This is a genomic window from Pseudomonas sp. GM33 (assembly GCF_000282295.1).
Taxonomy (GTDB): Bacteria; Pseudomonadota; Gammaproteobacteria; order Pseudomonadales; family Pseudomonadaceae; genus Aquipseudomonas; species Aquipseudomonas laurylsulfatiphila.
In genome coordinates, this window is sequence record NZ_AKJO01000182.1 from 115,344 (window position 1) to 159,281 (window position 43,938).

The 43,938-nt window shown below is 61.1% G+C and carries 38 protein-coding genes; 20 read left to right on the forward strand and 18 right to left on the reverse strand.

Going from position 1 to position 43,938, the window contains the following annotated elements; translation table 11 throughout:
* Positions 1–966 precede the first annotated feature (966 nt).
* Positions 967–2,754 carry a hypothetical protein gene (locus PMI26_RS01555; RefSeq protein WP_007980333.1) on the forward strand — a complete coding sequence of 596 codons (1,788 nt, stop codon included), beginning with the start codon at positions 967–969 and terminating at the stop codon, positions 2,752–2,754.
* 78 nt (positions 2,755–2,832) lie between these two features.
* Here the strand turns inward: PMI26_RS01555 and PMI26_RS01550 are convergent, their stop codons facing one another.
* From PMI26_RS01550 to bioB, 7 genes are all read right to left on the reverse strand, one after another.
* Positions 2,833–4,638, reverse strand: coding sequence for a phenylacyl-CoA dehydrogenase (locus tag PMI26_RS01550; protein WP_007980335.1), 1,806 nt, complete (start codon positions 4,636–4,638; stop codon positions 2,833–2,835).
* Between the two features lie 277 nt (positions 4,639–4,915).
* Positions 4,916–5,212: a hypothetical protein gene (locus tag PMI26_RS01545; RefSeq protein WP_007980338.1), complete on the reverse strand. Its 297-nt coding sequence runs from the start codon at positions 5,210–5,212 to the stop codon at positions 4,916–4,918.
* 122 nt (positions 5,213–5,334) lie between these two features.
* Positions 5,335–6,015: a dethiobiotin synthase gene (gene bioD, locus PMI26_RS01540; RefSeq protein WP_007980339.1), complete on the reverse strand. Its 681-nt coding sequence runs from the start codon at positions 6,013–6,015 to the stop codon at positions 5,335–5,337.
* Entirely contained in the window at positions 6,012–6,824 is an 813-nt protein-coding gene (gene bioC / locus PMI26_RS01535; RefSeq protein ID WP_007980341.1) for a malonyl-ACP O-methyltransferase BioC, read from the reverse strand. Before bioC ends, bioD begins: the two co-directional genes overlap by 4 nt.
* On the reverse strand, positions 6,817–7,548 hold the full coding sequence (locus PMI26_RS01530) for an alpha/beta fold hydrolase (RefSeq protein ID WP_007980343.1): 732 nt from the start codon (positions 7,546–7,548) through the stop codon (positions 6,817–6,819). The genes bioC and PMI26_RS01530 overlap by 8 nt, the downstream gene beginning before the upstream one ends.
* Positions 7,541–8,719, reverse strand: coding sequence for an 8-amino-7-oxononanoate synthase (gene bioF / locus PMI26_RS01525; protein WP_007980346.1), 1,179 nt, complete (start codon positions 8,717–8,719; stop codon positions 7,541–7,543). Before bioF ends, PMI26_RS01530 begins: the two co-directional genes overlap by 8 nt.
* Positions 8,720–8,892: 173 nt before the next feature.
* Positions 8,893–9,948 carry a biotin synthase BioB gene (bioB, locus tag PMI26_RS01520; RefSeq protein WP_007980348.1) on the reverse strand — a complete coding sequence of 352 codons (1,056 nt, stop codon included), beginning with the start codon at positions 9,946–9,948 and terminating at the stop codon, positions 8,893–8,895.
* Between the two features lie 93 nt (positions 9,949–10,041).
* Between bioB and PMI26_RS01515 the strand changes: the two genes are divergently transcribed.
* The 5 genes from PMI26_RS01515 to rarD all read left to right on the forward strand — a co-directional run bounded on the left by PMI26_RS01515 (position 10,042) and on the right by rarD (position 15,848).
* Complete coding sequence (locus tag PMI26_RS01515) at positions 10,042–10,782, forward strand: ComF family protein (RefSeq protein WP_007980350.1); 741 nt, start codon at positions 10,042–10,044, stop codon at positions 10,780–10,782.
* A gap of 62 nt (positions 10,783–10,844) precedes the next feature.
* Positions 10,845–11,609, forward strand: a complete 765-nt coding sequence (locus PMI26_RS01510; RefSeq protein WP_007980352.1) for a TOBE domain-containing protein — start codon at positions 10,845–10,847, stop codon at positions 11,607–11,609.
* Between the two features lie 65 nt (positions 11,610–11,674).
* Positions 11,675–13,576: a PhoX family protein gene (locus PMI26_RS01505; RefSeq protein WP_007980354.1), complete on the forward strand. Its 1,902-nt coding sequence runs from the start codon at positions 11,675–11,677 to the stop codon at positions 13,574–13,576.
* A 193-nt stretch (positions 13,577–13,769) separates the two neighbouring features.
* The gene (locus PMI26_RS01500) at positions 13,770–14,744 is read left to right on the forward strand and encodes a serine/threonine protein kinase (RefSeq protein ID WP_007980356.1); all 975 of its coding nucleotides are present in this window, start codon (positions 13,770–13,772) and stop codon (positions 14,742–14,744) included.
* A 216-nt stretch (positions 14,745–14,960) separates the two neighbouring features.
* Positions 14,961–15,848: an EamA family transporter RarD gene (gene rarD / locus PMI26_RS01495; RefSeq protein WP_007980357.1), complete on the forward strand. Its 888-nt coding sequence runs from the start codon at positions 14,961–14,963 to the stop codon at positions 15,846–15,848.
* A gap of 215 nt (positions 15,849–16,063) precedes the next feature.
* Here rarD and PMI26_RS01490 read toward each other — a convergent pair whose 3' ends face one another.
* Positions 16,064–16,582 (reverse strand): glycine cleavage system protein R, encoded by a 519-nt coding sequence (locus tag PMI26_RS01490; protein WP_007980359.1) that lies wholly within the window; start codon positions 16,580–16,582, stop codon positions 16,064–16,066.
* A 546-nt stretch (positions 16,583–17,128) separates the two neighbouring features.
* On the opposite strand from PMI26_RS01490, the gene PMI26_RS01485 reads away from it, so the two are divergent.
* Complete coding sequence (locus tag PMI26_RS01485) at positions 17,129–19,306, forward strand: malate synthase G (RefSeq protein ID WP_007980361.1); 2,178 nt, start codon at positions 17,129–17,131, stop codon at positions 19,304–19,306.
* 208 nt (positions 19,307–19,514) lie between these two features.
* On the opposite strand, the gene PMI26_RS01480 is transcribed toward PMI26_RS01485, so the two are convergent.
* On the reverse strand, positions 19,515–19,961 hold the full coding sequence (locus PMI26_RS01480) for a response regulator (RefSeq protein WP_007980363.1): 447 nt from the start codon (positions 19,959–19,961) through the stop codon (positions 19,515–19,517).
* Between the two features lie 253 nt (positions 19,962–20,214).
* Between PMI26_RS01480 and PMI26_RS01475 the strand changes: the two genes are divergently transcribed.
* From PMI26_RS01475 to PMI26_RS01445, 8 genes are all read left to right on the forward strand, one after another.
* On the forward strand, positions 20,215–22,155 hold the full coding sequence (locus PMI26_RS01475; RefSeq protein WP_033048462.1) for a putative nucleotidyltransferase substrate binding domain-containing protein: 1,941 nt from the start codon (positions 20,215–20,217) through the stop codon (positions 22,153–22,155).
* Positions 22,152–22,859, forward strand: a complete 708-nt coding sequence (locus tag PMI26_RS01470; RefSeq protein ID WP_007980367.1) for a 3'-5' exonuclease — start codon at positions 22,152–22,154, stop codon at positions 22,857–22,859. The genes PMI26_RS01475 and PMI26_RS01470 overlap by 4 nt, the downstream gene beginning before the upstream one ends.
* Positions 22,860–23,053: 194 nt before the next feature.
* Positions 23,054–23,572 carry an RNA polymerase sigma factor gene (locus PMI26_RS0129995; RefSeq protein WP_015097109.1) on the forward strand — a complete coding sequence of 173 codons (519 nt, stop codon included), beginning with the start codon at positions 23,054–23,056 and terminating at the stop codon, positions 23,570–23,572.
* Complete coding sequence (locus tag PMI26_RS01465) at positions 23,569–24,543, forward strand: FecR domain-containing protein (protein ID WP_007980371.1); 975 nt, start codon at positions 23,569–23,571, stop codon at positions 24,541–24,543. The genes PMI26_RS0129995 and PMI26_RS01465 overlap by 4 nt, the downstream gene beginning before the upstream one ends.
* 271 nt (positions 24,544–24,814) lie before the next feature.
* Complete coding sequence (locus tag PMI26_RS01460) at positions 24,815–27,250, forward strand: TonB-dependent siderophore receptor (protein WP_007980372.1); 2,436 nt, start codon at positions 24,815–24,817, stop codon at positions 27,248–27,250.
* Between the two features lie 72 nt (positions 27,251–27,322).
* On the forward strand, positions 27,323–28,453 hold the full coding sequence (locus PMI26_RS01455) for a PepSY-associated TM helix domain-containing protein (RefSeq protein WP_033048479.1): 1,131 nt from the start codon (positions 27,323–27,325) through the stop codon (positions 28,451–28,453).
* On the forward strand, positions 28,450–28,629 hold the full coding sequence (locus PMI26_RS01450; RefSeq protein WP_007980376.1) for a hypothetical protein: 180 nt from the start codon (positions 28,450–28,452) through the stop codon (positions 28,627–28,629). The genes PMI26_RS01455 and PMI26_RS01450 overlap by 4 nt, the downstream gene beginning before the upstream one ends.
* A 174-nt stretch (positions 28,630–28,803) precedes the next feature.
* Positions 28,804–29,433, forward strand: coding sequence for a glutathione S-transferase (locus PMI26_RS01445; RefSeq protein ID WP_007980378.1), 630 nt, complete (start codon positions 28,804–28,806; stop codon positions 29,431–29,433).
* A 12-nt stretch (positions 29,434–29,445) separates the two neighbouring features.
* On the opposite strand, the gene rloA2 is transcribed toward PMI26_RS01445, so the two are convergent.
* The gene (rloA2, locus tag PMI26_RS01440) at positions 29,446–29,952 is read right to left on the reverse strand and encodes a retropepsin-like aspartic peptidase RloA2 (protein ID WP_007980379.1); all 507 of its coding nucleotides are present in this window, start codon (positions 29,950–29,952) and stop codon (positions 29,446–29,448) included.
* Positions 29,953–30,226: 274 nt separating this feature from the next.
* Here rloA2 and PMI26_RS01435 point away from each other — a divergent pair, with 274 nt between their 5' ends.
* The gene (locus PMI26_RS01435; protein ID WP_007980381.1) at positions 30,227–31,114 is read left to right on the forward strand and encodes an acyltransferase; all 888 of its coding nucleotides are present in this window, start codon (positions 30,227–30,229) and stop codon (positions 31,112–31,114) included.
* A 1-nt stretch (position 31,115) separates the two neighbouring features.
* Here the strand turns inward: PMI26_RS01435 and PMI26_RS01430 are convergent, their stop codons facing one another.
* Positions 31,116–31,670 carry a DUF2780 domain-containing protein gene (locus PMI26_RS01430; protein WP_007980382.1) on the reverse strand — a complete coding sequence of 185 codons (555 nt, stop codon included), beginning with the start codon at positions 31,668–31,670 and terminating at the stop codon, positions 31,116–31,118.
* Between the two features lie 279 nt (positions 31,671–31,949).
* On the opposite strand from PMI26_RS01430, the gene PMI26_RS01425 reads away from it, so the two are divergent.
* The 4 genes from PMI26_RS01425 (at position 31,950) to PMI26_RS30185 (ending at position 34,549) form a co-directional block, all read left to right on the forward strand.
* The gene (locus PMI26_RS01425; protein WP_007980384.1) at positions 31,950–32,543 is read left to right on the forward strand and encodes a fasciclin domain-containing protein; all 594 of its coding nucleotides are present in this window, start codon (positions 31,950–31,952) and stop codon (positions 32,541–32,543) included.
* A gap of 54 nt (positions 32,544–32,597) precedes the next feature.
* Positions 32,598–33,224 carry a sigma-70 family RNA polymerase sigma factor gene (locus PMI26_RS01420; RefSeq protein ID WP_007980395.1) on the forward strand — a complete coding sequence of 209 codons (627 nt, stop codon included), beginning with the start codon at positions 32,598–32,600 and terminating at the stop codon, positions 33,222–33,224.
* On the forward strand, positions 33,221–33,895 hold the full coding sequence (locus PMI26_RS01415) for an anti-sigma factor (RefSeq protein WP_007980402.1): 675 nt from the start codon (positions 33,221–33,223) through the stop codon (positions 33,893–33,895). Before PMI26_RS01420 ends, PMI26_RS01415 begins: the two co-directional genes overlap by 4 nt.
* Before the next feature lie 165 nt (positions 33,896–34,060).
* Positions 34,061–34,549: a DUF3757 domain-containing protein gene (locus PMI26_RS30185; RefSeq protein WP_007980404.1), complete on the forward strand. Its 489-nt coding sequence runs from the start codon at positions 34,061–34,063 to the stop codon at positions 34,547–34,549.
* Positions 34,550–34,592: 43 nt separating this feature from the next.
* On the opposite strand, the gene fdhA is transcribed toward PMI26_RS30185, so the two are convergent.
* The 7 genes from fdhA to glyA all read right to left on the reverse strand — a co-directional run bounded on the left by fdhA (position 34,593) and on the right by glyA (position 43,672).
* Entirely contained in the window at positions 34,593–35,792 is a 1,200-nt protein-coding gene (gene fdhA / locus PMI26_RS01410) for a formaldehyde dehydrogenase, glutathione-independent (RefSeq protein WP_007980407.1), read from the reverse strand.
* A gap of 220 nt (positions 35,793–36,012) precedes the next feature.
* A complete protein-coding gene (purU, locus tag PMI26_RS01405) occupies positions 36,013–36,870 on the reverse strand; it encodes a formyltetrahydrofolate deformylase (RefSeq protein WP_007980409.1) in 858 nt (285 codons plus the stop codon).
* A gap of 153 nt (positions 36,871–37,023) precedes the next feature.
* Positions 37,024–37,656 (reverse strand): sarcosine oxidase subunit gamma, encoded by a 633-nt coding sequence (locus tag PMI26_RS01400; protein WP_007980412.1) that lies wholly within the window; start codon positions 37,654–37,656, stop codon positions 37,024–37,026.
* A 130-nt stretch (positions 37,657–37,786) separates the two neighbouring features.
* Positions 37,787–40,804, reverse strand: a complete 3,018-nt coding sequence (locus PMI26_RS01395; protein ID WP_007980415.1) for a sarcosine oxidase subunit alpha — start codon at positions 40,802–40,804, stop codon at positions 37,787–37,789.
* Positions 40,801–41,130, reverse strand: a complete 330-nt coding sequence (locus tag PMI26_RS01390) for a sarcosine oxidase subunit delta (protein WP_007980417.1) — start codon at positions 41,128–41,130, stop codon at positions 40,801–40,803. Before PMI26_RS01390 ends, PMI26_RS01395 begins: the two co-directional genes overlap by 4 nt.
* Positions 41,131–41,144: 14 nt before the next feature.
* Positions 41,145–42,395 carry a sarcosine oxidase subunit beta gene (locus PMI26_RS01385; RefSeq protein ID WP_007980419.1) on the reverse strand — a complete coding sequence of 417 codons (1,251 nt, stop codon included), beginning with the start codon at positions 42,393–42,395 and terminating at the stop codon, positions 41,145–41,147.
* Between the two features lie 23 nt (positions 42,396–42,418).
* On the reverse strand, positions 42,419–43,672 hold the full coding sequence (glyA, locus tag PMI26_RS01380) for a serine hydroxymethyltransferase (protein WP_007980421.1): 1,254 nt from the start codon (positions 43,670–43,672) through the stop codon (positions 42,419–42,421).
* Positions 43,673–43,938 lie beyond the last annotated feature (266 nt).

Below are 43,938 nucleotides of genomic sequence, written 5' to 3' on the forward strand. Positions count from 1 at the left end.
CCTGACTGGCAAAGCACTCTCGTGACTCAGGCATTCTTAAACAGTGATATTTCGCAGCACTGGGTAGCGCTTCACGAAACTCTAGACGTAACAAAACATTTCATCATGAAAATTTCAATATTTTTTTATTTTAATTGAATCAAGAAACCCTACTAACTACAGCAACTGCGCACTATCCCTCAGTTCTGGTTAAACTTTACCCATTATTGGGTGACATTCCCCGGACAGCCAGTAACAGGCGGCCAACAACGGCCTCAAAGGCCATATTTTAAAGGGCAAAGCGACACCAGACGCTTTTTTTGAAATTGGCAGAGTATTTGCTCCTCCAAGCACCGCGATGTAAACGGCACTTTAAAAAAACCTACAACTCCGCATCGCCAGCCAATAAAAACACCCACCAGACATACCGAACCATTCGCGCGCAAGTTGCACTGCGCTAGCTATTTTTTATTTAAACCTCCCGCACAAGACTACTTTCTCACCCTTTCTTAAACATCCCTCTTGCACACCTAAGACCTTAGTAGTATTTAATAGGCAACACTTCTCATCTGCCACTACCGGCAATACACTTACCTACAGTTTTCACAGAACTCCAAACTTGGGTGTATATCCCCACCTACTTTGGTGTTAACCACATAACATACAATTATGTGTATATCACCAACTTCAGCGCAGCCCGCATGTTTGCTGGCTAACAAGCAATTGTGCCAATCAGGCACGACTACTGCTATGTGCCCCTCAGGCTCAAGGAAATGTCTCTCGCGCTTGCGTCCGTAACCGGCCGACGCACGCAGGTGAAAGCATCCGAACGGCAAGTGCCGACCTTGCACAGGCACTGAATCCGCTGGATTGAGCCCCCATTCGACACTCACGGCTTTGCGTTTCTCTTGCGCAGGATCAAGCGCATCAGCAGATCTGTGATCCCGATTGGCCGGCAATTGGTCCTGCAAGATTCTGGAGTGAGCCATGAGCTTATCTTTGTACGAAAAAACACTCGCGATACCGCTGCTGCCTCACAAGCGATTCAACGGCATCTTCAGTCGCCATGTTCTGCTCGCCGGTGCCGTCGCCATCGCGCTGGTCATGGGTGGTGGTGGAGATGCATTTGCCAAAAACGGAGCGGGTGGCGGCGGTGGTGGTGGAGGTGGCGGCGGGACTGCAAAGCCCCCGGGTTTGCCCTCGCCATTCACGACACCCACACTGCCCGATCCGATTTTCACAAACCCGACGGCGATTCATGGGTTTGATGTGACCGGTTTTATCCAAAACATGACCCTGGACACCACCAATACGAATTGCCCCAGTACCAGCGACCCGGGCCGCTTTGGGGGGACCGTCCAGCTGAACGGCGTCACGATTGTTGTCCCTTGCAACACCGTTATGCAGATGCCGGCCAACACCCTGACCTGGGCCGACTTCGTCAGGGGTGGAACCCTGGCGCTCGGAAAATCTCCGGCAGCCTATCCCTCGTTCGAGATCCATGTAGTAGGCAATACCGTCTCCAACAAGCAGATTGCCGGGCTGATCTTTGTCTCCCAGCAATCGGTCAACGCCGGGAGCGGTGTCATCACCCGGATCGACTACACCAACGGCAACCTCGAAGTCGACAGCGGGAACCCGACGCAACCCACGATTATTCAGATCAACGACCCGAACGGACGTTTTGGCCGCGCCCAAAGCCCCGACCCACGCTTCTCCGTCGATGATGCCAACCCGACCATCCATGCCGCCACCGGCTACCCGATGTGCGTGCCGCGCACGATTTCCGGAGACGATGCGCTCTGCCCGGAGAAAAACCGGCCAAAAGTGGTCACCCCAACCACGACCAACAACTGCCGCAACTTCAGCCAGGCCGGCGTCACGCCTCCGGCCAGCGGGGAGCTCTCGGGTCCAGCGGTGGGGCAAACCTATTGCAGCCAGTACGTCATGAAGAGATTCAGCGATGCGACGCGTACGGCGACGGACCCCGACCCAACCCAACAGGCACCCTTCGAAGTCGGCGACTTCATCAGTTGGTCCGGCACTCTGTTCAAGTCAGCAACAACGGGCCTCCCGGACTTCGTCTCTGCACACACGATCGAGGCGAATGTCGGGATCTACACTCAACCGGGTTCGCAGCCCAGCTACCTGGCTATCGGGGAGTTTGGCATCGGTACGGCCGACCCGGCCGCAACGGCCATCAACGGAGTAGCCCAAGAGACGCAGGACCGGATTTTCCTTGAAGCCTCGACCACCGACATCAAGACCCCGGTCGACATTTACCTGATAGATGTCAATCCATCGACGGGCGTACAAACCAATCGCTGGGTGACACCTTATGAGATGACGGGTGAATGCAACCCTGCGCTGGGCCTTGCGACCAGTTGCCTGGGAGCCTCGGGCGGTATTACCACACAGAACACGGGGCCTCAGCCACAACGCGCCAGATTGCGTGCGACCAAAGCGCCTGCTGGGCTACTTAGCCAGCCGACACGTACCTTGCGCGTCGTTGCACGGTCTCTTTGCGTTCCGCAGCAAGCCTTATCCCAGGCCGGTGTGGACAGTTGCATCCAGAATGCGGCCCGGCTGACCGTCGCCAATGGACTGGTTGCCGGACAGTATGTGGCGCCGGTGTTCGAGTTCATCTTTCCGGAAGGCGTCAAGCCTGGCGATCCGGTGGTGCCTAACGACTTCTGGCACCTGCCGTTCATACGTAACGGCGAAGGCGCGACCTCCCCGACTGGCGTCGGCCCTCTGGATCCGACGCCATGGTGATCAAGGCCTGACCCCAGTGCAAAAAAAAGCCGCCGCTCCCGGGAGGAAGCGGCGGTTCTTTTGAACATTCCCTAAGGCTTAGTAGCCCAGGTCGAAGTTCTCTTCTTTCATGTCCATCAGGTTGTTGGCGCCCGACAGCATGGTTGCGACGTGAGTGCGGGTACGCGGCAGGATGCGCTGGAAGTAGAAGCGCGCAGTCTGCAGCTTGGCGGTGTAGAACGCCTCTTCGGAAGTACCGGCAGCCAGTTTCTCGGCAGCCAGACGCGCCATGTCAGCCCAGAAGTAGGCCAGGCAGGCGTAACCGGAGTACATCAGGTAGTCCACGGAGGCCGCGCCGACTTCTTCGCGATCTTTCATGGCGGCCATACCGACCTTCATGGTCAGCTCGCCCCATTCCTTGTTCAGTGCAGCCAGCGGAGCGACGAACTCTTGAACCGCTTCGTTGCCTTCGTTGGTCTGGCAGAACTTGTGGACGATCTTGGTGAAGCCTTTGAGAGCCTCGCCCTGGGTCATCAGCACTTTGCGGCCCAGCAGGTCGAGTGCCTGGATACCGGTGGTGCCTTCGTACAGCATCGAAATACGGCTGTCGCGAACGTTCTGCTCCATGCCCCACTCGGCGATGAAGCCGTGGCCGCCGTAGATCTGCACACCATGGTTGGCTGCTTCAAAACCGACTTCGGTCATGAAGGCCTTGGCGATTGGCGTCATGAAGGCCAGCAGTGCGTCGGCTTTCTTCTTCTCTTCTTCGTCCACGCCGTATTTGACGATGTCGACTTGCTTGGCGGTGAAGTAAACCATCGCGCGGTTGCCTTCGGCGAACGCCTTCATGGTCAACAGCATGCGACGTACGTCAGGGTGCACGATGATCGGGTCAGCGGCTTTGTCCGGCGCTTTCGGGCCAGTCAGCGAGCGCATTTGCAGACGGTCGCGAGCGTATTTCAGGCCGCCCTGGAAACCGACCTCAGCGTGGGCCAGGCCTTGCAGCGCGGTACCCAGGCGAGCGGTGTTCATGAAGGTGAACATGCAGTTCAGGCCTTTGTTCGCCGGGCCGATCAGGAAACCGGTGGCGCCGTCGAAGTTCATCACGCAGGTGGCATTGCCGTGGATGCCCATCTTGTGTTCCAGGGAACCGCAAGACACGGCGTTACGCGTGCCAACCGAACCATCGGCGTTCGGCAGGAACTTCGGCACGATGAACAGGGAAATGCCTTTGGTGCCAGCCGGTGCATCCGGCAGGCGGGCCAGTACGATGTGGACGATGTTGTCGGCCATGTCGTGTTCACCGGCCGAGATGAAGATCTTGGTGCCGGAGACTTTGTAGGAACCGTCGGCCTGAGGCTCGGCCTTGGTGCGCAGCATGCCCAGGTCGGTGCCGCAGTGCGGCTCGGTCAGGCACATGGTGCCGGTCCATTCGCCGGAAACCAGCTTGGTCAGGTAAGCCTCTTGCTGCTCAGGGGTGCCGTGCTCGGAGATGGTGTTCATCGCACCGTGCGACAGCCCCGGGTACATGCCCCACGACCAGTTGGACTCGCCGACCATTTCACTGATGGCCAGGCCCAGGGATTCCGGCAAGCCTTGGCCGCCGTGCTCGACGTCATGCGCCAGGCTCGGCCAGCCGCCTTCAACGAATTGCTTGTAGGCTTCCTTGAAGCCAGTCGGCGTCTTAACGCCAGACTCGCTCCAGGTGCAGCCTTCGAGGTCGCCCACACGGTTCAGCGGAGCCAGTACCTGCTCACAAAACTTGGCGCCTTCCTCAAGAATGGCGTCAACCATGTCCGGCGTTGCGTCGGCACAAGCCGGAAGGCTCTGATAGTGCGCTTCGTAGCCGAGCAGTTCGTCACGAACGAAGCGAATATCACGCAAGGGGGCCTTGTAGTCAGGCATAGCGATAAACCTCTGCTGATGTAACCGGGAATGAACGACCGCATGGATTTGTTGCTGCGATCAAACAGTTGTTTGAAACATACGTTTACGCCGAAATCTTGTCAAGCGTCGATCTTTTGCCGTTCGTCATCGCAGGTTTGGACACACAGGCACACGGCAACGCAGCCGCGCTTTCAAAGCAGCCCGCCACACTGAAAAGATTAGTTGAGCAAGAAAGACTTACGCAGAAAAACGCCGCGAACAGGCGCGGCGTCGAGGGTGCGGTATCAGCGAAGAATCAAGCGTAGGTATCGATCAACGTTCCGAGCACTTCATCGGAGGCCTTGGCGATTTTTACGCCCAGCTCCGCCTGAATCTTGCCTTGGGCCATTTCGACCACGTTGCTGGCCAGATCCGATTGCTGGCTACGATCAACCGATCGCAGACGATCGACCTGCGCCTCGGAAGACTGGCTGGTGACCGAACGCTCGAGGGTGGTGTTGGCAATCTGCCCGGCGGCTTGATCGACTCGGTTCTGCCCTGTCTGAAGAGTGCTCAGACCGGCATAAAAAGCGGTGTTTCCTGAGATTTCCATGGGAGAACTCGTCCTTTCAAAGGATCAACAACGGCCATTGAAGCAGAGTGGCTGGCAAAACGCCCGTCAAAAACACTAATGGCACAGTGCCTTGCCATAGGCAAAGCCCGCATTGCCAAACCTCAGTCCAACAGATCCAGTTGCAAGTGCTCGGCCACGGCTTCTGCCGTCACGGTCTTGAGTTTGGGCACACGCCCCAGGCACGGTGCCGGGAGGCGCTCGGCCAGGGTGGCGAGGTTTTCTTCCAGCCGCGAGGTCTTCGGGTCGATGATGTTGGCCACCCATCCCGCCAGTTGCAAACCGTCCCGGGCGATCGCTTCGGCGGTCAACAAGGCATGACTGATGCACCCCAGGCGCACGCCGACCACCAGGATCACCGGCAGCTTCAATGCAATGGCCAGGTCCGACAGATTGTCCTGATCCGCCAAGGGTACGCGCCAGCCGCCAGCGCCTTCGATCAGGGTGAAGTCCGCCTGCAGCCCCAGAATCTGCCGCATCGGCGCCAGCAACGACTGCACCGTCAACGCCACGCCCGCCTCCCGTGCCGCCAGATGCGGAGCAATGGCCGGTTCGAAGGCCATCGGATTGACCTGTACGTAGGTCAGCGGCAGCGAACACTCCGCCAGCAAGGCCAGCGCATCGGCGTTGCGCAAGCCTTTGGGCGTCACATCGCACCCGGACGCGACCGGCTTGCCCGCCGCCGTGCTCAAACCCGCCGAACGCGCCGCATGCAGCAGCCCCGCAGCGACCGTGGTTTTACCGACATCCGTATCCGTGCCGGTGATGAAATAGGCTGCGCTCATAAGGGTTTCTCCAAAATGGCGTACACCACTTGATAAGTCGCCGGCAGGCCTCGGGCCTGACGAAACTGCTCATAAGCCTCAATCAAACCCAGAATCCGCGCACGGCCGGTCAAGCCACCCGGTCGACCGGGATTGAGATTGTGCGCACCCAGCGCCTTGAGCTCATGGGTCAGGCTGCGCACATCCGGGTAATGCAGCACATGCGCAAGGTTTTGCAGACTGACCATCCTCAAGCCGCTGGCCGCACACAACTGCTGATAAACACCAAACTCCCGAAAGCGGTTGACGTGCACCATGCCATCGACCTGTCGCCAGCTGTCGCGCAGTTCAAACAACGTCCCTGTACAAAGACTAGCAAACGCAAAAATGCCACCCGGTTTCAGCACTCGATAAGCTTCACGAAGCACCGAGTCGAAGTCCGCACACCATTGCACCGCCAGGCTGGAGAAGATCAGGTCGCAGGTCGAGTCCTGGAGTGGCAAACGCTCGGCATCGCCCGCCACGAAATGCGTGGCACCGCCCAACGGCCGGGCGTGGTTGAGCATGCCCTCGGCGATATCCAGCGCCACACCGTGACTGCCCGGAAATTGCTCACCCAAGGCACGACTGAAATGCCCGGTGCCGCAGCCCAGGTCCAGCCAACGCTGCGGTACAAAATCCTGTGGCAAGCGCCGGAGCAATTGGCTGCCGACATCACGCTGCAACTCGGCCACGCTGTCGTAGCTTTGCGCCGCACGGGAGAAAGATGCAGCGACCTGGCGTTTGTCGGGCAAGCCGCCGGGCAGGTTGGGAAGGGATAAATCAGTCATCGCCGGACTCATGCAAAAAGGCCTGGATCGCCCCCGCCACACCGTGGGGATCTTCCAGAAGAAACGCGTGGCCGGCCTGCTCAATCAGACCGATTTCTATATCCGGCAGCAACGCCAGTAAATCGCCCGCCGCCTCCGCCGGTACCAACCCGTCGAGGCCGGCGAACAGATGCAGTTGCGGACCGCGGAACGATTGCAGTGCCTGCCGTGTATCCAGTTGCGCAAGTACTTGCAGACCGCTCAGCAGCACTGGCGCGGCGGTGTTCGGTGCGCCAGCGAGCAAAAGCCGCGACAATCCGCGCGGGTCTTCGGCGCCTTGGGCGCAGAGCAGTGAAAAGCGTTTCAAGGTTGCGCGCGGATCGGCTGCACATCCCGCCAGAAACGCATCGAAGGTTTCCCCAGGCATGGCGGCTGACCAATGTTCATGCGCGACAAAAGACGCGTTGCTGGCCAGCGTGAACACGCCGCAGCAGCGATCGCCACGCCGGGCCGCCAGTTCGCAGGCGAGCATGCCACCCAATGACCAGCCGCCCAGCCAGGCGTCTTGCGGCAACGTCGCATCAAGCTCATCGAGCCACTCTTGAAGATCGCTCGACTCCAGGTCGGGCAACGGCTCGATCTCGACGCGCAAGTGCTCGTCCAGGCCGCGCAAAGCCGCAGCCAAAGGCTCCAGCGGTGAAACGCCGAGGCCCCAGCCGGGCAGCAGAATCAAACGATCACGCATGGCTTGGCTCCGGCTGCAGTTGTTGAAAACAATCGGCCAGTCCGTTTAACAATAGCTGCACCTGGGCCTCGCTGTGGGCTGCCGTCAGCGTGACCCGCAGTCGGGCGCTGCCAGCGGGTACGGTCGGCGGGCGAATCGCGGTCACCATCAACCCGCGCTCGCGCAGCATTTGCGATAGACGCACCGCGCGCCCGGCATCACCGACCATGATCGGCTGGATCGGTGTGAAGCTGTCCATGAGTTCCAGGCCGATCTGCTCGGCACCCTGGCGGAACTGGCGGATCAGCGTCTGCAAATGCTCGCGGCGCCAGTGTTCGCTGCGCAGCAGTTCCAGGCTTTTCAACGTGGCGCAGGCCAGCGCCGGTGGCTGGCTGGTGGTGTAGATGTAAGGCCGGGCGAACTGGATCAGACTTTCGATCAGCTCTTCGCTGCCGGCCACAAAGGCGCCCGCCGTACCGAAGGCTTTGCCGAGGGTGCCGACCAGCACCGGAACCTCTTCCTGGCTCAAGCCAAAATGCTCGACGATGCCGCCACCATTGGCGCCCAGTGGTCCAAAGCCATGGGCATCGTCGACCATCAACCAGGCGCCTTTGGCCTTGGCCTCTCGGGCCAGTGCCGGCAAGTCGGCGATATCGCCGTCCATGCTGAACACGCCGTCGGTGACCACCAGGGTATTGCCCGTGGCTTTTTCCAGGCGCTTGGCCAGGCTCACCGGGTCGTTGTGCAAGTAGCGATTGAACCGCGCGCCGGACAGCAGCCCCGCGTCGAGCAGCGACGCATGATTGAGCCGGTCTTCGAGCACCGTATCACCCTGCCCCACCAGCGCCGTGACCGCACCGAGGTTGGCCATGTAACCGGTGGTGAACAGCAGCACGCGCGGGCGACCGGTCAGGTCGGCCAAGGCTTCTTCCAAGGCATGGTGCGGGGCGCTATGGCCGATGACCAGATGTGAAGCGCCGCCGCCCACCCCCCACTTCAAAGCGCCGGCACGCCAGGCTTCGATCACTTGTGGATGATTGGCCAGCCCCAGGTAGTCATTGTTACAGAACGCCAGCAACGGCTGGCCATCAACCACCACTTGCGGCCCCTGCGGGCTTTCGAGCAGCGGACGCTGGCGGTAGAGATTTTCGGCACGACGGGCAGCAAGGCGTGCGGCGAGATCGAAAGACATGCAGGCCTCGAAGTTCAGATCACAGAAATCAAAATGAATGCGATCCCTGTGGGAGCGAGCTTGCTCGCGATGGCGGCGTCACATTCAACATTGATGTCGACGGACCTGACGCTATCGCGAGCAAGCTCGCTCCCACAGGGGTTTTGCATTCATTCAGTGGACGCAGTGGTTGCTCAAACCGCCGCGTTATAGAACTGCTCGCTGCTCTTCTGTTCCACCAGCGCCTGCTCGATCGCCGCCTGATGCACTTCATCGGCGTGCTCTTCGCGGGCTTCCGGCAGGATCCCCAGGCGCCCGAACAGTTGCATGTCCTTGTCGGCCTGCGGGTTGGCGGTGGTCAGCAGTTTCTCGCCGTAGAAAATCGAGTTCGCACCGGCGAAGAACGCCAGAGCCTGCATCTGTTCGTTCATGGCTTCGCGGCCGGCGGACAGGCGCACGTGGGATTGCGGCATCAGGATGCGCGCGACCGCGAGCATGCGGATGAAATCGAACGGGTCGACATCGTCGGCATTTTCCAGCGGCGTACCGGCGACTTTCACCAGCATGTTGATCGGCACCGACTCCGGATGCTCCGGCAGGTTGGCGAGCTGGATCAGCAGGTTGGCGCGGTCGTCCAGCGACTCGCCCATGCCGAGGATGCCGCCGGAGCAGATCTTCATTCCCGACTCACGCACGTAGGCCAGGGTTTGCAGGCGCTCGCTGTAGGTGCGGGTGGTGATGATGCTGCCGTAGAACTCCGGCGATGTATCGAGGTTGTGGTTGTAGTAGTCGAGGCCGGCCTTGGCCAGCGCCTCGGTCTGCTCCTGATCCAGGCGGCCGAGGGTCATGCAGGTTTCCAGGCCCAGGGCTTTCACGCCTTCAACCATCTTCAGTACGTACGGCATGTCCTTGGCCGACGGGTGCTTCCACGCCGCGCCCATGCAGAAGCGGGTCGAACCGATGGCCTTGGCGCGAGCGGCCTCTTCGAGGACCTTCTGCACTTCCATCAGTTTTTCTTTTTCCAGGCCGGTGTTGTAGTGACCGGACTGCGGACAATATTTGCAATCTTCCGGGCAGGCGCCGGTCTTGATCGACAACAGGGTCGACACCTGAACGCGGTTGGCGTCGAAATGCGCACGGTGCACCGTCTGCGCCTGGAACAACAGGTCATTGAATGGCTGAACGAAGAGTGCTTTGACTTCGGCCAAAGACCAGTCATGACGCAGGGTTGCAGTGGTGCTGGCGCTCATGGGCGTTTCCTTTGAATTATGCTTTGGCATGCGGCTGGGTCATGGAATGTCACAGCCGCCTCACAGATGTTTCGGCATATTTAAGGAAGAGCGATGCGCTGTCAACCACAGAACAAAGGACCGGTTTACATCTGGTCAAAAAACAATCAATCATGCCTTTTGTGCGACGAACCCACCGACGGTATCGCCCCGGTCTGCACGGCCTGCGAAACCGAGTTGCCCTGGCTTGGCACTCACTGCCGAACCTGCGCCCTGCCGCTGCCGGCCGCGGGCCTGACCTGCGGCCATTGCCTGAAGCAGCCACCTGCCTTCGAACACGTGATTGCCCCCTGGACCTACAGCTTCCCGGTTGACAGTCTGATCACCCGTTTCAAACACAACGCAAAGTGGCCGTTTGGCCGCTTGCTCGCCGAACTTCTCGTTCAATACCTGCAACATCGCTTCGAAGACGATCTGCAGCGACCCGATGCGCTGATTCCGGTACCGCTGGCCACCCGGCGCCTGCGCCAGCGCGGGTTCAACCAGGCGGCGATGCTTGCCCACTGGTTGAGTGACGCTCTGGACATTCCGTACGACGAACGGTTGCTGTTGCGAACCCAGGACACCGATGCCCAGCAGGCCTTGAATGCCCAAGCGCGCCGCAAGAACTTGCGCAACGCTTTCAGTCTGATACCCGGTGCCGCCGTCAAAGGCCGGCACCTGGCCCTGATCGACGACGTCCTCACCACCGGTGCCACGGCCCAGGCCCTGGCCTGGGTGTTGATCGACGCCGGTGCAGCGCGGGTCGACGTCTATTGCCTGGCCCGCACGCCCAAGCCCGGCGAGACACCCTGACTTGACTCACGCGTACCAAGCCGCCAACGTCCCCCCATCGCCACCACCCAAAGCGACTTGCCATGTCTTTGCCCACCTTGTTGTCCCAGCACATTGTCCGCCGTCCGCAGCGCATCGCCCTGCTGCAGCACATCGCCGAGCAAGGCTCGATTACCCGTGCGGCAAAAAGCGCGGGCCTGAGCTACAAGGCTGCCTGGGATGCCATTGATGAGTTGAACAACCTGGCGCAGAAGCCGTTGGTGGAGCGGATTGTCGGCGGCAAGGGTGGCGGCGGTGCCCGCCTCTCCAAAGAAGGCGAGCGGGTGCTGCGGCTGTACCAGAAGCTGCAAGCCTTGCAGGCCCAGGTGCTGGAAGCCGCTGAAGATGCCAGCGACCTCGACCTGCTCGGGCGTTTGATGCTGCGCACCAGCGCGCGCAATCAGTTGCACGGCAAGGTGATGGCGATCGAGTCCCAGGGACGCAACGACCTGATTCGTCTCGAAGTCGCCGAAGGCTTGATCGTCGATGCGCAAATCACCCACGACAGCACCGAGCGCCTGGAACTGCAGATCGGCACCGAAGTCGTGGCCTTGATCAAGGCCGGCTGGCTCGATGTACTGCAGATCGATTCAGCCGAAACGCCGGGAAACAATTGCCTGAAAGGTACCATCGAGAAAATTCTCGATGCCGACGACGGCCCCAGCGAAGTGCGCATCACCCTGCCTAACGGCCTGACCCTGTGCGCGCTGGACGAACCAACGCATCTGCAGGCATTGGGGCTGACCTGCGGCAAACCCGTGCGCGTGGAGTTTTCGCCCTCCAGGGTTCTGCTGGGTACGCCGCTTTAAGCAAACTGCAACAAAAGGTTCATTACTCACCATTAAGGTGTCTGCAAAACCGCAGGGAGCCTGAAATGAGCCTATTAGAAGAAAACCAGTCCACCGACCTCGAAACCATGGTCGGCCTCAGTCGTCGCAGCTTCATCAGCGCAGGTGCCCTGTGCGGCGCGGCGATGTTCCTCGGCGGCAACCTGCTGAGCCGCAGCGTGATGGCCGCCAGCGTCAGCGCCGGTAACAGCCAGTTGCTGGGCTTTGACAGCATTGCCGCCGCCACCAGCGACGCCATCACCCTGCCACCGGGCTACAAGTCCTCGGTGCTGATCAGCTGGGGCCAGCCCCTGCACAAGGACGGCCCCGCGTTCGACCCGAGCGGCAACGGCAGCGCCGAGCATCAGGAAGCCCAGTTCGGCGACAACAACGACGGCATGAGCTTGTTCGAGTTTCCGGGCGAAAAAGACCGGGCGCTGATGGCGATCAACAACGAATACACCAACTACCGCTACCTCTACGCCCATGGCGGCATGCCGCAATCGGCGCAAGACGTGCGCAAGGCGCTGGCCTGCGAAGGCGTGTCGGTGATTGAAGTGCAGCGCAAGAACGGCCAATGGCAATTCGTCCAGGGCTCGCGCTACAACCGCCGCATTCACGGCAATACGCCGATCACCCTGAGCGGCCCGGCCGCCGGCCATGCCCTGCTGAAAACCAGCGCCGATCCCCAGGGCAAGAACGTTCTCGGCACCTTCCAGAACTGTGCCAATGGCAAGACGCCGTGGGGCACCTATCTGACCTGTGAAGAAAACTTCACCGACTGCTTCGGCAGCAGCAATGCCGAGCAGAAGTTCGATCCGGCGCAAAAACGCTACGGCGCGGTGGTGACCAGCAAAGAGATCAACTGGCACCCACACGACGAGCGCTTCGACTTGGCCAAAAACCCCAACGAACTCAACCGTCACGGCTGGGTGGTGGAGATCGATCCGTTCGATCCGCAGTCGACGCCGGTCAAACGCACCGCCCTCGGCCGCTTCAAACACGAAAACGCCGCCCTGGCCGAAACCGGCGATGGCCATGCCGTGGTGTACATGGGCGACGATGAGCGCGGTGAGTTCATCTACAAATTCGTCAGCCGCGACAAGATCGACCACAAGAACCCCAAGGCCAACCGCGACATTCTCGATCACGGCACCCTCTATGTGGCGCGTTTCGATGCGGGGGACGGCAACGCCGATCACCCGAAAGGCCAGGGTGAATGGATCGAACTGACCCACGGCAAAAACGGTATCGACGCCAGCAGCGGCTTTGCCGATCAGGCCGAGGTGCTGATCCACGCCCGTCTCGCTGCCAGTGTGGTGAAAGCCACGCGCATGGACCGCCCGGAATGGATCGTGGTCAGCCCCAAGGATGGCCAGGTCTACTGCACATTGACCAACAACGCCAAGCGCGGCGAAGACGGGCAACCGGTGGGTGGACCGAACCCGCGGGAGAAGAACGTCTACGGCCAGATTCTGCGCTGGCGTACCGAGCGCGACGATCACGCTTCACACACCTTTGCCTGGGACCTGTTTGTGGTGGCCGGCAACCCGGCCGCACATGCCGGGACGCCCAAGGCCGGCTCGTCGAACATCACGCCGCAGAACATGTTCAACAGCCCGGACGGCTTGGGCTTCGACAAGGCCGGACGCTTGTGGATCCTGACCGACGGTGATGTGAGCAACGCCGGTGACTTTGCCGGCATGGGCAACAACCAGATGCTCTGTGCAGATCCGGCGACCGGCGAAATTCGCCGCTTCATGGTCGGGCCGGTGGGGTGCGAGGTGACCGGGATCAGCTTCTCGCCGGACCAGAAAACACTGTTTGTCGGGATCCAGCACCCGGGTGAAAACGGTGGTTCGACCTTCCCCGAGCACCTGCCCAATGGCAAGCCGCGGTCTTCGGTGATGGCGATTTCGCGGGAAGATGGCGGGATCGTCGGCGCCTGATCCGGCCTCTTCGCGGGCAAGCCCGCTCCCACAGGGATTCATGTAGTCCTTGTGGGAGCGGGCTTGCCCCGGGCGGCGTTCCGACGAAGGCATCAGCCCGGACAACACATCTCGCAACCCTGCCCCTAAAGAGCGCCCGTCTGCGCTACCATGCCTGGCCGGACGCAGCAGCCTGCTGCGCGCAGGAGTCAGCATGGCCCACCCGTTTGAAACCCTTACGCCAGACCTCGTGCTCGATGCCGTCGAAAGCATCGGCTTTCTCAGCGACGCGCGCATCCTGGCGCTCAACAGCTACGAGAACCGCGTCTACCAAGTCGGCATCGAAGACGCCGAGCCACTGATTGCCAAGTTCTACCGGCCGCAACGCTGGAGCAACGAAGCGATTCTGGAAGAACACCAGTTCACCGCCGAACTCGCCGACTGCGAGGTGCCGGTCGTGGCGCCGTTGATCCACAACGGCGAAACCCTGCACGAACACAGCGGTTTCCGTTTTACCCTGTTCCCCCGCCGCGGCGGCCGCGCACCGGAGCCGGGCAACCTCGATCAACTGTATCGCCTGGGCCAGTTGCTCGGACGCCTGCACGCGGTCGGCTCGACCCGGCCGTTCGAACACCGTGAAGCGCTGGCGGTGAAAAACTTCGGCCATGACTCGCTGGCCACGTTGCTCGACGGCAACTTCATCCCCCGCAGCCTGCTGCCGGCCTACGAATCGGTGGCCCGCGACCTGCTCAAGCGTGTGGAAGATGCCTACAGCAACACGCCGCACCAGAACATCCGCATGCACGGTGACTGCCACCCCGGCAACATGATGTGCCGCGACGAGATGTTTCATATCGTCGACCTCGACGACTGCCGCATGGGCCCGGCGGTACAGGACATCTGGATGATGCTCGCCGGTGATCGCCAGGATTGCCTGAGCCAGTTGTCGGAACTGATGGATGGCTATAACGAATTCCACGACTTCGACCCGCGTGAACTGGCGCTCATCGAACCCTTGCGCGCCCTGCGTCTGTTGCACTACAGCGCGTGGCTCGCCCGTCGCTGGGACGATCCGGCGTTCCCCCGCAGCTTTCCGTGGTTCGGCACCGAGCGTTACTGGGGTGATCAGGTGTTGGCTCTGCGCGAGCAACTGGCGGCGCTCCAGGAAGAGCCACTAAAACTCTTCTGACCCACCCTGCCCCCCTGTAGGAGCGAGCCTGCTCGCGAAGAACGCAAGGGCAACGCGTTTATCCAGACAGCACGCGTTATCGTTGACGTCCATCGCGAGCAGGCTCGCTCCTACAGGTACCGATGTTCACAAATGACCTACCTATTCAGGCAGGACATTCGCAGACGAATCTCCTTACAATCCTCTCTTTGTTAGCTGCCTAAGCAAGGATTCTGCATGCAAGCCGCCAACCCGCGTCGCGGGTACATTCTGGGCCTGAGTGCCTACATCATCTGGGGACTTTTTCCCCTCTACTTCAAAGCCATCGCCAGCGTGCCCGCCGTGGAAATCATCATCCACCGGGTGTTGTGGTCGGCATTGTTCGGCGCCTTGTTGCTGATGGTATGGAAGCATCCCGGCTGGTGGCGTGAGCTGCGGGAGAACCCGCGACGCCTGGCGATCCTGGCCCTGAGCGGTGCGCTGATCGCGGCCAACTGGCTGACCTACGTCTGGTCGGTGAACAACGGCCGCATGCTGGAGGCCAGCCTCGGTTACTACATCAACCCCTTGGTGAACGTGTTGCTGGGCATGCTGATCCTTGGCGAACGGCTGCGGCGCATGCAGTGGATTGCCGTCGGTCTGGCAGCTGTGGGTGTGGCGCAACAGGTCTGGCAAGTCGGCAGCCTGCCGTGGGTGTCGCTGGTGCTGGCACTGACCTTCGGTTTCTACGGGCTGATTCGCAAGCAGGCACCGGTCAAGGCACTGCCGGGGCTGGTGGTGGAAACCTGGATGCTGGTGCCGATCGCCATTGCCTGGTTGCTGTTCAACCCGACCGCCCCCAGCGCTCAGGCCGAATTCTGGACCACGTCAGAAGCCTGGTGGCTGGTGGCGGCCGGGCCGGTCACGCTGGTGCCGCTGGTCTGCTTCAACGCGGCTGCACGGCATTTGCCCTACACGACACTGGGCTTTCTCCAGTACCTGGCGCCGACATTGGTACTACTGCAAGCGGTCCTGCTGTTTGGCGAGCACCTGTCGTCCAGCACCCTGGTAGCGTTCATGTTCATCTGGGCCGGTCTGGCGGTTTACAGCGTGGATGCGTGGCTCAGTTTGCGTCGCCGCAGCTGATCAAAAAACACTCAAACATCTACAGGCCACGAGCTCCGTGGCCTGCATCATTCCTTCCCAAGGTTATCCACAGCGTGATCCCCGCCGATTGTGCGCAAGTGGCTGAAACTGCTGGTTTTTTGATCAGATCCTGAAGAACCCCGGTCGGCGTGGCCTGGCGGGGTGTCTCTACAGGTTATCCACAGGCCGGTGCACGTTTAACTTGGATAACCTGATCAGGGCTCACTGCGCAGCACCAATTCGACCATCAGATCGTCGGCCAGGGTTTCCAGGCGCGATTGCAGGACGTCCAGCGACAGCGTCAGCGGCACGGCAAGAATCGCTTCGGCATGGAACAACGGCTCGCTGCTCATCGGTGCCGGGCGCACTTCGGTCACCAACCGTTCCAGACTCACCCCCTGCTCGTTCAACAAGCGTGTGATGTCACGCACGATCCCCGGGCGATCATTGCCCACCAGCTCCATCGCGATCGGCTTCCAGGTGCAGGATTGTTCGATGCTGCTTTCGGCGATCATTACGCGAATGCCCTGGGTGGACAAGCCTTGCAGGGCATCGACCAATTCGTCATAGGCCTCGGCCGGCACCCCCACCCGCAGAATGCCGGCGAATTGTCCGGCCATGCGTGACATGCGGCTTTCCAGCCAGTTGCCGCCGTGCTCGGCAATGCATTGGGCAATGCGCTCGACTTGCCCGGGCTTGTCCGGTGCAAAAACGGTGAGTACGAGGTGGTCCATGGCGCAGCCCTCTGGTCATGATTTTTGTGACAGAGAACCAAGTATAGGCAAGGGTTGGACCTGCGCCGACAGGTCAGGCGCCTTCGCGAGCAGGCTCGCTCCCACAAGGGTTGCGCGGGCCTTTGTGGGAGCGAGCCTGCTCGCGAATGAAGGCACCGCCGATCTGACCGCTCAAACAAATCGTGTACAACTTTTGATATTTAGCTGGAACAATCCACTGGTTTTTTGAGAACATCCTGTTCCGCGCCGTGACTGCAATGCGTCATGGGGTCGCAGAACGACGTGATTAGTCTAATTTTCACATCCGCAATTCATCATGTAGTATGCCGCAGCGCGCACTACATAACGTTGGTTCGATGTCTGCCGCCGGCCCGTTCGCAACCCTGAAAGCCCTGTCAGCAAGGCCCCAAGCCGTTGATTGGTCCCAACCCAGCCGCCCGTCATGGGCATGTACTGGCAGAGGGGTTTGTGGTTTAAATGGCCAAAGGCTTCATTGTTAAATTGAAGAGCTGAAAAGCGAAATAGCTGAGCAGAGTGAGGCAAGCAATGACTGAACACGTTCAAGTCGGTGGCCTGCAGGTCGCCAAAGTCCTGTTCGACTTCGTGAACAACGAAGCCATTCCCGGTACCGGCCTCACCGCCGATAAGTTCTGGGCCGGTGCCGACAAGGTCATCCATGACCTGGCGCCGAAGAACAAAGCCCTACTCGCCAAACGCGATGATTTCCAGGCTCGTATTGATTCCTGGCACCAGGAACGCGCCGGTCAGGCGCACGACGCCGTGGCCTATAAAGCCTTCCTGCAAGACATCGGTTATCTGCTGCCAGAAGCGGCCGATTTCCAGGCAACGACGCAAAACGTCGATGACGAAATCGCCCGCATGGCCGGCCCGCAGCTTGTGGTGCCGGTGATGAACGCCCGCTTTGCGCTCAACGCCTCGAACGCCCGCTGGGGCTCGCTGTACGACGCGCTCTACGGCACCGACGCCATCAGCGAAGCCAACGGTGCGGAAAAAGGCAAAGGCTACAACAAGGTTCGCGGCGACAAGGTCATCGCCTTCGCCCGTGCCTTCCTCGACGAAGCGGCGCCATTGGCGGCCGGCTCCCACGTCGACTCCACCGGCTACAAGATCGTCGACGGCAAACTGGTGGTCGCCCTTAAAGGCGGCAGCAACACCGGCCTGCGCAACGACGCCCAACTGATCGGCTTCCAGAGCAATGCCGCTGCACCGACCGCGATCCTGTTGAAAAACAACGGCCTGCATTTCGAAATCCAGGTCGACGCCAGCACCCCGGTCGGCCAGACCGACGCGGCCGGCGTCAAAGACATCCTGATGGAAGCCGCACTGACCACCATCATGGACTGCGAAGACTCGGTTGCCGCCGTCGACGCCGATGACAAAGTGGTGATCTACCGCAACTGGCTCGGCCTGATGAAGGGCGATCTGTCGGAAAGCGTCGCCAAGGGCGGTCAGACCTTTACCCGCACCATGAACGCCGACCGGACCTACACCGCCGTCGATGGCAGTGAACTGAGCCTGCACGGTCGTTCGTTGCTGTTCGTGCGCAACGTTGGCCACCTGATGACCATCGACGCGATCCTCGACAAAGAGGGCAACGAAGTGCCGGAAGGCATTCTCGATGGCCTGGTGACCTGTCTGTCGGCGATCCACAACCTCAACGGCACCAGCTCACGCAAGAACAGCCGCACCGGCTCGGTCTATATCGTGAAGCCGAAGATGCACGGCCCTGAAGAAGCCGCGTTCACCAACGAGCTGTTCGGTCGTATCGAAGACGTGCTGGGCCTGCCACGCAACACCTTGAAAGTCGGGATCATGGACGAGGAGCGTCGTACCACGATCAACCTCAAGGCCTGCATCAAGGCAGCGAGCGAGCGTGTGGTGTTCATCAACACCGGTTTCCTCGACCGCACCGGCGATGAAATCCACACCTCCATGGAAGCCGGCCCGATGGTGCGCAAGGCGGACATGAAGGCGGAAAAATGGATCGGCGCCTACGAGAACTCCAACGTCGATATCGGTCTGAGCACCGGCCTGCAAGGTCGCGCGCAGATCGGTAAAGGCATGTGGGCCATGCCGGACCTGATGGCTGCGATGCTCGAACAGAAAATCGCTCACCCACTGGCCGGTGCCAACACCGCCTGGGTACCTTCGCCGACTGCCGCTGCACTGCACGCACTGCACTACCACAAGGTCGACGTGTTCGCCCGTCAGGCCGAACTGGCCAAACGTGCCCACGCTTCGGTGGACGACATCCTGACCATCCCGCTGGCGGTGAACCCGCAGTGGACCGCCGAACAGATCAAGAACGAACTGGACAACAATAGCCAGGGCATTCTCGGTTACGTGGTGCGCTGGATCGACCAGGGCGTCGGTTGTTCGAAAGTGCCGGACATCAATGACGTCGGCCTGATGGAAGACCGTGCCACGCTGCGTATTTCCAGCCAGCACATCGCCAACTGGCTGCGCCATGGCGTCGTCACCGAAGACCAGGTCATGGAAAGCCTCAAGCGCATGGCGCCGGTGGTTGACCGTCAGAACGCCGGCGACGCGCTGTACCGTCCGCTGGCCCCGAATTTCGACAACAACATCGCCTTCCAGGCAGCGGTCGAACTGGTGGTCGAAGGTACCAAACAGCCGAACGGCTACACCGAGCCGGTCCTGCACCGTCGTCGTCGCGAGTTCAAGGCCGCCAATGGCCTGTAACTGAGCGTCTGCGCCGGACATGAAAAAGCCCTGATCGAAAGATCAGGGCTTTTTTGTTTGCATGATTTGTTGCTCTTTGTGGGAGCAGGCTTGCTCCGGGCGGCGTTCCGACGAAAGCGGTGCATCTGCCAAAAAATACTCGACTGACACTACGTATTCGCGAGCAAGCCCGCTCCCACAGGGACTGTGCAGGGTTTACTGGTTTGGACTAAGGCTCAATCCCAAGCTCATGCTTGACCAACTCCAGCAGCTTGCCGGCATCAATCGGTTTGAGCAGAAAGTCCACCACATTCAAATGCATCGCGGCGATCGCATCTTTTACGTCGGCATCGCCCGAGACGATGATGACCGGCAACGCCGCCCTTACCGACTCGCGCACCTGTCGGATCAGGTCCAGCCCGTCGACGTGCCCCATGCGCAAGTCGGTAATCACCAGTCCGATCGAAGGTTTCTCCTCCAGCATCTTGAGTGCCGCTTCGCCACTGGCCGCGCTCAGGCAGCGAATACCATCCAGTGCCAGGATCTCTGACAGCAGCTCCCGGGCGTCTTTATCGTCGTCGACGATCAGCACCCGTTGCGGTGGCAGGTCAGGTTCCAGCATGACTGCACTCAGCGCTTCGCGCTCGGCGTCGCTCAAAATATCGTGGTCGGACATGGCTTTCTCTACATGTTCAATACAATTCCCTAGCACAGTGGTGAGACATCGCTAAGCAGGCCATCAATGTGCACCTCGTCGGAAAATTTTCCAATAGGGCAGAAGAGAGGTTTTTCGCACGTTTGCGTAGGATTCTTCCGACATTTCAGGATACTAAAAGCCTACCTAGACTTACGTCCAATGGGCACCCCGGCCACAGGGGTCGACCATGTCCGGGTCATCCGACTACAACAATTCAAAAAAGACTGCGGTAATGGTTATGAGTAAAGCGGACGCCTTCACACAGGCAGGGAAAACCGCGGTGTTGCAGAACATCCAGGGCACGTTGCAATTCCTTCAGCGTTTCCCGCCTTTCAACCAGATGGAGCACGCGCACCTGGCGTATCTGGTCGAGCAATGTCAGCTGCGTTTCTACGCCCCCGGCGAGAGCATCATCAAACCCGTCGACGGCCCGGTCGAGCACTTCTATATCGTCAAGCAAGGCCGGGTCGTGGGCGAGCGTCCGGATACGGCAAAAGGTGGCACCGAAACAGTCTTCGAGATCACCACCGGCGAGTGTTTCCCCCTCGCGGCGTTGCTGGGTGAACGGGCGACCCGTACCGAGCACCTCGCCGGCGAAGACACCTTTTGCCTGCAGCTGAACAAGCCGGCGTTCATCCGCCTGTTTTCGCTATCGGACACCTTCCGCAACTTCGCCCTGCGCTGCGTCAGCAGCCTGCTGGACCAGGTCAACCAGCAAGTGCAGCAAAAAGCCGTGGAAACCCTCGGCACCCAATATTCGCTTAATACCCGACTGGGTGAATTGGCCATGCGCCACCCGGTGTCATGCGCCCCGCAGACACCCTTGCGCGAAGCCGTGACCTTGATGCACGAACAACAGGTCGGCAGCATCGTGGTGGTCGATGAACTCAAGGCGCCACTGGGGATTTTCACCCTGCGCGACCTGCGTCAGACCGTGGCCAACGGCAGCAGTGATTTCAACGAAGCCATCGAAGGGCACATGACCCGGGCACCGTTTTTCCTGTCGCCGGATCACAGTGCATTCGACGCGGCGATTGCCATGACCGAGCGTCACATCGCCCATGTCTGCCTGGTCAAGGACCAACGCTTGTGCGGCGTGGTTTCCGAGCGCGATCTGTTTTCCCTGCAACGGGTCGACCTGGTGCACCTGGCGCGCACCATCCGCAACGCGCAGAAGGTGGAAAACCTGGTGGCGCTGCGGGGCGAAATCGGTCAACTGGTCGAGCGCATGCTGGCCCATGGTGCGTCTTCGACGCAGATCACCCACATCATTACCCTGCTCAACGATCACACCGTGTGCCGGGTGATCGAACTGACCCTCGCCGAAAAAGGTGATCCCGGCGTGCCATTCAGTTGGCTGTGCTTCGGCAGTGAAGGCCGTCGCGAGCAGACCCTGCACACCGATCAGGACAACGGCATTCTGTTCGAAGCCAGGGATGCAGCCCATGCCGCCGAGATTCGCGGCAAGTTGTTGCCCATCGCCCAGCAGATCAACCAGAGCCTGGCGCTGTGCGGCTTCACCTTGTGCAAGGGCAATATCATGGCGGGCAACCCCGAGCTGTGCCTGTCCCGGGCCGAATGGGCGCGGCGCTTTGCGGCGTTCATCCGCGAGGCCACCCCGGAGAACCTGCTGGGTTCGAGCATCTATTTCGATTTGCGCGTGGTCTGGGGCAGCGAGCAAGGCTGCGAGCAGTTGCGTCGGGGCATTCTCGATCAGGTCGGTGACAACCGTTTGTTCCAGCGCATGATGGCCGAGAATGCGTTGCGCAATCGCCCGCCCGTAGGGCGTTTGCGCGAGTTCGTGCTGACGCGCAAGAATGGCGAGAAAGCCACCCTGGATTTGAAAGTTCAGGGGCTGACCCCATTTGTCGACGGCGCCCGGCTGCTGGCCCTGGCCCATGGCATCGAGGCCAATAACACGCTGGAGCGTTTTCGCCAATTGGTCGCCAAAGAGGTCATCGAACCCCTGGACGGCGCCGCGTACGAAGAGGCCTATCACTTCATTCAGCAAACCCGCATGCAGCAACATCAACTACAGACCCGGGAGAATTTTCCCTACTCGAATCGGGTCGATCCCGACAGCCTCAATCATCTGGACCGGCGCATCCTGCGTGAGTCCCTGCGTCAGGCCCAACGCCTGCAGAGCAGCCTGACCTTGCGGTATCAGTTATGAGCCTGTTTTCCTGGCTGCGCCCGCCGAGTCCCACCCTGCCCGCCGACCTGCAACATCGCCTGGAACGCTTGCCGGCCGCTGCAGCCCTGGGCGAATGCAGCCTGCGTGAGCAGCGCTGGGTCGTGCTCGATCTGGAAACTACCGGGCTGAACCTGAACAAGGACCATGTGTTGTCGATTGGTGCGGTAGCGATCGAGGACGGGGCCATCGACTTTCGCCAGCAGTTCGAACGCACCTTGCAATATCCGCAAGTCAAACTCGGCCCCAGCGTGCTGATCCACGGCATTGGCCCCAGCGCCATTGCGGCGGGCAGCGATCCCGCAGAAGCGCTGGTGGACCTGATGGAATACCTCGGTGACAGCCCGGTACTGGCCTTCCACGCGCCGTTTGACCAGCACATGCTCGGCCGTGCGCTGAAAGATCACCTGGGCTTCAAGTTGCAGCATCCGTTTCTGGACGTGGCGGACATTGCACCGCTGCTATGCCCCCAGGCGCACTTTCGCGAGGCCGGGCTGGACGATTGGATCGACTGGTTCAAGCTCGAAGTCTTCGAACGCCACCACGCCAGTGCCGACGCCCTGGCCACCGCTGAACTGGCGCTGATCCTGTTCAGCCGCGCACGGCAGCAGCAGATTCATAGCCCACTGAATTTGCAACAGCGCTTGAGTCAGTGGAAGCGTCGGCAACAAGCGCCGTCCTTCTAGTCTTCGGCGCCTGCTCTGGCCTCATCGCGGGCAAGCCCGCTCCCACAGGAGTACCGAACCCCCTGTGGGAGCGGGCTTGCCCGCGATGAACGATGACGCGGTCTCCCGACCAACGCCGATTGCGGACCTCCCGCGCCTCTGCCACAATCGCGAACAATTCTCGTTAGTTAATACTCCCCAAGCGGTGATGCGGCGTGTCGTCAGTCCCAAGCCCTCAAAGTGAGCTCGTCGGTGCGTTATATCGCGACCATCGCGGTTGGCTATTGGCCTGGCTTCGACGCAATGTCGCCTGCCCGCAGCGGGCCGAAGACCTGAGCCAGGACACTTTCGTGCGCTTGCTGGGCCGTGAGGAACTGAAGGAACCACGCGAACCGCGGGCATTCCTGGTGGCCATCGCCAAGGGCCTGCTGTTCGATTACTTCCGTCGCGCCGCACTGGAGCAGGCTTACCTCACCGAGCTGATGCTGATTCCCGAAGCCGAACAACCCTCGGCGCAAGAGCAGCAGATGATCCTCGAAGACCTGAAAAACATCGACCGTTTGCTCGGCAAGCTTTCCACCAAGGCCCGGGCGGCGTTCCTCTACAATCGTCTCGACGGTCTTGGCCACGCAGAAATCGCCGAGCGCCTGGGGGTATCGGTGCCGCGGGTGCGCCAGTACCTGGCCCAGGGCATTCGCCAATGCTACATCGCGCTGTACGGTGAGCCGACATGAACCCACTCGGTTCCAAACCGGTATCGGCCAACGTGCTGGACGCGGCGATTGCCTGGCAGCTGTCCATGGAGGGCGCCAACCCGGTAGAACGCGAAGAATTCGCCAAGTGGCACGCGGCCCACGAAGAGCACGCCCGCGCCTGGCGCCAGTTGGGCATGCTCGACCAACGCTTCAGCGCAGCCAGTGGTCCGGCCCGCACTGCCCTGCTGCAATCGCGCGAAGGTATCCACCGACGGGTGCGCAAGCTCGGCAAAGGCGTGGCGAGCGTGGTGCTCGTGATCGGCCTGGCGCTGTTTGCCGGGCCACGTTACCTGCCGATCGATTACTGGCTGGCCGACCAGCGCACCGCCGTGGGCGAGCAGCGCACCCTGCGCCTGGCGGATGGCACGCTGGTCAATCTCAACACCCACAGCGCCCTGGATGTGCGCTTCGATGAGCAGCAGCGGCGCATCGTGCTTCAGGAAGGCGAGATCCTGGTTGAAACCGGTCATGGCGATCCCCGGCCGTTCATCGTCGAAACCCGCGAAGGCAGCATGCGTGCGCTGGGTACGCGGTTTCTGGTCAAGCGTGAAGAAGAAGGCACACGCCTGAGTGTGCTGCAGTCGGCGGTGGCGGTTCACCCAGAGTCCAGCCCGGATGAACAGATTCTGCGCGAAGGCCAGCAGGTGTTGATCCGCAATAACGGCCTGGGCCCGGTTCTGGCCGTCAACTTCGGCGCGGATGCCTGGACCCGCGGCATGCTGGTGGTGGACAACACGCGACTGGAAGATCTGGTGCATGAAATCGGTCGCTATCGAACCGGTTACACAGGCGTTGCGCCGGAAGTGGCCGATCTGCGCATCACTGGCAGCTTCCCCCTGCGTGACACCGACCTGGCGCTCAATGCCCTTCTGCCGACTCTGCCCGTGCAGATTGAACAGCACACGCAATGGTGGGTGAAGGTAATAGCCAAGGCCGAAACAAAGCCCTGAACCCGCACACAGCTCCTTTGTGGCGAGGGAGCTTGCTCCCGCTCGGCTGCGAAGCAGTCGCCAAACCGCAAATGCGGTTTACCTGATAAATCGCGGGGGCCGCTTCGCGACCCAACGGGGGCAAGCCCCCTCGCCACAAAGGCGCACGCCTGAAACCCTTCAGTGCTTATTGAATAACTGAATCGAAATTATTTTCATCCAGCCCTATCACTTTCTGATTCTCGTTCGGCACACAGGCAATTGAGAAATGTTTCCATTCAGGAGCCGCTGTATGCCCCGTTCGCTGAACACCCTGTTGCGCCCCAGTTTGCTGGCGGTCGCCGTTGCCCTTTGCACCCCTTTGGCGAGCAGCCAGCTGGTCGCCGCTGAACAGGCGTCAAGCGTTCGCGCCTACAACCTGCCAGCCGCACCACTGGCCAGCACCCTGAATCAGATCGCCAGCCAGGCCGGCCTGGCCTTGTCGTTGAACCCATCCCTGGCGGCAGGCAAAACCTCGGCACCCGTCAACGGCCAGTTCGACGCCGCCGGCGCCCTGCGCGAGGCCCTGCGTGGCACCGGGCTGCAACTGGAGCAGAGCAGTGCCGGCACCTACAGCCTGGTGGCCGTGCCCGAGGGCGTGATGGATCTGCCGGCAACCAGCGTGATTGGCGTGGAAGACGCTGAAAGCGCCTGGGGCCCGGTGCAAGGTTACGTGGCCAAGCGCACCGCCGCCGGCACCAAGACCGATACCGCGCTGGTCGAGGTACCGCGCTCGATTTCGGTCGTCACTCGCCAGCAGATGGACGACCGCAACGCGCATACCCTTGACGCCGCCGTGCGCTACCTGCCGGGCATCACCGCCAGCAGCTACGGCAGCGACACCCGCGCTGACTGGCTGCGCGTGCGTGGTTTCGAGCCGACTCAATTCCTCGACGGCCTGCCCCTGCCAAAAGGCGTATACGCCAACCCGAAACAGGAAACCTGGAACCTCGACCGCCTGGCCTTGCTGCGCGGCCCGGCCTCGTCCGTGTACGGCCAGACCCCGCCAGGCGGTCTGCTGGACATGGTCAGCCGTCGCCCGAGCGCCGAAGCCAGCAGCGAAATCCAGCTGCAGTACGGCAGCGACAACCATCGCCAGATCAACTTCGCCAGCACCGGCAAGATCGACGACGAAGGCCGGTTTCTCTATGGCGTGAGCGGCGTGGTGCGTGACGGCGGCACCCAGATCGACCATATCGATGACAAGCGCTACAACATTGCGCCAAGCCTGACCTGGAACATCGACGAAGACACCCGTCTCACCCTGCTGACGCAGTTCACCCGTGACGATACCGGCGTTACCAGCCAGTTCTATCCGATTCAGGGCACCAAGATCGACATGCCGTTCGGCAAGATCTCGCACCACAAGAACCTGGGTGATCCGGACTACGATTTCTACGACCGCACCTATTACGCACTGGGTTATGCCTTCGAACATCGCTTGAACGATGTCTGGCAGTTCCGCCAGAACCTGCGCTACACCAAGTCGGACTTGTCGTTCCAGACGGTGACCGTCAACAGCTACTTTCCCTCCATCGGATTTGTCGTAGACGATGAAGGCAACACCGGGCGCGGCACGACCAATGTCGACGAAGACATCAGCCAGTTCGCCGTGGACAACAACTTCCAGGCCGACTTCGCCACCGGCGACATTAATCACACGCTGTTGATCGGCCTGGACCACCAGCGCAGCAACACCAACTACACCTCGATCTTTGGCAGCGCACCGGCCATCAACGTCAACGATCCGGTCTATGGCTTGCCGATCACCCGTCCACCACGCTCCTCGGCGTTTTATGACTATGACCAGAAGACCTACCAGACCGGTCTGTACGTCCAGGATCAAATGGCCCTCGACCAATGGCGCCTGACCCTCGGCGGTCGTGAAGACTGGGTCCATACCGGCACCAAATTCTTCAACAAGGGTGATGCCACCAACACCGAGCGCGACAAGAACTTCAGCGGCAACGCGGCGATCAGCTATGTGTTCGACTCGGGCTTTGTGCCTTACTTGTCCTACGCCGAATCGTTCCAGCCGGCCAGCAATGCCGTCGCCTCGCCGACCGATTCGTTCAAGCCGACCGAGGGCAAGCAGTGGGAACTGGGTATCAAGTACCAGCCACCGGGCAGCAACACACTACTGACGGCCGCTGTGTATGACCTGACCCAGAAAAACGTTTCCGTCACCAACAATGTGGGCAACGTGACGGTCACCAGCCAGACCGGCGAAGTAAGGGTCAAAGGCCTGGAGCTGGAAGCCGTTTCCGACGTGACCGAAAACCTCGAGGTCACCGCCGCCTACACCCTGGCCAGGTCCGAAGTGCAAGACGGGGCGTTCAAGGGCAATCGCCTGCAACTGATGCCTAACCAGCAAGCATCGGTGTGGGGCGACTACACCTGGCACAACGGCGTGCTCGACGGCTTCGGCATCGGCGCCGGCGCGCGCTACACCGGCAACACTTACGGCGACGAGGCCAATACCTGGCTGGGCAAGGCAGGTGCCTACACGGTGTTCGACGCCGCGGTACACTACGACCTCGGCCGCCTGGACAACAGCCTCAAGGGCGCTTCGCTGGCCGTTAACGCCACCAACCTGCTCGACAAGGACTACATCTCGACTTGCGACAGCTTCTACTGCTACTACGGCGACCAGCGCAGTGTCGTCGCCAGTGCAACCTACAAGTGGTAACACGTTGAGCTGATACGCCCAATGACCAGGCCGTCCTTCGTGGACGGCTTTGGTTTTTCTGAAGGCTATGAAATGAAAAGTAAAACAATTCGCCGCTGGTCCGCTGTTCATACCTGGACCAGCCTGATTTGCACGGTGTTCCTGTTGCTGCTGGCACTGACCGGCCTGCCGTTGATCTTCCATCACGAGATCGACCATCTCCTCGGCAATGCGGCCGAGCTGAAGCAGATGCCGGCAGACACCCCGCGCCTTGATCTGCAGCAGCTGGTAGCGGCGGCTGAAAAGCATCGCCCTGGCGAGGTCATGCAGTACTTCGGCTTCGAGGATGACGAACCCAATGCCGCTATTGCGATCATGGGCCCCACCGCCGGCACTGAACCCAATTCATCCCACACCTTCATGCTCGACGCCCGTACCGGCGAGGCCCTGGAGATGCCGTCGGCAAACGGTGGTTTCATGATGGTCATGCTGCGCCTGCACGTGGACATGTTTGCCGGCTTACCGGGCAAACTGCTGTTGGCGTTCATGGGGATTCTGTTCGTGGTGGCGATCGTCTCCGGCACCGTCTTGTACCTGCCATTCATGCGCCGCCTGAAGTTCGCCACCGTGCGCCAGGACAAATCCACCCGCCTGCGCTGGCTCGACCTGCATAACCTGATCGGCGTCGTGACCTTGACCTGGGCCCTGGTGGTCGGCGTGACCGGCGTGATCAGTGCCTGCGCCGACCTGATCATTGCCGCCTGGCGCAACGACAGCCTGAGCGCGATGGTCGCGCCGTACCGCGATGCGCCACCGTTGACGCAACTGGCGCCGGCCACCCGTTTGCTCGACATCGCCAAGGACGTCGCACCGGGCATGCAGCCGGACTTCATCGCCTTCCCCGGCACGCGGTTTTCCAGCGAGCACCATTACGCGGTGTTCATGAAAGGCAGCACGCACCTGACCTCGCACCTGCTGACGCCGGTGCTGATCGACGCCAGCACCCTGCAAGTCACAGCCGTGGCTGAGCGCCCCTGGTACATGGATGCCATGGGCATGTCGCAACCGCTGCACTTCGGCGACTACGGCGGCATGCCGATGCAAATCCTCTGGGCGACCCTGGATGTGCTGACCATCATTGTGCTCGGCAGCGGAGTCTACCTGTGGGTGGTGCGGCGCAAGGCTGCCAGGCCTGTGCTGGAAAAAGCGGAGAACGTGGCATGAAGCCCCGGCAGTCGAATTTCTGGAAGGTCTTTGCCATTCCCACCGTTATCGCGGTGCTCAGCACGGCAGGGCTGTTTGCCGCGTTGCTCGGGGATGGTGTGTGGGATTCACTGAGCTGGGTGGGGCTGGGCATCCCGGCTGTGCTAGCCCTGCGCGGCCTCCTGCAACGCCGCTGACTCCTGTAGGAGCGAGTTTGCTCGCGATGGTCGTTAACGATAACGCGGGGAACCTGACACCCAGCGGCATTCTCAAGTCCATCGCGAGCAGGCTCGCTCCTACAGGGGGGGTATCTTGAGCTATCGCCCCAACACGCTATGCTGCCCGACACTGCCACCGATCGAGACGCTGCCATGTCCGCCCCGAGCATGACCCTGTACCACAACCCGCTCTCTCCCTTCGTTCGCAAAGTCATGGTGCTGCTGCACGAAACCGGTCAACAGGACCGCGTGGCGCTGCAGACCAGCGTCCTCACCCCGGTTACCCCGGACCCGGCCCTGATCGACGATAACCCCCTGAGCAAAATCCCGGCATTGCGCCTGGCCGACGGCAATGTCATCCATGACAGCCGGGTCATCCTCGACTACCTCGATCAGCAGCACGTCGGCAACCCGCTGATCCCCCGCGAAGGCTCGGCCCGCTGGCGGCGCCTGACCCTCGCCTCCCTTGCCGACGGGATCATGGACGCGGCCGTGCTGGTGCGCTACGAAGTCGCCCTGCGTGCCCCGGAGAAACACTGGGACGAATGGCTCGACGGCCAGCGCGACAAGATCCGCCGCGCCCTGGCCCTGCTGGAAAAAGACGCGATTGCCGAGCTGACCAGCCACTTCGACGTGGCCGCAATCAGCGTGGCCTGTGCACTGGGTTACCTGGATCTGCGCCATCCGGATCTGGATTGGCGCGAAGCCAATCCACAGCTGGCGGCGTGGTACTTCGAGGTGAGCCAGCGGCCTTCGATGATTGCGACGATGCCCAGGCTTTAAGCCTTCGAAAAATCAGCAGTCCGGCTTGTCGGCCGTAAACCGCCGCGCCGGGTTCACCGCCGCACCGAACTCGCGCAACGCCTTGGCGCCGATCAGCAACGGGTAGTTGAAGCTGCTGCGGTCTGTCAGGTTGACCTCGACCGTGCGCTTGATGTGACCCAGGCACAGCTCCAGATCGACCACCGGACGCTTGGTCGGCGCGACGACTTCGCTGTCCTCCTCGTCCTCTTCGGAGCGGGTCTTGATCTTGCTGATGCGCGCGATTTTGTGTTCATAGACCTGGTTGCCCGCATCCTTGGTGGCCAGGCGGAAACGCACCCAGTCTTCGCCGTCACGCTTGAAGGTTTCGATGTCCTTGGCCGACAGCGACGCGGTCAGGGCGCCGGTGTCCATTTTCGCCTTGAGGACCTGCCCGCCGATTTCCGGCAGGGCGATGTATTCGTAACGCCCGTACAGGGTCGGCTCGGCGGCCAAGACCGGCAGGGCCAGGAGGGAAAGCAGTGCGAGGAGCGGTTTCACGTAGGGCTTCCTTGAAGGATGGGCAGCGAGATTTTAGACAGTGGCCGTTGAATTCGTTCGCAGATATTTGAAGATCAAAGCCCTGTAGGAGCTGCCGAAGTCTGCGATCTTTTGATCTTCAAAACAAAGTCAAAAGATCGCAGCCTTCGGCAGCTCCTACAGGGACGAGGGTATCCAGCCTACCGCCGCCCAGGTGAAGCATTCGTCATAGCGATTTGGCCTGTCGCCCGAAGCTGCTTATCATGGCGCGCCCAACCGCTTCCACGAGTAACTTATGCGCCGCCTGCTCACCGGCTGTTTCGTGACCCTACTGCTTCTGCTCAATACCCTGGTCCTGATCGGGCCATTGCTGGTGTTTGCCCTGCTCAAGCTGATCCTGCCCGGCCGATTGCGCGATTTCGCTTCCTGGGCCGTGATGTGGATCGCCGAAACCTGGTCGGAAATCGACAAGCTGATTTTCCGCGTCTGCATCCCCACTCAATGGGACATTCGTGGCGGTGAAGATCTGCGCCGCGATACCTCGTATCTGGTGATCAGCAACCATCAATCCTGGGTCGACATCCCGGCGCTGATCCAGACGCTGAACCGGCGCACGCCGTTCTTCAAATTCTTCCTCAAGAAAGAGCTGATCTGGGTGCCCTTCCTGGGCCTGGCGTGGTGGGCGCTGGATTACCCGTTCATGAAGCGCTACAGCAAGGCGTTCCTGGCCAAACACCCGGAGCTGGCGGGCAAGGATCTGGAGATCACCAAAAAAGCCTGCGAGCTGTTCAAGCGCCAGCCGGTGACGGTGGTCAACTATCTGGAAGGTACACGTTTCACCGCAGTGAAAAGCGCTCAACAGCAGTCACCGTTCACTCACCTGCTCAAGCCCAAGGCTGGCGGCGTGGCATTCGTGCTGGCGGCAATGGGCGAGCAGCTGGACGCCGTTCTCGATGTGACGGTGGTTTATCCGCAGCAGAAGATTCCGGGGTTCTGGGACCTGATCAGCGGCAATGTGCCAAGGGTCATCATCGACATCACGACCCGCGAGCTCGATCCGGCGCTGTGGCAGGGCGATTACGAAAACGATCCGGTGTTTCGCGAGAAGATCCAGAACTGGGTCAACCAGCTCTGGATCGAGAAGGACCTGCGCATTGACGCCTTGCGCACCGATCGCTACTGAATCAGCTACCGGTGCCGGCGCCCCAGATGTTGCCCAGGCTGCTCAGCAACGTACCGCCGACGCCCTGCTGACCGAGGTACTGCAAGAGCACCGGGGTAAACAGGCCGATCATGCCGCTGTCCATGCCCAGGGCACTGAAGGCGTTGTTCAGGTCGTTGGTGTCCTTGACGTTGCCCAAGGCGTTATCCAGGCCTGCCGCTTTGCCGCTGGAGCCGAGCAGCCCCGCCAGCGCGCCCAACTCACCGCCGCCCGAGAGCATGTCGATGCCCGGCACGCTTTTGGCCAATTGCGCGTAGTCGGTCGAACTCAACTGGTTCTTCGCCAGGCCCAGCATCGCCCCGGCGCCGCCGATGGCTTGCTCCGGGGTGATGTCCAATTCACTGAGGGTGCTCAGCAAATCGGCAGTCTGCGGCGTCGGTGCGGCGGTCGCGGTCGCGTCATCGGCCTTCATGCCCGCAATGACATTGGCTGCATCGCTCAAGTTGAACTGTGCAAAGGCCGGGCTGGCAGCCAGGGTCAGGAGTGATGCCAGTGCAAAACCGCGTGAAATCTTCATTCAGACATCCTCGATGAACACCGCCCGGCAATGGGCGGCGAAAAACTGTCCATTGGACTGACGCCCTCAAGGATTGTTCCCGGCCTGTAGGAGCTGCCGGAGGCTGCGATCTTTTGATCCTGGCGTGAAGATCAAGATCAAAAGATCGCAGCCTCCGGCAGCTCCTACAAGGTCGGTGTCGTGGCAAATAGCGATCCACTGCATCCAATCCCACCCTGTCTGCGTATATCAAGCACGGACAGACACTCCTGGCCGATTCTCATCACAAGGATCATCACCATGAAACGCAATTCGATCAAAACGTCATTGTTTGCCAGCCTGCTGACCCTGGTCCTTGGTGGCGGACTCGTCCTGAACACCGTGCAAGCGGCGGACATGGGCCACGGCACCGTCACGGTCGGCGGCCAGACCATGCTGCCGGGCAAGGACATCATCGATAACGCAGTGAACTCCGCCGATCACACCACCCTGGTCGCCGCTGTAAAAGCCGCCGGCCTGGTTGACACCCTCAAGGGCAAAGGCCCGTTCACCGTGTTCGCCCCGGTCAATTCGGCCTTCACCGCCCTGCCCGCGGGCACCGTCGACACCCTGCTCAAACCGGCCAACAAAGCCACACTGACCCACCTCCTCACCTACCACGTGGTCGCCGGAAAACTCGACATGATGACCCTGTCCGAGAAAATCAGGGCAGGTGGCGGCAAGGCCGAACTGACCACGGTGGCCGGCGGCAAACTGTGGGCCATGATGAACGGTCCGCACAACATCACCATCAAGGATGAAAAAGGCGACGTCGCCGACATCACCACCTACGACGTGTACCAGTCCAACGGGGTGATTCAGGTCATCGACAAAGTGCTGATGCCGAAAAGCTGAGCCGTGCCGCCGCTCCCGCACATCGGGGGCGGCGGTTCGCCCGAGGTGTTCGCCGTGAATGGAACAACTGCACGCCGTGAACTAACCTCTGCCTGCAACCGGCCACCTGCCCCGCTTTCCGGGAGAACCGCCATTCCCATCGCCGACGCCGATCAGCTCAGGCAATTGCTGGCCCAGTGTTCACTGGGCGACCGCCGCGCCTTCGAGACGCTGTACCGCAGTGTCGCCCCGCGCCTGCACGGGGTAGCGCTGCGCTTCATGGGTCGTCCGGACCTGGCCGAAGAGGTGTTGCAAGAGAGCTTCGTACGCATCTGGAACAATGCATCGCGCTACGAAGCGCATCTGTCGGCGCCGCTGACCTGGATGATCAACATCACCCGTCACCAGGCCATCGACCAGTTGCGCAAACACCGCGATCGGCCATTGAGCGATCTCGAAGAACAGAGGCTCGTGGATGAAAGCCCATCGGCCCACGAGCAACTGGACAGTGCTCGCGAAGCCAGCGCCTTGAACCGTTGCCTGGACAGCCTCGAAGGCATGCAGCGCCAGTCGATTACCGTCGCCTATTTCCAGGGACTGTCGTGCTCCGAGCTGGCCGAACACCTGGCCGCGCCGCTGGGCTCGGTGAAGTCCTGGATCCGCCGCGGCATGGAACGTCTGCGCAGGTGCCTTGAATCATGAACTATCGAACCCCGACCCTGCGCCGCGCCCTCGCCGCCGACTATGCCATTGGCCTGATGCCTGCCACCGCGCGCCGGCGTTTCGAACAGCTGCTAATGGAGGATGCGGCCTTGCGCGCAGAACTGGCACAGTGGCAGGAAAGCCTGGTCAGCCTGACCGATGCCCTGCCGGAGCAGCCGGTGCCGGATCGCGTCTGGCAAGGCATTACCGCGCGAATCGAACCACAAGTGCTGCACGTGCCAGAGAAGCGTCCGTTCTGGAATTGGCTACGAGTGACGGCGGCGGTTGGCTCGCTACTGATCGCAGTGACGCTCGGTGTGCTCTACCTCCCCGACGACGCCCGCTACAGCGCCACGCTGGTGAGCGCCGACGCGCAGCCGGCATTGCGCGTGCAGGCCCACGAGGATTACCTGCAGGTCGAGCCACTGGCGTTGGCCGCAATCGGGCCGGATCGCAGCCTGGAATTGTGGGCGATACCGGCGGACGGCAAACCGATTTCCCTCGGAGTGATTCCGCCGAACGGCAAAGGCAAGGTCGAATTGAGCGAGGCGCAGAAAGCGCTGATCGGCAAGCCGATTGCGCTGGCGGTCAGCCTTGAAGCGAAGGGTGGCTCACCGACCGGGAAACCGACTGGCCCCGTCCTTTATCAAGGTGCTTTGGTTTTGCTTTGACGCGAACAAAGCGCGCTTCATGAGCGCGCCTTGTGCCTTTCCTTTCCCTGACTATCACCCTGGCCGTTATCTCGAAACGCCACGCAAACCTATCAATACCGACAGTACACACCGCATCCATCCTCCTCCAACATGACTACTCAAAACCATGTAAAGGAGTACATCATGATACGTAAAACACTCGCGGCAAGCGCCGTATTACTGTCGGTATTCACAACTAACGCCCTGGCAGCAATCGCTGTGTGTCCGTCAGCTGAAAGCATCACACAAAAGGAAGATGGGCCAGGCTATAGCTATTCCGCTCCCGGCCCGAATGGCCGCCTCTGGGTAGGCGAAAACCCCATGGCCGAGGAAGGAGATCTTGAAACCTTCGTGTTCAAACGTGCGCTCTACCGGACTGTCAGCTCCGAAGGAAACTGGGATGTGGTGTCCTGTGATTACGAGGGTGACGGCGATGACGCGGGTGCCCGAATGACACTGTATTCCTTCAATGGGTGGGCACCCGTCAACGGGACGAAGTGGAAGCCTCAGCCCTTTAAAGAACAGGCCGGCGCCTCCCATAAAGCCAACTACTTCGCGCAATGCGAGTCACTTGTCCAAAAGGAATGTGAATTCAACTACAAGTTCCTGACCACGCCCCCAACAGGTCATTGAACACAAAAAAGGGCGACCTCGGTCGCCCTTTTTTACCCGACGCTTACGCCGCGCTGAACATCTTGTGCGGATCGATCACAAACTTCTTCGGCACGCCCGCATCAAACTCGCCATAACCCTGCGGAGCCTGATCCAGGCTGATCACCTGAACGCCCACCACCTCGGCGATGTTGATACGGTCCCACATGATCGCTTGCATGAGCGCGCGGTTGTACTTCATTACCGGGGTCTGGCCGGTGTGGAAGCTGTGGGACTTGGCCCAGCCCAGGCCGAAACGGATGCTCAGGCTGCCCATTTTCGCGGCAGCGTCGACAGCGCCCGGGTCTTCGGTCACGTAGAGGCCGGGGATGCCAATCTTGCCGGCCACACGCACCACGCCCATCAGCGAGTTGAGCACGGTGGCCGGCGCTTCGTGTTTCACGCCGTCATGGCCATGGCCACGGGCTTCGAAGCCGACGGCGTCGATGGCGCAATCCACTTCCGGTTCGCCCAGCAGTGCGGCGATCTGTTCGTGCAGCGGCGTGTCCAGGGACAGGTCGGCGATCTCGAAGCCCTGGGCCTTGGCATGGGCCAGGCGAACGGTGTTGACGTCACCGATGATTACCACCGCCGCGCCCAACAGGCGAGCCGAAGCCGCCGCCGCCAGACCGACCGGACCGGCACCGGCGATGTACACAGTGCTGCCTGGGCCAACGCCGGCAGTCACGGCACCGTGATAGCCGGTCGGCAGGATGTCGGAGAGGCAGGTCAGGTCGCGGATTTTTTCCATCGCACGGTCGCGATCCGGCAGTTTCAGCAGGTTGAAGTCGGCGTAAGGCACCATGGCGTATTCCGCCTGACCACCGGTCCAGTCACCCATGTCGACATAACCGTAAGCACCGCCCGGGCGGGCCGGGTTGACGCTCAGGCACACGCCGGTGTGCATTTCCTTGCAGGAACGGCAGCGCCCGCAAGCCACGTTGAACGGTACAGACACCAGGTCGCCGATTTTCAGGTTCTCGACGTCGCTGCCCTTCTCGATCACTTCGCCAGTGATTTCATGGCCCAAAACAAGGCCGGTTTGCGCCGTGGTACGCCCGCGCACCATGTGCTGGTCGGAACCACAGATGTTGGTGGAAACCACTTTGAGAATGACCCCGTGCTCGATCTTGCGACCGCGCGGGTCCTGCATTTTCGGATAGTCAATCTTCTGTACTTCGACCTTGCCAGCGCCGAGATACACCACACCACGATTGCCAGACATGCTTTCACCTCGCTGTTGTTTTTATGGAACCGCGTCGCCCAGGCAGGCAACGCGTTGAGTGCTCGGGTTATTGCCTGTGTGTCTTGTGTTGCTTGTCAGAGCCCCATCGCGAGCAAGCTCGCTCCCACAGTGGATCGGGGGTGGACACAAGATCTGTGAACAACACAAAACCTGTGGGAGCGAGCTTGCTCGCGATGGGCTGCGAAGCGGCCCCAAAAATCTAGAGAACGACCGTTCTGTTGGCGTTCAAAAACACTCTTCTTTCGATGTGATAACCCACCGCCCGCGCCAGCGTCAGCCCTTCGATATCCCGCCCCTTGGCGATCAGATCTTCCGGGTAATGGCTGTGGTCCACTGCCTCGACGCCCTGGGCAATGATCGGGCCTTCATCAAGGTCGTTGTTGATGTAATGCGCCGTGGCGCCCACCAGTTTCACCCCCTTGTTGTAGGCCTGGTGATAGGGCTTGGCGCCCTTGAAACCCGGCAGCAGGGAGTGGTGGATGTTGATTGCCTTGCCATCGAGCTTGCGGCACAGCTCTGGCGACAGCACTTGCATGTAGCGCGCAAGGATCACCAGCTCGGCACCGGACTCTTCGATCACCTGCCACACCTGACGCTCTTGCGCCGGCTTGTCGTTCGGGTCCAGCGGGAAGTGGTAGTACGGAATCTGGTGCCAGTCAGCCAGTGGTTTGAGGTCCGGGTGGTTGGAGACCACTGCGGCCACGTCCATCGACAATTGGCCGATGCGCTGGCGATAAAGCAAATCGTTGAGGCAGTGATCGGCCTTGGAGACCATGATCACCACTTTCGGCCGGTAGTTCGGTTCAGTCAGTTCGAAGATCATGCCAAAGGCTTCACCGCGTGAAGCGAGCCCCGCGCGGAATGATTGCTCATCGAAGCCGTCGGGTTGACGGAATTCCACACGAATGAAGAAACGGCCCGAGAGCCGATCATCGAAAGAGTGGTGCTCGGTGACGTAGCAGTCCTGCTCGAACAGAAAGCGGGTCACCGCGTCCACGGTGCCGAGGACGCTGGGGCAGTCGGCGGTCAGAATCCATGTGTCTGGGGCGCGGCTCATGGTGCGGTGACTCCTGTGAGATCTGTAAACGACGCTTCCCCTGTAGGAGCGAGCTTGCTCGCGATGGACTTGAAGGCAACGCGTTGATCCAGGAAGTGCGCGTTATCGTTGTCGTCCATCGCGAGCGAGCTCGCTCCTACAGTGGCGGTGTGATCAAGCCTGAACGCTGAGGCCATACTCGGCAGAAGCATCCTGCAACCACAGCCACCAGTAGTCCGAGAAGCTGCGACGAATCAGCAGTTCCCAGGTGTCTTCGGCGGTGTGACGGATCATCAGTTGCGACTTGGCGAACACCGTGCCGACCGCTTTACCCACCGGGAAGTTGTTCGGGTGCACGTCGTAGCTGGTGGACTTCATCAGCACCTGGCGCACGTTCGGACCGCTCAGTTCGAGGAGTTGCTGGCCGCCGCTGACGTTGACGATTGCAATGTGCAAATCGCCCAGCGCCTTGCGCAGTTTTTGCTCGGCGGCCAGTTCTTCACCGGTCGGCACGATCAGCAGCCATTCATCCGGCCCCATCCACTGCAGGCTGGTTTCGCCTTTGACGATGACGCTCAGTGCGCCCGGCAATTCGATGCCCAGGGCCTTGTGCACACCGGCGGCGAACGCGGCATCGTGGCCGTCGCCACGAATGGTCAGGTGGCCGAGGAGTTTTTTCTCACGCACGGTCACGCCGGCGTTCTTGCGACCCTTGCCCACCAGGCTGGCGAGGTCGGCATGATGCAACGACGACTCGGCCTTGGCCCCGGAGGTTGGGCGTTGTTGGTAAACATTGGCTGCGGTCATAAAGCACCTTTCCTGAATTCGTAATCCCTGTGGGAGCGGGCTTGCCCGCGATAGCGATTCGTCAGTCACAGTTGTGTTATCTGGTCTGACGCCATCGCGGGCAAGCCACGCTCCCACAGGTACTGTGGTGTCACACGTTCTGGCGTTCGCCTTTCGGATCGAAGAACACCGAAGAAACGATTTCCGCCTCGATCACGCTGCCGTCGGCCAGCGGTGCGAACACTCGCTCGCCCATCCGCTGCAACCCGCCCTTGACCACGCCCATGGCAAACGAATAGCCCAGGGAGTTGTGCAGGTAACTGGAAGTCACGTGACCCACCATGGTCATCGGGATGGCTTGCTTGGTGTTGAACACCAGTTGCGCACCTTCCGGCAGCCATTTGTTCGGATCGATAGGCTTCAGGCCAACCAGCTGTTTGCGCTGATCACGCACGCAGTCTTCACGGTTCATGCCGCGCCAGCCGATCCACGAGAACGGTTTGGTGCGACCGACACACCAGCCCATGTTCAGGTCGTCCGGGGTCATCGAGCTGTCAGTGTCCTGACCGACGATGATGAAGCCCTTCTCGGCCCGCAGTACGTGCATGGTTTCAGTGCCGTACGGCGTCAGGTTGTACTTCTTGCCGGCGTCGACGATTTTTTCCAGCACGCCCATGGCGTAGTCGGCTTGCACGTTGACTTCGTACGACAGTTCACCGGTAAACGAAATCCGGAACACTCGCGCCGGCACTCCGCCGACCAAACCTTCTTTCCAGGTCATGAACGGGAAGGCTTCGCTGCTCAAGTCGATGTCGGTGACTTCGCTGAGCAGCTTGCGGCTGTTCGGCCCGGACAGGGTCATGGTTGCCCAGTGGTCGGTGACGGAAGTGAAGTACACCTTCATGTCCGGCCATTCGGTCTGGTGGTACAGCTCCAGCCACTGCAGCACGCGAGCTGCGCCGCCGGTGGTGGTGGTCATGACGAAATGGTTGTCGGCCAGGCAGGCCGTCACGCCGTCGTCGAACACCATGCCGTCTTCTTTGCACATCAGGCCGTAACGCGCCTTGCCCACATCAAGCTTGGTCCAGGCGTTGGTGTAGACGCGGTTGAGGAACTCGCGCGCATCCGGGCCCTGGATATCGATCTTGCCCAGGGTCGAAGCATCCAGCAGGCCGACGCTGTCGCGCACGGCTTTGCATTCGCGCTTCACGGCGGCATGCAGGTCTTCACCGGATTTCGGGAAGTACCATGGACGTTTCCACTGGCCGACGTCTTCGAACTCGGCGCCGTTTTTCAGGTGCCATTGATGCAGCGCGGTGTAACGCACCGGCTCGAAGATGTGCCCACAGTGACGACCGGCCACGGCACCGAAAGTCACCGGCGTGTAGTTCGGACGGAACATGGTGGTGCCCATCTGCGGGATGGTCACGTTCAGCGAACGGGCGGCGATGGCCAGGCCGTTGACGTTGCCGAGCTTGCCCTGATCGGTGCCGAAGCCCAGTGCGGTGTAGCGCTTGACGTGCTCGACCGACTCGAAGCCTTCGCGGGTCGCCAGTTCGATGGCGGCGGCGGTGACGTCGTTTTGCAAGTCGACGAATTGCTTCGGCGCACGTGCGGTGTTCTTTTCATGGGGTACCTGGAACAGCGCCAGGGTCGGCTCTTCGAGACGGCTCAGGGCTTTTGGCAACACACCTTCAATCGTCTGGAACCCGGCTTCGGCAGCGGCGCGGGCGCCACCTTCAAAACCGTCAGCCAGAGAATCGCCAAGGCCGTAGACGCCGTTGATGCCACCGACGCATACGCGTTTCTGCGGTGCTTCGCCCGGTACGAAACCGAGGATGTCTTCACGCCAGATCGGCTTGCCACCCAGGTGCGAAGCCAGGTGAACCACCGGGCTGTAACCACCGGAACTGGCCACCACGTCGCATTCAAGCCATTCGCCAGGACTGGTCACGGCGTGGGCCTTGACGTCGATGGCGGCCACACGGGCAGCGGTCACGCGCTTGCTGCCACGAGCCTCGATCACGGCGCTGCCGGTGAGAATGCGGATACCTTTGGCACGCGCCTCTTCCACCAGCGCACCACGCGGGTTACTGCGGGCGTCGGCGATGGCCACCACTTGCAGGCTGGCATCGAGCCAATCCAGGGCAACGCGGTAGGCGTGGTCGTTGTTAGTGCTCAAGACCAGCTTCTTGCCCGGTGCCACGCCGTAACGACGCACGTAGGTCGAGATGGCGCCGGCGAGCATGTTGCCCGGCACGTCGTTGTTGCCGTAGACCAGTGGACGCTCGTGAGCGCCGGTCGCCAGCACCACACGCTTGGCACGAACCCGGTGAATGCGCTGACGCACCTGGCCAATCGGTGCGCGGTCGCCGAGGTGATCGGTCAGGCGCTCGTGAATGGTCAGGAAGTTGTGGTCGTGATAGCCATTGACGGTGGCGCGCGGCAACAGCAGCACGTCCGGGGTGTTCTTCAGTTCGTCGATGACGCTGGCGACCCACTCGGTCGCCGGCTTGCCGTCGAGGCTTTCGCGGGAATCGAGCAGGCTGCCGCCGAACTCTTCCTGTTCGTCAGCCAGAATCACACGGGCACCGCTGCGCGCAGCCGCCAGTGCAGCCGCCAGGCCGGCAGGGCCAGCACCGACGATCAGCACGTCGCAGTGCTGGTTCATGTAGTCGTAGGTGTCCGGATCATTCTCGGTCGGTGAGCGGCCCAGGCCGGCAGCCTTGCGGATGTACTTCTCGTAAGTCATCCAGAACGATTGCGGGTACATGAAGGTTTTGTAGTAGAAGCCCGGCGGCATCAGCTTGCCGCCGACCTTGCCGAGAATCCCCATCATGTCGTTGTTCACGCTCGGCCAGCCGTTGGTGCTGGTGGCGACCAGGCCTTGATACAGCGCCTGTTGCGTGGCGCGCACGTTCGGGATCTGCGTGGCTTCGGTGGCGCCGATCTGCAGCACCGCGTTCGGCTCTTCGGCACCGGCGGCGAAGATGCCGCGCGGACGGGAATACTTGAAGCTGCGACCGATGATGTCGACGCCGTTGGCCAGCAGTGCAGCGGCCAGGGAGTCGCCTTCGAAGCCTTTGTAGTTCTGGCCGTTGAAGGTGAAGCTCAGGACTTTGTTGCGGTCGATCCGTCCGCCGTTGGACAGGCGATTGATCTGGCTCATACCTTCTCTCCCAGAGCCGTGCTGGCCGCTTTCGGGCTATCGGTCTTGTCGGTGAATTGTGGCTTGGTGCCGATCTTGTAGGTTTCGAGAATCTCGTAGGTCACGGTGTCGCGGGTGACGTTGAAGTACTGACGGCAACCGGCGACGTGATCCCACAGCTCGTGGTGCAGACCGCGCGGGTTGTCGCGGAAGAACATGTAGTCGCCCCACTCCTCGTCGGTGCAGCTGTTCGGATCCAGTGGGCGCGGGATGTGCGCCTGGCCGGATGCATGGAATTCCTCTTCGGAGCGCAGTTCGCCGCAGTGAGGACAGAAGATATGCAACATGGGGATTTCTCCTGTTAGTGGGCAACCGCAGCAGCGCCGTGTTCATCGATCAACGCACCGTTGTGGAAACGGTCGATGGAGAAAGGTGCGGCCAACGGGTGCATTTCACCCTTGGCCAGGCTTGCGGCAAACACGTTGCCCGAGCCAGGTGTGGCCTTGAAGCCACCGGTGCCCCAACCGCAGTTGAAGAACATGTTCGGTACCGGGGTTTTCGAAATGATCGGGCAGGCATCCGGCGTGGTGTCGACGATGCCGCCCCACTGACGGTTCATGCGCACGCGGGACAATACCGGGAACATCTCGACGATGGCCTGGATGGTGTGTTCGATCACCGGGTACGAACCACGCTGGCCGTAGCCGTTGTAGCCGTCGATACCGGCGCCGATCACCAGGTCGCCCTTGTCGGACTGGCTGATGTAGCCGTGCACGGCGTTGGACATGATCACGCTGTCGATAATCGGCTTGATCGGCTCGGACACCAGTGCTTGCAGCGGGTGGGATTCGATCGGCAGGCGGAAACCGGCGAGCTTGGCCATGTGCCCGGAGTTACCGGCAGTCACCACGCCGACGCGCTTGGCGCCGATGAAACCCTTGTTGGTTTCCACGCCGATGCACACGCCGTTTTCCTTGCGGAAACCGATCACTTCGGTCTGCTGGATCAGGTCCACGCCGAGGGCATCGGCGGCCCGGGCAAAGCCCCAGGCCACGGCATCGTGACGGGCCACGCCACCACGACGCTGGACGGTTGCGCCCATCACCGGGTAGCGAGTGTTTTTCGAGCAGTCGAGGTACGGGATCTCGTCGGCCACTTGCTTGGCATCCAGCAGTTCACCGTCCACGCCATTGAGGCGGTTGGCGCTGACCCGACGCTCGGAATCACGGATGTCCTGCAGGGTGTGGCACAGGTTGTAGACGCCACGCTGGGAGAACATCACGTTGTAGTTCAGGTCCTGGGACAGGCCTTCCCACAGTTTCATCGCGTGTTCGTACAGGTGGGCCGATTCGTCCCACAGGTAGTTGGAGCGCACGATGGTGGTGTTGCGCGCGGTGTTACCGCCGCCCAGCCAGCCTTTCTCGACCACGGCCACGTTGGTGATGCCGTGTTCCTTGGCCAGGTAATAAGCCGTGGCCAGGCCATGCCCGCCACCGCCGACGATGACCACGTCGTAGACCTTTTTCGGGGTCGGCGTGCGCCACATGCGCTGCCAGTTTTCATGGTGGCTGAGAGAGTGTTTGAAGAGGCCGAAGCCCGAGTAGCGTTGCATAGTCATTTACTCCAAAACCGCACTCAGCGATAAACCGGGAAGTCCGCGCACAAGGCTGCCACTTGCTCGGCGACATTGGCCTCGACATCGGCATCGCCGAGGTTGTCGAGGATGTCGCAGATCCAGCCGGCCAGCGTGACGCACTGGGCCACCTTGAAGCCGCGCGTGGTCACGGCCGGGGTGCCGATGCGCAGGCCGGAGGTCACGAACGGCGACTGCGGATCGTTCGGCACAGCGTTCTTGTTCACAGTGATATGGGCGCGACCGAGGGCGGCATCCGCGTCCTTGCCGGTCAGGCCCTGACGGATCAGGCTGACCAGGAACAGGTGGTTGTCGGTACCGCCGGACACTACATCGTAGCCGCGTTTGATAAACACGCCGGCCATGGCCTGGGCGTTGTCGATCACTTGTTGCTGGTAAGCCTTGAAGCCAGGCTCCAGCGCTTCCTTGAAGCACACCGCCTTACCGGCGATCACGTGCATCAGCGGGCCGCCCTGGGCACCCGGGAAAACTGCTGCGTTGAGCTTCTTCTCGATTTCTTCGTTGGCCTTGCACAGGATCAGGCCGCCACGCGGACCGCGCAGGGTCTTGTGGGTCGTGGTAGTGACCACGTCGGCATAAGGCAGCGGGTTCGGGTACAGACCGGCGGCAACCAGACCGGCAACGTGGGCCATGTCGACGAACAGCAGCGCACCGACCTTGTCGGCGATCTGGCGGAAGCGCGGGAAGTCGAGGGTCTTGGAATAGGCAGAGAAGCCGGCAACGATCATCTTCGGCTTGCACTCGACGGCCAGGCGCTCGACTTCGTCGTAGTCGATCAGACCGGTCTTGGTGTCGATGCCGTACTGCACGGCGTTGTACAGCTTGCCCGAGGACGACACTTTGGCGCCGTGGGTCAGGTGACCGCCGTGGGCCAGGCTCATGCCGAGGATGGTGTCGCCAGCTTGCAGCAGGGCCAGGTACACGGCGCTGTTGGCCGAGGAACCGGAGTGCGGCTGGACGTTGGCGTAATCGGCGCCGAACAGTTGCTTGGCGCGCTCGATGGCCAGCGCCTCGACCTTGTCGACGTGCTCGCAGCCACCGTAGTAGCGCTTGCCCGGGTAACCTTCGGCGTATTTGTTGGTCAGGCCGCTGCCCTGGGCCTGCATCACGCGCTTGCTGGTGTAGTTCTCCGACGCGATCAGCTCGATGTGATCTTCCTGACGTTGCTCCTCGGCATTCATCGCCGCCAGCAGTGCATCGTCGTAACCCTGGATCTGGTCTTGCTTGCTGAACATCGCGTCTCTCCCAGCGGCGGCGGTGCGCCATTCGTCTCGGTGAGGCACTGGCTTTTCGGCAGTGCCCTTTGGTAGCGATGGTATGACTGGCTTGGAGTCGTCAAATGCCTACGGGCGCCACGCAAAGGTGCGTTTACGACATGGGAAGAAATGGCAGGCCAAACACGACAGTCGATCCAGCGCAGATCCCCTGTGGGAGCGAGCTTGCTCGCGATAGCGGCATCACATTCAACATTGATGTCGACTGACCCGCCGCCATCGCGAGC

What these genes read in the sequence shown, in the direction of transcription:
- bioF (WP_007980346.1), bottom strand. Translation starts at nt 8,719, where the DNA reads ATGTCTTTCGATCTCGCCGCACGCCTTGCTGCCCGTCGTGCCGAAAAT.
- rarD (WP_007980357.1), top strand. Translation starts at nt 14,961, where the DNA reads ATGCAAGCCGCCAACCCGCGTCGCGGGTACATTCTGGGCCTGAGTGCC.
- PMI26_RS01430 (WP_007980382.1), bottom strand. Translation starts at nt 31,670, where the DNA reads ATGAAGATTTCACGCGGTTTTGCACTGGCATCACTCCTGACCCTGGCT.
- PMI26_RS01515 (WP_007980350.1), top strand. Translation starts at nt 10,042, where the DNA reads ATGCGCTGTCAACCACAGAACAAAGGACCGGTTTACATCTGGTCAAAA.
- PMI26_RS01475 (WP_033048462.1), top strand. Translation starts at nt 20,215, where the DNA reads ATGGTTATGAGTAAAGCGGACGCCTTCACACAGGCAGGGAAAACCGCG.
- PMI26_RS01545 (WP_007980338.1), bottom strand. Translation starts at nt 5,212, where the DNA reads ATGGAAATCTCAGGAAACACCGCTTTTTATGCCGGTCTGAGCACTCTT.
- PMI26_RS01530 (WP_007980343.1), bottom strand. Translation starts at nt 7,548, where the DNA reads ATGCGTGATCGTTTGATTCTGCTGCCCGGCTGGGGCCTCGGCGTTTCA.
- bioD (WP_007980339.1), bottom strand. Translation starts at nt 6,015, where the DNA reads ATGAGCGCAGCCTATTTCATCACCGGCACGGATACGGATGTCGGTAAA.
- PMI26_RS01500 (WP_007980356.1), top strand. Translation starts at nt 13,770, where the DNA reads ATGGCCCACCCGTTTGAAACCCTTACGCCAGACCTCGTGCTCGATGCC.
- PMI26_RS01450 (WP_007980376.1), top strand. Translation starts at nt 28,450, where the DNA reads ATGAAGCCCCGGCAGTCGAATTTCTGGAAGGTCTTTGCCATTCCCACC.
- PMI26_RS01490 (WP_007980359.1), bottom strand. Translation starts at nt 16,582, where the DNA reads ATGGACCACCTCGTACTCACCGTTTTTGCACCGGACAAGCCCGGGCAA.
- PMI26_RS01485 (WP_007980361.1), top strand. Translation starts at nt 17,129, where the DNA reads ATGACTGAACACGTTCAAGTCGGTGGCCTGCAGGTCGCCAAAGTCCTG.
- PMI26_RS01470 (WP_007980367.1), top strand. Translation starts at nt 22,152, where the DNA reads ATGAGCCTGTTTTCCTGGCTGCGCCCGCCGAGTCCCACCCTGCCCGCC.
- PMI26_RS01505 (WP_007980354.1), top strand. Translation starts at nt 11,675, where the DNA reads ATGAGCCTATTAGAAGAAAACCAGTCCACCGACCTCGAAACCATGGTC.
- bioB (WP_007980348.1), bottom strand. Translation starts at nt 9,948, where the DNA reads ATGAGCGCCAGCACCACTGCAACCCTGCGTCATGACTGGTCTTTGGCC.
- PMI26_RS30185 (WP_007980404.1), top strand. Translation starts at nt 34,061, where the DNA reads ATGATACGTAAAACACTCGCGGCAAGCGCCGTATTACTGTCGGTATTC.
- PMI26_RS01395 (WP_007980415.1), bottom strand. Translation starts at nt 40,804, where the DNA reads ATGAGCCAGATCAATCGCCTGTCCAACGGCGGACGGATCGACCGCAAC.
- PMI26_RS01510 (WP_007980352.1), top strand. Translation starts at nt 10,845, where the DNA reads ATGTCTTTGCCCACCTTGTTGTCCCAGCACATTGTCCGCCGTCCGCAG.
- PMI26_RS01400 (WP_007980412.1), bottom strand. Translation starts at nt 37,656, where the DNA reads ATGACCGCAGCCAATGTTTACCAACAACGCCCAACCTCCGGGGCCAAG.
- glyA (WP_007980421.1), bottom strand. Translation starts at nt 43,672, where the DNA reads ATGTTCAGCAAGCAAGACCAGATCCAGGGTTACGACGATGCACTGCTG.
- PMI26_RS01465 (WP_007980371.1), top strand. Translation starts at nt 23,569, where the DNA reads ATGAACCCACTCGGTTCCAAACCGGTATCGGCCAACGTGCTGGACGCG.
- PMI26_RS01550 (WP_007980335.1), bottom strand. Translation starts at nt 4,638, where the DNA reads ATGCCTGACTACAAGGCCCCCTTGCGTGATATTCGCTTCGTTCGTGAC.
- PMI26_RS01385 (WP_007980419.1), bottom strand. Translation starts at nt 42,395, where the DNA reads ATGCAACGCTACTCGGGCTTCGGCCTCTTCAAACACTCTCTCAGCCAC.
- PMI26_RS01460 (WP_007980372.1), top strand. Translation starts at nt 24,815, where the DNA reads ATGCCCCGTTCGCTGAACACCCTGTTGCGCCCCAGTTTGCTGGCGGTC.
- PMI26_RS01425 (WP_007980384.1), top strand. Translation starts at nt 31,950, where the DNA reads ATGAAACGCAATTCGATCAAAACGTCATTGTTTGCCAGCCTGCTGACC.
- PMI26_RS01455 (WP_033048479.1), top strand. Translation starts at nt 27,323, where the DNA reads ATGAAAAGTAAAACAATTCGCCGCTGGTCCGCTGTTCATACCTGGACC.
- PMI26_RS01480 (WP_007980363.1), bottom strand. Translation starts at nt 19,961, where the DNA reads ATGTCCGACCACGATATTTTGAGCGACGCCGAGCGCGAAGCGCTGAGT.
- PMI26_RS01435 (WP_007980381.1), top strand. Translation starts at nt 30,227, where the DNA reads ATGCGCCGCCTGCTCACCGGCTGTTTCGTGACCCTACTGCTTCTGCTC.
- PMI26_RS01555 (WP_007980333.1), top strand. Translation starts at nt 967, where the DNA reads ATGAGCTTATCTTTGTACGAAAAAACACTCGCGATACCGCTGCTGCCT.
- bioC (WP_007980341.1), bottom strand. Translation starts at nt 6,824, where the DNA reads ATGACTGATTTATCCCTTCCCAACCTGCCCGGCGGCTTGCCCGACAAA.
- fdhA (WP_007980407.1), bottom strand. Translation starts at nt 35,792, where the DNA reads ATGTCTGGCAATCGTGGTGTGGTGTATCTCGGCGCTGGCAAGGTCGAA.
- PMI26_RS01445 (WP_007980378.1), top strand. Translation starts at nt 28,804, where the DNA reads ATGTCCGCCCCGAGCATGACCCTGTACCACAACCCGCTCTCTCCCTTC.
- PMI26_RS01390 (WP_007980417.1), bottom strand. Translation starts at nt 41,130, where the DNA reads ATGTTGCATATCTTCTGTCCTCACTGCGGCGAACTGCGCTCCGAAGAG.
- purU (WP_007980409.1), bottom strand. Translation starts at nt 36,870, where the DNA reads ATGAGCCGCGCCCCAGACACATGGATTCTGACCGCCGACTGCCCCAGC.
- PMI26_RS01415 (WP_007980402.1), top strand. Translation starts at nt 33,221, where the DNA reads ATGAACTATCGAACCCCGACCCTGCGCCGCGCCCTCGCCGCCGACTAT.